General features: G+C 73.9%; 44 protein-coding genes (1 of these 44 running past the window's edge). 33 read left to right on the plus strand and 11 right to left on the minus strand.

The window, feature by feature from the left end:
- From AB0C76_RS31360 to gabT, 3 genes are all read right to left on the minus strand, one after another.
- On the minus strand, positions 1-225 hold a 225-nt coding region (locus AB0C76_RS31360; RefSeq protein ID WP_359972075.1), incomplete at its 3' end, for a leucine zipper domain-containing protein.
- Between the two features lie 117 nt (positions 226-342).
- Complete coding sequence (locus tag AB0C76_RS31365) at positions 343-1,233, minus strand: phosphatase PAP2 family protein (RefSeq protein ID WP_359972077.1); 891 nt, start codon at positions 1,231-1,233, stop codon at positions 343-345.
- A gap of 260 nt (positions 1,234-1,493) precedes the next feature.
- A complete protein-coding gene (gabT, locus tag AB0C76_RS31370) occupies positions 1,494-2,834 on the minus strand; it encodes a 4-aminobutyrate--2-oxoglutarate transaminase (protein WP_359972079.1) in 1,341 nt (446 codons plus the stop codon).
- Between the two features lie 242 nt (positions 2,835-3,076).
- Between gabT and AB0C76_RS31375 the strand changes: the two genes are divergently transcribed.
- From AB0C76_RS31375 to AB0C76_RS31385, 3 genes are all read left to right on the plus strand, one after another.
- Positions 3,077-5,152, plus strand: coding sequence for an ATP-binding protein (locus AB0C76_RS31375; protein WP_359972081.1), 2,076 nt, complete (start codon positions 3,077-3,079; stop codon positions 5,150-5,152).
- Between the two features lie 186 nt (positions 5,153-5,338).
- On the plus strand, positions 5,339-6,904 hold the full coding sequence (locus AB0C76_RS31380; RefSeq protein WP_359972083.1) for a PucR family transcriptional regulator: 1,566 nt from the start codon (positions 5,339-5,341) through the stop codon (positions 6,902-6,904).
- A gap of 185 nt (positions 6,905-7,089) precedes the next feature.
- Positions 7,090-8,532, plus strand: a complete 1,443-nt coding sequence (locus AB0C76_RS31385) for an aldehyde dehydrogenase family protein (protein WP_359972085.1) — start codon at positions 7,090-7,092, stop codon at positions 8,530-8,532.
- 77 nt (positions 8,533-8,609) lie between these two features.
- Here AB0C76_RS31385 and AB0C76_RS31390 read toward each other — a convergent pair whose 3' ends face one another.
- Complete coding sequence (locus AB0C76_RS31390; protein ID WP_359972086.1) at positions 8,610-9,278, minus strand: NAD(P)H-binding protein; 669 nt, start codon at positions 9,276-9,278, stop codon at positions 8,610-8,612.
- A 107-nt stretch (positions 9,279-9,385) separates the two neighbouring features.
- Here AB0C76_RS31390 and dxr point away from each other — a divergent pair, with 107 nt between their 5' ends.
- From dxr to AB0C76_RS31415, 5 genes are all read left to right on the plus strand, one after another.
- Positions 9,386-10,615 carry a 1-deoxy-D-xylulose-5-phosphate reductoisomerase gene (gene dxr, locus AB0C76_RS31395; RefSeq protein ID WP_359972088.1) on the plus strand — a complete coding sequence of 410 codons (1,230 nt, stop codon included), beginning with the start codon at positions 9,386-9,388 and terminating at the stop codon, positions 10,613-10,615.
- A gap of 120 nt (positions 10,616-10,735) precedes the next feature.
- Positions 10,736-12,040: a M50 family metallopeptidase gene (locus AB0C76_RS31400; protein WP_359972089.1), complete on the plus strand. Its 1,305-nt coding sequence runs from the start codon at positions 10,736-10,738 to the stop codon at positions 12,038-12,040.
- 144 nt (positions 12,041-12,184) lie between these two features.
- Complete coding sequence (gene ispG, locus AB0C76_RS31405) at positions 12,185-13,345, plus strand: flavodoxin-dependent (E)-4-hydroxy-3-methylbut-2-enyl-diphosphate synthase (RefSeq protein WP_359972091.1); 1,161 nt, start codon at positions 12,185-12,187, stop codon at positions 13,343-13,345.
- Between the two features lie 192 nt (positions 13,346-13,537).
- Positions 13,538-14,413 carry a GNAT family N-acetyltransferase gene (locus AB0C76_RS31410; protein ID WP_359972155.1) on the plus strand — a complete coding sequence of 292 codons (876 nt, stop codon included), beginning with the start codon at positions 13,538-13,540 and terminating at the stop codon, positions 14,411-14,413.
- Between the two features lie 126 nt (positions 14,414-14,539).
- Entirely contained in the window at positions 14,540-15,121 is a 582-nt protein-coding gene (locus AB0C76_RS31415; RefSeq protein WP_359972093.1) for a GNAT family N-acetyltransferase, read from the plus strand.
- On the opposite strand, the gene AB0C76_RS31420 is transcribed toward AB0C76_RS31415, so the two are convergent.
- Together AB0C76_RS31420 and AB0C76_RS31425 are read right to left on the minus strand one after the other, a co-directional pair.
- Positions 15,094-16,002 (minus strand): aminoglycoside phosphotransferase family protein, encoded by a 909-nt coding sequence (locus AB0C76_RS31420; RefSeq protein ID WP_359972095.1) that lies wholly within the window; start codon positions 16,000-16,002, stop codon positions 15,094-15,096. The two genes, AB0C76_RS31415 and AB0C76_RS31420, sit on opposite strands and share 28 nt — an antisense overlap.
- Before the next feature lie 97 nt (positions 16,003-16,099).
- Positions 16,100-17,113 carry a ferritin-like domain-containing protein gene (locus AB0C76_RS31425; protein WP_359972097.1) on the minus strand — a complete coding sequence of 338 codons (1,014 nt, stop codon included), beginning with the start codon at positions 17,111-17,113 and terminating at the stop codon, positions 16,100-16,102.
- 283 nt (positions 17,114-17,396) lie between these two features.
- On the opposite strand from AB0C76_RS31425, the gene rimP reads away from it, so the two are divergent.
- The 10 genes from rimP to AB0C76_RS31475 all read left to right on the plus strand — a co-directional run bounded on the left by rimP (position 17,397) and on the right by AB0C76_RS31475 (position 30,587).
- Positions 17,397-17,915, plus strand: a complete 519-nt coding sequence (rimP, locus tag AB0C76_RS31430) for a ribosome maturation factor RimP (protein WP_359972099.1) — start codon at positions 17,397-17,399, stop codon at positions 17,913-17,915.
- Between the two features lie 54 nt (positions 17,916-17,969).
- The gene (gene nusA / locus AB0C76_RS31435; RefSeq protein ID WP_359972101.1) at positions 17,970-18,971 is read left to right on the plus strand and encodes a transcription termination factor NusA; all 1,002 of its coding nucleotides are present in this window, start codon (positions 17,970-17,972) and stop codon (positions 18,969-18,971) included.
- A 127-nt stretch (positions 18,972-19,098) separates the two neighbouring features.
- Complete coding sequence (locus AB0C76_RS31440; RefSeq protein ID WP_359972103.1) at positions 19,099-19,347, plus strand: YlxR family protein; 249 nt, start codon at positions 19,099-19,101, stop codon at positions 19,345-19,347.
- A gap of 214 nt (positions 19,348-19,561) precedes the next feature.
- Positions 19,562-22,588: a translation initiation factor IF-2 gene (infB, locus tag AB0C76_RS31445; RefSeq protein ID WP_359972105.1), complete on the plus strand. Its 3,027-nt coding sequence runs from the start codon at positions 19,562-19,564 to the stop codon at positions 22,586-22,588.
- Between the two features lie 151 nt (positions 22,589-22,739).
- Complete coding sequence (locus AB0C76_RS31450) at positions 22,740-23,036, plus strand: DUF503 domain-containing protein (protein WP_359972107.1); 297 nt, start codon at positions 22,740-22,742, stop codon at positions 23,034-23,036.
- 153 nt (positions 23,037-23,189) lie between these two features.
- Positions 23,190-23,633, plus strand: a complete 444-nt coding sequence (rbfA, locus tag AB0C76_RS31455; RefSeq protein WP_359972109.1) for a 30S ribosome-binding factor RbfA — start codon at positions 23,190-23,192, stop codon at positions 23,631-23,633.
- Positions 23,634-23,635: 2 nt separating this feature from the next.
- Positions 23,636-24,784 (plus strand): bifunctional oligoribonuclease/PAP phosphatase NrnA, encoded by a 1,149-nt coding sequence (locus AB0C76_RS31460; protein ID WP_359972111.1) that lies wholly within the window; start codon positions 23,636-23,638, stop codon positions 24,782-24,784.
- A gap of 50 nt (positions 24,785-24,834) precedes the next feature.
- Positions 24,835-25,761 (plus strand): tRNA pseudouridine(55) synthase TruB, encoded by a 927-nt coding sequence (truB, locus tag AB0C76_RS31465; RefSeq protein ID WP_359972113.1) that lies wholly within the window; start codon positions 24,835-24,837, stop codon positions 25,759-25,761.
- A 176-nt stretch (positions 25,762-25,937) separates the two neighbouring features.
- Positions 25,938-29,576, plus strand: coding sequence for a serine protease (locus AB0C76_RS31470; RefSeq protein ID WP_359972115.1), 3,639 nt, complete (start codon positions 25,938-25,940; stop codon positions 29,574-29,576).
- A gap of 66 nt (positions 29,577-29,642) precedes the next feature.
- Complete coding sequence (locus AB0C76_RS31475) at positions 29,643-30,587, plus strand: bifunctional riboflavin kinase/FAD synthetase (RefSeq protein WP_359972117.1); 945 nt, start codon at positions 29,643-29,645, stop codon at positions 30,585-30,587.
- A 92-nt stretch (positions 30,588-30,679) separates the two neighbouring features.
- On the opposite strand, the gene AB0C76_RS31480 is transcribed toward AB0C76_RS31475, so the two are convergent.
- The 3 genes from AB0C76_RS31480 to eccE all read right to left on the minus strand — a co-directional run bounded on the left by AB0C76_RS31480 (position 30,680) and on the right by eccE (position 35,044).
- Positions 30,680-32,833, minus strand: coding sequence for a MinD/ParA family protein (locus tag AB0C76_RS31480; protein ID WP_359972119.1), 2,154 nt, complete (start codon positions 32,831-32,833; stop codon positions 30,680-30,682).
- A 118-nt stretch (positions 32,834-32,951) separates the two neighbouring features.
- Positions 32,952-33,716, minus strand: coding sequence for a hypothetical protein (locus tag AB0C76_RS31485; protein ID WP_359972121.1), 765 nt, complete (start codon positions 33,714-33,716; stop codon positions 32,952-32,954).
- Positions 33,716-35,044, minus strand: a complete 1,329-nt coding sequence (eccE, locus tag AB0C76_RS31490) for a type VII secretion protein EccE (RefSeq protein ID WP_359972123.1) — start codon at positions 35,042-35,044, stop codon at positions 33,716-33,718. The genes AB0C76_RS31485 and eccE overlap by 1 nt, the downstream gene beginning before the upstream one ends.
- A gap of 167 nt (positions 35,045-35,211) precedes the next feature.
- Here eccE and eccB point away from each other — a divergent pair, with 167 nt between their 5' ends.
- The 6 genes from eccB (at position 35,212) to AB0C76_RS31520 (ending at position 41,101) form a co-directional block, all read left to right on the plus strand.
- Positions 35,212-36,894 carry a type VII secretion protein EccB gene (gene eccB / locus AB0C76_RS31495; RefSeq protein ID WP_359972125.1) on the plus strand — a complete coding sequence of 561 codons (1,683 nt, stop codon included), beginning with the start codon at positions 35,212-35,214 and terminating at the stop codon, positions 36,892-36,894.
- Between the two features lie 191 nt (positions 36,895-37,085).
- The gene (locus tag AB0C76_RS31500; RefSeq protein ID WP_359972127.1) at positions 37,086-37,391 is read left to right on the plus strand and encodes a WXG100 family type VII secretion target; all 306 of its coding nucleotides are present in this window, start codon (positions 37,086-37,088) and stop codon (positions 37,389-37,391) included.
- An 81-nt stretch (positions 37,392-37,472) separates the two neighbouring features.
- Positions 37,473-37,763 carry a WXG100 family type VII secretion target gene (locus AB0C76_RS31505; RefSeq protein ID WP_359972129.1) on the plus strand — a complete coding sequence of 97 codons (291 nt, stop codon included), beginning with the start codon at positions 37,473-37,475 and terminating at the stop codon, positions 37,761-37,763.
- Between the two features lie 103 nt (positions 37,764-37,866).
- On the plus strand, positions 37,867-39,096 hold the full coding sequence (mycP, locus tag AB0C76_RS31510) for a type VII secretion-associated serine protease mycosin (protein ID WP_359972131.1): 1,230 nt from the start codon (positions 37,867-37,869) through the stop codon (positions 39,094-39,096).
- Positions 39,097-39,214: 118 nt separating this feature from the next.
- Complete coding sequence (locus AB0C76_RS31515; protein ID WP_359972132.1) at positions 39,215-39,757, plus strand: SigE family RNA polymerase sigma factor; 543 nt, start codon at positions 39,215-39,217, stop codon at positions 39,755-39,757.
- Between the two features lie 54 nt (positions 39,758-39,811).
- Entirely contained in the window at positions 39,812-41,101 is a 1,290-nt protein-coding gene (locus AB0C76_RS31520; RefSeq protein WP_359972134.1) for a hypothetical protein, read from the plus strand.
- Between the two features lie 75 nt (positions 41,102-41,176).
- Here the strand turns inward: AB0C76_RS31520 and AB0C76_RS31525 are convergent, their stop codons facing one another.
- Both AB0C76_RS31525 and eccCa read right to left on the minus strand, forming a co-directional pair.
- Positions 41,177-42,583 carry an APC family permease gene (locus AB0C76_RS31525; RefSeq protein WP_359972136.1) on the minus strand — a complete coding sequence of 469 codons (1,407 nt, stop codon included), beginning with the start codon at positions 42,581-42,583 and terminating at the stop codon, positions 41,177-41,179.
- A gap of 468 nt (positions 42,584-43,051) precedes the next feature.
- Positions 43,052-46,993, minus strand: coding sequence for a type VII secretion protein EccCa (gene eccCa / locus AB0C76_RS31530; RefSeq protein ID WP_359972138.1), 3,942 nt, complete (start codon positions 46,991-46,993; stop codon positions 43,052-43,054).
- Positions 46,994-47,281: 288 nt separating this feature from the next.
- On the opposite strand from eccCa, the gene eccD reads away from it, so the two are divergent.
- The 9 genes from eccD to AB0C76_RS31575 all read left to right on the plus strand — a co-directional run.
- Entirely contained in the window at positions 47,282-48,724 is a 1,443-nt protein-coding gene (gene eccD / locus AB0C76_RS31535; RefSeq protein ID WP_359972140.1) for a type VII secretion integral membrane protein EccD, read from the plus strand.
- A gap of 183 nt (positions 48,725-48,907) precedes the next feature.
- Positions 48,908-49,198: a 30S ribosomal protein S15 gene (rpsO, locus tag AB0C76_RS31540; protein WP_196952393.1), complete on the plus strand. Its 291-nt coding sequence runs from the start codon at positions 48,908-48,910 to the stop codon at positions 49,196-49,198.
- Between the two features lie 454 nt (positions 49,199-49,652).
- Positions 49,653-51,860: a polyribonucleotide nucleotidyltransferase gene (locus tag AB0C76_RS31545; protein ID WP_359972142.1), complete on the plus strand. Its 2,208-nt coding sequence runs from the start codon at positions 49,653-49,655 to the stop codon at positions 51,858-51,860.
- A 119-nt stretch (positions 51,861-51,979) separates the two neighbouring features.
- Entirely contained in the window at positions 51,980-53,332 is a 1,353-nt protein-coding gene (locus AB0C76_RS31550) for a pitrilysin family protein (RefSeq protein WP_359972144.1), read from the plus strand.
- A gap of 28 nt (positions 53,333-53,360) precedes the next feature.
- The gene (gene dapB / locus AB0C76_RS31555) at positions 53,361-54,107 is read left to right on the plus strand and encodes a 4-hydroxy-tetrahydrodipicolinate reductase (protein WP_359972146.1); all 747 of its coding nucleotides are present in this window, start codon (positions 53,361-53,363) and stop codon (positions 54,105-54,107) included.
- 25 nt (positions 54,108-54,132) lie between these two features.
- Entirely contained in the window at positions 54,133-54,612 is a 480-nt protein-coding gene (locus AB0C76_RS31560; RefSeq protein WP_359972148.1) for a tetratricopeptide repeat protein, read from the plus strand.
- Complete coding sequence (gene thyX / locus AB0C76_RS31565; RefSeq protein WP_359972150.1) at positions 54,609-55,340, plus strand: FAD-dependent thymidylate synthase; 732 nt, start codon at positions 54,609-54,611, stop codon at positions 55,338-55,340. Before AB0C76_RS31560 ends, thyX begins: the two co-directional genes overlap by 4 nt.
- A 240-nt stretch (positions 55,341-55,580) precedes the next feature.
- A complete protein-coding gene (dapA, locus tag AB0C76_RS31570; RefSeq protein WP_359972152.1) occupies positions 55,581-56,480 on the plus strand; it encodes a 4-hydroxy-tetrahydrodipicolinate synthase in 900 nt (299 codons plus the stop codon).
- 172 nt (positions 56,481-56,652) lie between these two features.
- Positions 56,653-57,671: the 5' portion of a ribonuclease J gene (locus AB0C76_RS31575; protein ID WP_359972154.1), read on the plus strand. Its footprint extends 667 nt past the window's final position; the window shows 1,019 of its 1,686 coding nt (coding positions 1-1,019); the start codon lies at positions 56,653-56,655; its stop codon lies off the right edge, out of view.

Raw genomic sequence — 57,671 nt, forward strand, 5'->3', positions numbered from 1 at the left:
CTCGGTGCGGGTCGGCAGTCGGCTCGGGCTGCGGTGCGGGCGGCTGGAGAGGTCACCCATGCCGGCTTCGCCCAGCGTGCGATAGCGGTCCGCCCGGCGCTTGGCCGTGGTCGCCGAGACCTGGAAGCGTTCGGCGGCCCGCCGCAGCGGCCAGCCGTCCTCGACCACACAGCGAGCCAGGCGCAGTCGTCCGGTCTCGGTCAGCGGTGCGTTACGGTGTGGCATGAGGGCCTTTCTGGTCGTAGGTGCAGATGTCGCAATCCACACCGAGCCAGAAGGCCCTCACTCATTTCAAGATCACCCGACCGTGAACCGCGTCACCAACCTCCGTGGTCAGTACACCTAGGCCGGATCCACCGGGCCGGGCCGGGGCAGCCGGCGGGCGAGCGTCCACAGCACCAGGACGGCCAGGCCCCAGCTGGCCACCACGTCCAGCGCCCAGTGGAAGTCGCTCCACACCAGCCCCGCTCCGACCCCAGCCGCCAGCAGTGCCGCCGCCGCCCGCAGCCCGCGCGCGACGCGCACCCCGGTCGTCCGGGCGAGCAGCAGCACCGCGACCCCGTACGACAGCGTCGCGGTGGCGGTGTGCCCCGACGGGTACCAGCCCCACTGGCCCGGCAGCAGCGGGTCGCCGAGCGGACCCGGCCGGGCGAACACGGCCTTGGCCGGGACCACGAGCAGCGGGATCAGCCCAGCCGTGAGCACCGCCACCGGCATCGGCGGCCACCAGCGGGCCACGCCCGCCCGGCGCGAGCGCCATGCGGCGATCCCGCCCCCGGCCAGCAGGGCCGGGATCGCGGGCACGGTGCTGCCCAGGTCCGCCAGGCCGTGGCCGACGCGGTTCAGGAACGGGCTGTGCAGGGCGTGGTGGGCGGTCGCGACACCGTGCTCGACCCACCGGTCCAGCCCGAGCAGCGGCCCGTCCGCCGCCACCTGCCACGACACCAGCACCAGCAGGACCGCCGCGACGAGCGGCACCAGCGGTGAGGCCGCCGCCCGGTCCAGGACGTCGAACAGCCGCCCCGGAGCAGGGGGGAGAGCTCCGGGGCGGCTTGGATGATCGCCGTTCCGTGCGCCCCGGGGGGTGTGGGTCGGACGGTCGGTCGATCGGCCTTCGGTGTGCACCGCCCCGTGCGGGGCGGCCTGGTTGTCCTCGCGGTCGTCCGGGTGCGGACCCGTCTCGAACGGCGGCTCCGCGGACGGCTCCGCCAATGGCTGGGGCTCGCTGTCCATCTGCGATGACACTACGTCAACGGTCCTTCCACGCCGAGCGCCTTCAGTGATTCCGCACATCATCTTCACCGCCCACCGGGCAACCCTCCGACCCTGTGAACGACCGGCCCGCGCTTCTCCATGAGGAAGCCTCATCCGGGGCGCCACCACGCGGAAACCGAACGGCCCGCGGAGACCTGGTACAGGTCCCCGCGGGCCGTTCAGCGCTGTCCGGACAACCCTCCGGCGGGGGTACGTCGCCCGGTGGGGCGTTCACCGCGTCAGACGCCGGCGAACGCGCCCTCCAGGATGTCCAGGCCCTCGTTCAGGAGGTGCTCAGGGATGACCAGCGGCGGCAGGAAGCGCAGCACGTTGCCGTAGGTGCCGGCGGTCAGCACCACCAGGCCCTCGGCGTGGCAGGCCTTGGCGATCGCCGCGGTGGCCTCGGCGTTCGGCTCCTTGCCGCCCGCCTTCACCAGCTCGATGGCGATCATGGCGCCGCGGCCGCGGACCTCGCCGATGATGTCGTACTTCTCCTGCATCGCCCGCAGGCGGCCCAGCATGACCTCGCCGATCCGCTGCGCCTTGCCGTTGAGGTTCTGCTCCTTCATGGTCTCGATGGCGCCCAGCGCGGCGGCGCAGGCCACCGGGTTGCCGCCGTAGGTGCCGCCCAGTCCGCCCGCGTGCGCGGCGTCCATGATCTCGGCGCGGCCGGTCACCGCGGCCAGCGGCAGGCCGCCGGCGATGCCCTTCGCGGTGGTGATCAGGTCCGGGACGACGCCCTCGTCCTCGCACGCGAACCACTGGCCGGTGCGGCAGAAGCCGGTCTGGATCTCGTCGGCGACGAACACGATGCCGTTCGCCTTCGCGTACTCCACGATCGCCGGCAGGAAGCCCTTGGCCGGCTCGATGAAGCCGCCCTCGCCCTGGATCGGCTCGATGATGATCGCGGCGACGTTCTCCGCGCCGATCTGCTTGTTGATCACGTCGATCGCCTGCGCGGCGGCCTCGGCGGCGCAGTTCTCCGCACCGGTCAGCCAGCGGTACGGGTAGGCCACCGGCACGCGGTAGATCTCCGGGGCGAACGGGCCGAAGCCCTGCTTGTACGGCATGTTCTTCGCCGTCAGGCCCATGGTGAGGTTGGTGCGGCCGTGGTAGCCGTGGTCGAACACCACGACGGCGGTGCGCTTGGTGTAGGCGCGGGCGATCTTCACCGCGTTCTCGACCGCCTCGGCGCCCGAGTTGAACAGCGCGGTGCGCTTGTCGTGGTCGCCCGGGGTCAGCTCGTTCAGCTGCTCGGCGACCGCCACGTAGCCCTCGTACGGGGTCACCATGAAACAGGTGTGCGTGAACGCGGCCAGCTGCTCGCTCGCCTTCGCCACCACGGCCTCGGCGCTGTTGCCGACGTTGGTCACGGCGATGCCGGAACCGAAGTCGATCAGCGAGTTGCCGTCCACGTCCTCCAGCACGCCGCCGTTGGCGCGGGACACGTACACCGGCAGGGTCGTGCCGACGCCCGCGGCCACCGCGCCCAGCTTGCGGGCCTGCAGCTCCTGCGACTTCGGACCGGGGATCGCGGTGACCAGGCGGCGCTCCTGCGGGAGCGGCGTTGCGGCGCTCATGGGGTTCTCCAGACTTCTAGGCTCGGTGCTTCGCAGGCTACGGCCGCTCCCGGGGACCGGGCATGCGCCACTCGGTAGCACTGCGCCGTCCGACTTGTCCGGCACGGCCAGCGTGGGTGGCACGACTACCCGCAGGCCCCGCTCCACTACATTGAGCGCGGGCGTGTCGCCGGTGCGGCGGCATGGGTATGGCGGCACCGACGGCGGTCGGGCCGGGCGGGCGAGGGAGCGGGGCCGTACACATGGCACAGGACGGGGCACACCACCACGGCGACCGCACCACCACACCCCCACCCACCATGCCCCACCAGCGCCCCGGCAGCCGTCCCGCCGCCACCCCCGCCTTCGACCTCGCCACCTGGGCCTCCGCCCCGCGCCCGTCCGCCGAACCGGGCATCTACCGGCTGGGCTACCGCCAGATCGACCCGGAACGGGCGGAGGCGGCGACCGTGGCGGCCTGGCCACTGCTGCTGCGGGCGGGGCTCAACGGGGTGGTGGGGTGGCTGGCTTTTCTTTACGGCACCCAACTGGTGCTTCGCCTAATTGTCATGACCGTGTGGGTTGAGCACCCCACCGAAACGGCAGTGACCGTGGTGGGGGTGTCCGTCAACGTTCTGGTGGCAGCAGCCGTCATCAAGGTCTTCGGCCGGATGGGCCGCTGGCCCGAGGTGTGGCGGCGGTACGCGGCGCCGTTGCTGTCGCGGACGGTGACGCAGGAGGAGCGGGCCGAGGAGAGCCGGGTAGCGGTGGAGGCGGCGCGGCGGCTGGATCCGTGGGCGGGGCTGCGGGAGGGCGGGGCGGCCGCGGCGGCGGGGCGCCTGGAGGGCGAGGCTGTCAGCGACGTCGACTACGTGCGCATCCAGCAGGCGTGGGAGTCGGCGCAGGCCGATCCGGTGTTCGTCCCCGCGTTCGTGGAGCAGGTGGGCGCGCGCGGTGCCGCGGCGTTCGCCCATCCGTCGGAGGTGCGCGAGCTGCCCGGCCGCGCCGAGCGGCACGACCTGCTGCTCGGTCAGGTGTGCCTGGGTGTCACGCAGGACGTTCCGAAGAACCCGCTGTCGCATCGTGCGGCGGGGTTCGCGCTGGATCCGGCGGTCCTCGGCACCTCGTTGCTGGCGGTGGGCCCGGCCGGGACGGGGAAGACCGCGCGGCTGGCCCGGCCGGTGGCGGAGGCGCTGTGCCTGCAGGCGCTCGCCGGGACGGCGTGTGCGGTGGTGATCGGGGCGGCGGACGCGGACCTGGGGCCGGACGGCTGGTACGACGTGGTGATCGCGCCCGGCGACCCGTCGTCCGTCTACGGCCTCGACCTGTACGGCGCCGCGCAGGATCCGGACGAGGCGGCGGCCAGGCTGGCCGAGGCCCTGCTGCCGGACGAGCTGACGGCCCGCGCCGAGAGTGCCCGGACGGCGCTCCAGCAGGTGGTGGGTCCGTTCCACGCCGCGCACCGCCGGTACCCGGGGGTCCGCGAGCTGCGGGCGCTGTTGGGCGGCGAACCGGATGCCCTGGCGGCGCTGGTGAAGGCGCTGGGCGTGGCAGGCCGGCTGGCCGCGTACGAGCGGGACCTGGACCACCGGGAGCGTCAGCGCGGCCGGGCGGACGATCCCGGGGCGCTGCTGGCGGACCGGCTGGCGCTGCTGGACCGACCGGCCTTCGAGGGCGCCTTCGCGACGGACGGCACCGGTCGCCCGCCGTTCGCGATGCGGGTGCTCGACCACCCGCTCCGGGTGCGGGTGAAGCTGCCCGAGCGGAGCCACCCGGAGGCGGCCCGGATGCTGTCCCGGCTGGTGGTGGGCCAGTTCGTGCAGGCGGCCGGAGCGCGGGAGGACCGTTCGCTGTTCGCCGGTCTCGTCGTGGACGACGCCTCGGCGGCGTTGGACGCGGCGACCGTGCGCGGGGTGCAGCGCATGCGGGGGGCGAACGCGGGTGCGGTGCTGATGCTGCGGACGCTGGTGGACCTGCCGGAGGCGCTGCGCGCGCCGCTGTTCGGCGCGGTCGGCTGCCGGATGGCGTTCCCGGGGATCGCGCCCTGGGACGGCCGGCTGTTCTCGGAGGCCTGGGGCACGCACCTGGTGCAGGAGACGGCGGTGACGCACACCCCCGACACCTCCGGTGGGGTGGTGCGGCGGGTCGGGCGGTTGGGGCGGAAGGCGTTGTCGGGGACGACGGCGCAGACGGAGTCGGTGACGACGCGGGATGTGGAGCGGTTGCGGTGGTCGCCGTCGGATCTGGCGCACGCGTTGCCGGCGGGGCACGCGGTGGTGTCGTTGACGGCGGTGTCGGGGGAGCAGGTTCCGCCGCTCCTGGTCGATCTTCGGGGCTGAGCCGGGGCTGAGCCTGGGCTGAGCCTGGGCTGACGCGGACAGGCGTCGGAAGTCGCCTCCGAGGTGGATTCGGCAGTGCCGGTTGTCCGGAGCGTCCATAATGAAGGGGAGAGCCCCTCATCAGATCCACTGCCCTCTCCTCGCCCGGCCGCAACGGCGCGGTCGGGTCGTTCCCCCGAAGGTGCCATGCCTCCCACACTCGCCTCCGTCGTCCGCAACAGTTCGCTCCACCTGACGGTCCTCGCCGGTGCGGACCACCTGGAGCGGCCGGTCCGCTGGGTGCACACCAGTGAGCTGGACGACCCGACGCCCTTCCTGGAGGGTGGCGAGCTGCTGCTCACCACCGGGATCAAGCTGGGCCGCACGGCCGCGCAGTTGCAGGCGTACGTGCACCGGCTGGCCGATGCCGGGGTGGTGGGGCTCGGGCTGGGGGTGGGGCTGTCGCACACGGAGGTGCCGCAGCCGCTGGTGGAGGCGGCGGCGCAGCGCGGGCTGCCGTTGTTGCGGGTGCCGGAGCCGACTCCGTTCATCGCGATCAGCAAGGTGGTGTCGGCGGCGCTGGCCGCGGAGCAGTACGAAGCGGTGACGACGAGCTTCGAGGCGCAGGAGGAGCTGACCCGGGCCGCGCTCGGCAAGGACGGGACGACGGCCGTGGTGCGCCGGCTGGCGGCGCGGCTGGGGGGCTGGGCGGCGCTGTACGACGGGTCGGGCGCGCTGTCGGTGGTGGCGCCGGACTGGGCGGCGCGCCGCGCGGGGCGGCTGGCGGCGGAGGTGGACCGGCTGCGGCGGCGCCCGGCGCCGTCGAGCGCGGCGCTGCAGGGGCGTTCGCCGGGGATAGACACGGCGGACGAGGACTACGTGGTGGTCCAGTCGCTGGGGGCGGACCGGCGGGCCCGGGGCTTCCTGGCGGTCGGGACCGAGGACCGGATCACGCCGACCGAGCGGTACGTGCTGAACGCGGCGGTGGCGCTGCTGACCCTCACCCTGGAGCGCTCGCGCGAGCTGCGGCAGGCGGAGGAGCGGATGGGCGCGGCGCTGCTGCGGATGGTGCTGGCGGGCGAGGTGGCGACGGCCCGGCAGGTGGCTGTGGGGCTGTTCGGGGGTCTGCCGGAGGGGACGATACGGGTCCTGGTGGCCGGGGCCGGGCCGAACGCGGACGCCGCGGACGCGCTGGTCGAGTTGGGGGACCGGGCGGAGCAGGCGGGTTCCCGGGTGGGCGAGAAGCTGCTGGTCTCGCGGGAGGACGGGACGCACGGGCCGCGGCTGATGGTGCTGGCGCTGGACAACGGCGCGGTGCACCGGGCGTGCCTGGGTGTCGTCGAGGAGCACGAGAGCCTGTCGCTGGGCGTCTCGGCGCCGGCCGTGCTGGAGGAGGCGGGTACGGCGCACGCGCAGGCCGAGCGGGCGCTGGCGGTGGCGCTGCGGGGTGGCCGGCGGTCGGTGGACCACGAGGAGGTCGGTGCGGGGTCGCTGCTGCCGCTGCTGGGCGAGGACGCGGTGACGGCGTTCGCGGAGGGGCTGCTGCGGCCGCTGCGCGAGCACGACCGGACGGCCCGTGGTGACCTGGTGGCCTCGCTGCGGGCGTGGCTGTCCCGGCACGGGCAGTGGGACGCGGCGGCGGCCGATCTGGGCGTGCACCGGCACACCCTGCGGTACCGGATGCGCCGGGTCGAGGAGTTGCTCGGGCGTTCGCTGGACGACACGGACGTCCGCATGGAGCTGTGGCTGGCGTTGCGCTCCGGCGAGGAGTAGCGGGCGGAGCGTGGCGGGCAAACCATCGTCCGCCGGGCCCGCCTCGAACGTCTGGACGGGATGGAGTACCCCCCGGGCCGAACGCTCCTCGGTGGCCAATCCGGTTGTCGCGTCCGCGCACCTACCCTCGGGTTCGGGCTCATGTTCGTGGGTCCGACGACGACGAGGAGAGGGCCGGTACCACGGTGACCACCACGTACGATTTCTGGCTCGCCGGCCGCCGGGCGAGCGGTGACGCCGACTTCGAGGTGCGCAACAGCTGGGACGGCCGTCTGGTCGGCCGGGTGAGCGTCCCGACCGAGGCCCAGGTCGACGAGGCGCTGGACGCCGCCGTCGCGGCCCTGCCGGTGTTCGCCGCCACCCCGGCGCACGTGCGCGCCGCCGCGCTGGACCACGTGGCCAAGCGGCTGGCCGAGCGCACCGAGGAGATCGCCCGGCTGATCACCGCCGAGAACGGCAAGCCGATCAAGTGGGCCCGCGGTGAGGTCGGCCGTGCCGTCTCCGTCTTCCGCTGGGCCGCCGAGGAGGCCCGCCGCACCAACGGCGAGACGATGCGGCTGGACACCGACCCGGGCGGCGTGGGCCGCTTCGCGCTGGTGCGCCGCTTCCCGCGCGGTGTGGTGCTCGGCATCGCCCCGTTCAACTTCCCGCTGAACCTGGTCGCCCACAAGGTCGCCCCGGCGATCGCGGTCGGCGCCCCGATCATCCTGAAGCCGGCCCCGGCGACCCCGCTGTCGGCGATGGTGCTGGGCGAGATCCTGGCCGAGACCGACCTGCCGACCGGTTCGTGGAGCATCCTGACGGTGCCCAACGACCGCATGCCCGCGCTGGTGCGGGACGAGCGCCTGCCGGTGATCTCCTTCACCGGGTCGGACAAGGTCGGCTACCAGATCATGGACTCGGTGCCGCGCAAGCACTGCACCCTGGAGCTGGGCGGCAACGCCGCGGCCGTGGTGCTCGCCGACTGGTCCTCGGACGCGGACCTGGACTGGGCGGCGACCCGGATCGCGATGTTCGCCAACTACCAGGGCGGCCAGTCCTGCATCTCGGTGCAGCGGGTGATCGCCGACGCGTCGGTGTACGACGCGCTGGTGGAGAAGGTCGTCGCCAAGGTGAAGGACCAGGTCACCGGCGACCCCAACGAGGACGCGACGGACGTCGGCCCGCTGGTGGACGAGAACGCCGCGAAGCGCGTGGAGTCCTGGGTGGACGACGCGGTCGCCAAGGGCGCCAAGGTGCTGGTCGGCGGGACGCGCGAGGGCGCGACCTACGCCCCGACCGTGCTGGCGGACCTGCCGGGCGACGCGATCCTGGCCGAGGCCGAGGTGTTCGGCCCGGTCATGTCGCTGCACCGGGTGGACGGCACCGACGAGGCTTTCGCGGCCGTCAACGACTCGCCGTTCGGCCTGCAGGCGGGCGTGTTCACGCACGACCTGCAGACCGCCTTCCGCGCCCACCGGGAGCTGGAGGTCGGCGGTGTCATCATCGGCGACGCGCCGTCCTACCGCGCCGACCAGATGCCGTACGGCGGCGTCAAGGACTCGGGCGTCGGCCGTGAGGGCGTCAAGTACGCGATGGACGACTACACCGTCGAGAAGGTCATGGTCCTGACGGGCCTCGACCTGTAAGCCCGGTCGGCGAGGACGACGGACGTGCGGAGGGCCCGGTTCACTCGAACCGGGCCCTCCGCACGTCCGGGGGCGGGTCAGCCGTCGTGTCCGGCGGCGGCGGCCACGGCCTCGTCGACCGTGGCGTTGCCGGCGACGAGTTCGAGGGTCTGCCCGGCGGTGCCGGGTTCGCGCAGCAGGGCGGCGAGGACGGCGGCCACGTCGGCCCGGTCCACCGCGCCGCGCCCGGTCTCGGGGGCGAGCCGGACCAGGCCGGTGCCGGGGCCGTCGGTGAGCCGGCCGGGGCGCAGCACCGTCCAGTCGAGGGAGGTGCGGGCCCGGACGGCGTCGTCGGCGGCGCCCTTGGCGCGCAGGTAGGTCTCGAAGACCTCGTCGGCGGGGTGGTGGGCGTGGGCGTCGGCGCCCATGGAGGAGACCATGAGGTAGCGGCGGACGCCGGCGAGTTCGGCCGCGTCGGCGAGCAGCACGGCGGCGTCGCGGTCGACGGTGTTCTTGCGCTCGGCGCCGCTGCCCGGTCCGGCGCCGGCGGCGAAGACCACGGCGTCGGCGCCGTCGAGCAGGGCGGCGAGCTGCGGGGCGGTGGCGGCCTCCAGGTCGAGCAGCAGCGGCTCGGCGCCGGCGGCCACGAGGTCCTGGGCCTGTTCGGGGCGGCGGATGATTCCGGCCGGGCGGTCGCCGCGGGCGGCGAGCAGCCGTTCGAGGGCGAGCGCGATCTGGCCGTGGCCCCCGGCGATGACGGTACGCATGGCTCCGACGGTAACCGCGGCGCGCGTCCCCGTCGTGCGGAGCGCGCTGCGTGGCGGACGCCCCGGGGCGGGCACGAGGAGGGCGCCGGGCAGGACACAATGGGCGCATGACTTCGCTCGCCCACCCACAGCTGCGTTTCACGCCCACCGTGCAGGACCCGTCCGGCCCCCGGGAGCTGGTGATCCTCGGTTCCACCGGGTCGATCGGCACCCAGGCCATCGACGTGGTGCTCCGCAACCCGGACCGGTTCCGGGTGGTCGCCCTGTCTGCGGCCGGCGGCCGGGTGGAGCTGCTCGCCGAGCAGGCGCTGGAGCTGGGCGTGCACACCGTGGCGGTCGCCGATCCGGCGGCGGAGCCGGCGCTGCGCGAGGCGCTGGCGGCGAAGGCGGCGGGCCGTGCGCTGCCGGCCGTGCTGGTGGGCCCGGACGCGGCGACCGAGCTGGCCGCGATGGAGTGCCACTCGGTGCTGAACGGCATCACCGGGTCGATCGGGCTGCGGCCGACGCTGGCCGCGCTGAAGGCGGGCCGGGTGCTGGTGCTGGCGAACAAGGAGTCGCTGATCGTCGGCGGTCCGCTGGTGAAGGCGGTGGCGAGGCCGGGCCAGATCGTGCCGGTGGACTCCGAGCACGCGGCGCTGTTCCAGGCGCTGGCCGGCGGCACCCGGGCCGAGGTCCGCAAGCTGGTGGTGACGGCGAGCGGCGGACCGTTCCGCACCCGGAGCCGGGAGCAGCTGGCCGGGGTGACGCCGCAGGACGCGCTGGCGCACCCGACCTGGGCGATGGGCCCGGTCGTCACGATCAACTCGGCCACCCTGGTCAACAAGGGCCTGGAGGTGATCGAGGCGCACCTGCTGTACGACGTGCCGTTCGAGCGGATCGAGGTCGTGGTCCATCCGCAGTCGGTGGTGCACTCGATGGTGGAGTTCACCGACGGTTCGACGCTGGCGCAGGCCAGCCCGCCGGACATGCGGATGCCGATCGCGCTGGGTCTGGGCTGGCCGGACCGGGTGCCGGACGCCGCGCCGGGCTGCGACTGGACCAAGGCCGCGACCTGGGAGTTCTTCCCGCTGGACAACGACGCGTTCCCGGCGGTCGAGCTGGCCCGCGAGGTGGGTTCGCTGGGCGGCACGGTGCCGGCGGTGTTCAACGCGGCGAACGAGGAGTGCGTGGAGGCCTTCCTGAAGGGCCGGCTCGCCTTCACGGGAATCGTGGACACTGTTGCCAAGGTCGTGGCCGAGCACGGCACCCCTGCGGCGGGAACTTCCCTGACCGTCGAGGACGTCCTGCACGCGGAGGACTGGGCCCGAGCCCGGGCCCGCGAGCTGGCGGCGGGCTGACCGACCGACTGATCGGGCCGGACGGGATCCGGTCGGCCCGGTCGGCCGCGGCGGTTGAACCGTGGCTCCGGTCGCGGTAGGACGAGACGATGAGCGGAGCGGCATGACGGAGGAGTTGCGGTGGCAGCGGTTTTGACGGTGGTCGGCATCCTGGTCTTCGTGTTCGGGCTGCTCGTATCGATCGCCTGGCACGAACTCGGCCACCTCTCCACGGCCAAGCTGTTCGGCATCCGGGTGCCGCAGTACATGGTCGGCTTCGGCCCGACCCTGTGGTCGCGTCGCAAGGGCGAGACCGAGTACGGCATCAAGGCGATCCCGTTCGGCGGGTACATCCGGATGATCGGGATGTTCCCGCCGGGCGACGACGGGCGGATCACCAAGCGGAGCAGCTCGCCCTGGCGGAGCATGATCGAGGACGCCCGGGAGGCCTCCTACGAGGAGCTCCAGGAGGGTGACGAGCACCGGCTCTTCTACACCCGCAAGCCGTGGAAGCGCGTCATCGTCATGTTCGCCGGGCCGTTCATGAACCTGATCCTGGCGTTCGGGCTCTTCCTGACGGTCATGATGGGCTTCGGCGTCTCCATGAACGTGCCGACGGTGAGCACCGTCGCCCAGTGCATCGTCAAGGCGGGCCAGCCCACCGACGCCTGCCCGGCGGGCGCCCCGCAGACCCCCGCCGCGACGGCGGGGCTGAAGGCCGGGGACCGGATCCTCTCCTTCGACGGGGACCGCATCCGCACCTACGACCAGCTCCAGGCGGACATCCGCAAGTCGGCCGGGAAGACCGTGCCGGTGGTGGTCGACCGGGGTGGGCAGCAGCTGACCCTCACCCCGACGATCGCGGTCAACGACGTCCAGAAGTACGACGCGAACGACATCCCGGTCAAGGGACAGACCGTCCAGGCCGGGTTCCTCGGATTCACCCCGGCGAGTGGCGTCGTCCAGCTCGGTTTCGGGCAGTCGCTCGGACGGATGACGGACATGGCCGAGAACGGGGTGAAGTCCCTGGTCGCCCTGCCGGGCAAGATCCCCGGGCTGTGGAACGCCGTCGTCGGCGACGCCCCCCGCGACCCGGACTCGCCGATCGGGATGGTCGGCGCGGCCAGGGTGAGCGGCGAGGTCTTCTCGCTCGACATCCCCGGCACCCAGCGGATCGCGTTCTTCGTGAACCTGCTGGCCGGCATCAACCTGTCGCTGTTCCTGTTCAACATGCTGCCGCTGCTGCCGCTCGACGGCGGCCACGTCGCGGGCGCCGTCTGGGAATCGGTCCGGCGCCGCTTCGCACAGCTGTTCAAGCGGCCCGACCCGGGTCCGTTCGACGTCGCCAAGCTGATGCCCCTGGCGTACGTGGTGGCCAGCATCTTCATCGGGTTCACCCTGCTGGTCCTGGTGGCCGACCTGGTGAACCCGGTCAAGATCAGCTAGTGCGTCCGGGTACGGCGGGTGTGCCCGGCTCCACCCCCGTGCCGTACCGTGGGGGCCGGGTGCGCGATCGTGGCGCGCCCGGCCCCGGCCGTTTCCTTCGGCCGGGCGGTCGACCACACCTCCACCCTGGGGAACCCTGCGCACATGACCGCGATCTCGCTCGGTATTCCGTCCCTGCCGCTCAAGCCGCTCGCCAAGCGCCGAGTATCCCGGCAGATCATGGTCGGCAACGTTCCGGTCGGCGGTGACGCCCCCGTCTCGGTGCAGTCGATGACCACCACCGTGACCTCGGACATCAACGCCACGCTGCAGCAGATCGCGCAGCTCACCGCCTCCGGCTGCCAGATCGTCCGGGTCGCCGTCCCGTCCCAGGACGACGCCGACGCGCTGCCGATCATCGCGAAGAAGTCGCAGATCCCGGTCATCGCCGACATCCACTTCCAGCCGAAGTACGTGTTCGCCGCGATCGACGCCGGCTGCGCCGCGGTGCGCGTCAACCCGGGCAACATCAAGGCCTTCGACGACAAGGTCGGCGAGATCGCCAAGGCCGCCAAGGACGCGGGCGTGCCGATCCGGATCGGCGTCAACGCCGGTTCGCTCGACAAGCGCCTGCTGGAGAAGTACGGCCGGGCCACCCCCGAGGCGCTGGTGGAGTCCGCGCTGTGGGAGTGCTCGCTGTTCGAGGAGCACGACTTCCGCGACATCAAGATCTCGGTCAAGCACAACGACCCGGTCGTGATGATCCAGGCCTACCGCCAGCTCGCGGCGGCCTGCGACTACCCGCTGCACCTCGGCGTCACCGAGGCCGGGCCGGCCTTCCAGGGCACCATCAAGTCCGCGGTCGCCTTCGGCGCGCTGCTCTCCGAGGGCATCGGCGACACCATCCGGGTCTCGCTGTCGGCCCCGCCGGCCGAGGAGATCAAGGTCGGCAACCAGATCCTGGAGTCGCTCGGCCTGCGCCAGCGCGGCCTGGAGATCGTCTCCTGCCCGTCCTGCGGCCGCGCCCAGGTGGACGTCTACAAGCTCGCCGAGGAGGTCACCGCCGGCCTGGAGGGCATGGAGGTGCCGCTGCGCGTCGCGGTCATGGGCTGCGTCGTGAACGGTCCGGGCGAGGCCCGCGAGGCCGACCTCGGGGTCGCCTCCGGCAATGGCAAGGGCCAGATCTTCGTCAAGGGCGAGGTCATCAAGACCGTCCCGGAGTCGAAGATCGTCGAGACCCTCATCGAGGAGGCGCTCAAGCTCGCCGAGCAGATGCAGGCCGAGGGCGTCGAGGCCGGGTCGCCGACGGTCGTCGCCGGCGAGTGACCGGGGCGTAGTTCCCCCGCGGCCCCGCGCGGTCGTCCGTCCCGGGTCCCTGCGGAGCGCTGTTCTGTCTTTCCGGAAGCGGGGCCGTCCGTTCGCGGACGGCCCCGCGGCCGTAGCCGGGTGGGGCCACGGAGTAGGGTGCGGCCAGAGTCGTCTCAGTGAGGTGCTGTCTCGATGCTCGATCGAGGTGTGATGCTCCCCAGCTCGTTCCAGGCCGCCCGCGCCCTGGCCACCACCCGCGTGCTGGAGCCGCCCGACCTCGCCGAGGCCCTGGAGGTCCTCCACCGGGACCCGGTCGCCAACGCGTTCGTCGCCACCCGCGTCGAGTCGGTCGGCCTCGACCCCTGGCGGCTCGGCGGCGAGATGTGGGGCTGGTACGACGAGGACGGCGTCCTCGACGCGCTCTGCTACGCCGGGGCCAACCTGGTCCTGGTCAACGCCGGCCCTCCGGCGGTCCAGGCCTTCGCGGAGCGGGCGCGGCGCCAGGGGCGCCGGTGCTCCTCGATCGTCGGTCCGGCCGGACCGACGGCGGCCTTCTGGGCGCTCCTGGAACGGAGTTGGGGACCGGCCCGGGACGTGCGCGCCCACCAGCCGCTGATGGCCACGACCGTGTCCTCGGCGGAGATCGCCCCCGACCCGCTGGTCCGGCGGGTGCGGCGGAACGAGGTCGAGGCGCTGATGCCGGCCTGCGTGGCGATGTTCACCGAGGAGGTCGGGGTGTCGCCGCTGGCCGGGGACGGCGGGCTGCTGTACCAGGCCCGGGTCGCCGAACTCGTCTCCACGGGACGGGCGTTCGCGCGGTTCGGGGACGGCGGCGAGGTTGTCTTCAAGGCCGAGATCGGCGCGGTGACCGAAGGGGCGTGCCAGATCCAGGGGGTGTGGGTCGCGCCGGAGCACCGGGGACGGGGGCTGTCGGAGACCGGGATGGCGGCGGTGCTGGACATCGCGCTGCGGGAGGTCGCCCCGGTGGTCTCGCTCTACGTCAACGACTTCAACGTGCGCGCCCGGGCCGCCTATCGGCGCGTGGGCTTCCGCGAGGTCGGGGCGTTCATGAGCGTGCTCTTCTAGCGGGCGCGCCCGTTGTTCTCAAGTGGGGCCTCCCCAGGGGGATTCCTCCGGCGGCTCGGCCGGGTCGGCGGTGCTGATCTGCGGCACCGCCCGCGTCGGCGCGGCGCGGGTAGTAACGTCCGGGGCATGGATCAGCTGACCGGGGTGACGATCGAGGCCATCGACCTCGCGGCCTGGGCGCCGCAGGCGCTCGACGTCCAGGCCGTGGCGTTCGGGCTGACGCCCGAGGAGGTCGCCGTCCGGCTGCACATCGTCGGCCGGCACGCCCAGCAGCCCGGGGTGATCGCCCTCGGCGCGATGAGCGGCGGGCGGCTCGTCGGCTTCGGGTACGGGATGCCCAACCGGCGCGAGCACTGGTGGAGCACCGTCATCGAGCCCTACCTGGTATCCCGCGGGCACGGCGACTGGCTGGACGGGGTGTTCGCCATCACCGAGCTGCACGTGCTGCCCGAGTGGCAGGGCCGGGGCATCGGTTCGCGGCTGATCCGGGGACTGTGCGAGGGCTCGGGCCTCGACCGGAGCATCCTGTCGGCGATCGACGCCGAGACGCCGGCCCGGCGGCTGTACCGCTCCCTGGGGTACCAGGACCTCGCGCGCGCCGTGCGCTTCCCGGCCACGGACCGGCTGTACGCGGTGATGGGGGCCCCGCTGCCGCTGCGGCGGCCCGGCGCGGGCGCGGTTCAGAGCGCGCCGGCGAACTCCAGGTAGAGCTCGGCGTCCTCCCGGTGCTGCGCGGCGAGGGCGCGCAGGCCGAGGTCGACGGCGCGGTGGAGCGTCCAGCCGCGCAGGCGTTCCTGGTCCACCTCCAGGGCCTCGGAGAGCTGGTGGAGCCGCCTGCGGATCACGCCGGGCGCACCGGCCGAGCCGACCACGGTGTCCGCGCGGTCCAGGACGAGGCGGGCCAGGTCGTAGGCGCGCTCCCCGGCGAGGGGGCGGGGGTCGATCGCCAGCCAGGGGGCGCGGTCGGCGGCGAGGACGTTGCCGTGGTGGAAGTCGCCGTGCAGCAGGAACCTCTCGGTGGCGGAGGCCGCGAGGGCGGTTCCGGTCTCCAGGGCCTCGGCGACGAGGGCGGCCGCCTCGGGCGGGGGCGCGACGGCGGGGGCCCCGGCGGCGACGCGGTCGGCGAGGGTGGGGTAGGCGTGCTCCGCGGGCAGCGGCACCCAGAGACGGTGCAGGAGGCTGGTCGCCTCCAGCATGGCCTTGGGCTCGGCGAGCGACCGCAGGGGGATGTCGCCGTGCAGGCGCTCCAGGAGCAGGACCCCCTCGGCGGGGACGGCGTCCAGGAGGAGGACGGCGCCGCGGCCGGCCCATTCGGTCAGTGCGGCGTGCTCGGTGGCCGTCTCCGGGGTGACCAGGCCGACCTTGAGCACGGCGGGGGAGAGGTCGTCGCGGTGGACGTAGACGACGAGGCTCAGGCTGCCACCCGGGTCGAGGACGCGCTCCAGGGTGAGGTTCCAGTGGTCCAGGTGGGCGGCCACCCGCTCCGGGAGGCGCGCCAGCCAGTCCCCGGCCGCGTCGCCGCCCGGGCTCGCGGCGATGCTGCGCGCCAGCCGTGCCGGCACGGTGATCTGTGCTGCTGCTCCCGACATGCCGGCCTTCCGGTTGGTGTTCCCCCGTGGTGCTACCCGTCCATTGTCGGTGATGGGGGCGAAAGCGCAGGTCAGTGTCGCGCGGAGGGCGCCGGGCTCAGGACGTCGCGGACGGGGTCGGGGCCGGGGTCGGGGCCGGGGCCGGGGTCGGCGACGCGGTGGCCTGGTCGTCGATGCCCGGGAACGCGCGCCGGGGCGCGCCCCAGCGGCGGGCGTGGAGGGCGGCCTCGCGCAGCGCGTCGGCCGCGGCGGTGCGCTGCTGGGCGGGGACGGCGGCGACCAGGTCGGCGTAGACCGTGGTGAGCCGGGTCTCGATGTGGGCGGCGAGGCGGGTGGCCGCGGCCGCGTCGGTGACGGCGAACGGCAGTTGGTAGCCGGCGGCGGCCGCGCCCGGGGTCGCCCCCACGCCGGTGAGGAGGCGCTGCCACGCGTCCCGGCGGGCCTGGTGGTCGGCGTAGGCCGTTCGCGCGTCGGCGCGTTGCTGGTCGTCGGGGAGCTTCGCGCCGACGACGCCGTAGCCGTAGATGGCGGCGTGTTCGGCGTTCAGGGCGCCCTGGAACGCGGTGACGGCCTCGGGGGTGAGCGCCGCGCTCGGGGTCGCGGAGGGCGAGGAGTCCGGCGCGGCCGGGGGGGTGGTGTCGCCGAGCGCGGTGGCGTGCACGGCGGCCGACGCGGCGACGGAGGCCAGGAGCCGGGCGAGTTGCGGGGACGCGGCACCCAGGTCGGCCAGGTGGGCCTGGGCGGTCCGGCGTTCGAGGGCGGCCAGCTCGGCGGTGGTGGTGACGGGGGACGCGGTGGCCGTGGGGGCAGGCGCGGTGGCGCCCGGTGTGGTGGCGGAGGGTGCGGGCGGTGTCGAAGGCGTGAGGGTTCGCGCCAGCGCCGCCCGGTGCTCCGCCACCTCTGCGCGCAGGGGCCCGAGCTGGGCCGTCGGCAGGGCGTCGTAGGCCGCGAGCAGCGCATCGGTGGCGGTCACGGCGCGCCTGCGGAGGGGCTCGTCCGGGTCGGGCCGACGGGCCTCGGCGGGTGCCCCCCGGTCGGGGCCGGTGGTGCAGGCGGTGGCGGTGAGGAGCAGCCCGAGGGCCAGGAAGGTCCGTCGGCTGGGCGGCTGCATGCGTGTCACTCCGGGGCGTGTAGGGGAGGACGGCCTCCCCGCCTGCCCTCGTAGGCGTGAATGATTACAGAATCCCCACGATTTCGGCTCGGATCCGGGGTGGGAGGAGGGCCGGGGGCGGGTGTGACCTTGCTCGCAGTGGGTGGCGGGCGGCCCGGGCGGTGTGGTCCGGAATCGGTGGTTCGCGGCATCACCGGCTAGGCTTTGGGCCGAGCTGCCGTGACCCGTCGGGACGCGGAGCGACCTTCTGACAACAGCAGACGCGGCCGAGGAGTCCACCCGGATGAGCACCACCACCAACGACCGGCTGCGCGCGTTGCTGGAGCCGCTGGCCGCCCAGGCGGGCCTGGACCTCGAGGACGTCAGGGTCACCCAGGCCGGCAGTCGCCGCCAGGTGCAGATCGACGTCGACACCGACGACGGCGTGGACATGGACACCATCGCCGACTTCAGCCGCGTGGTCGGCGAGGCCCTGGACGAGTCGGACGTGATGGGCGACGGCGCGTACCTGCTGGAGGTCGGATCCCCCGGTGCCGAGCGTCCGCTGGCGCTGCCCCGGCACTGGCAGCGCGCCGAGGGCCGGCTGGCCAAGATCCACCTGATCGACGGCGGGGAGGTCGTCGCGCGGGTGCTGGAGGCGGACGAGGACGGCGCACTGGTCGAGGTGCAGCCGGTGAAGGGCCGCGGCCGTGCGAAGGAGCGCCGCCTGGAGTACTCCGAGGTGGCCCGGGCGCGCGTCCAGGTCGAGTTCAACCGCAAGGACGAAGAGCTCCTCGACGAGGGGGACGACGGTGCGGAGTGACGGCCGCACGCACTGGACCATGATGAACGTGACGAAAGACGAGGAGGCGTAGCCGTGGACATCGACATGAGTGCCCTGCGCACGCTGGTCAACGAGAAGAACATCCCCTTCGACCTGCTGGTCGAGTCGATCGAGTCGGCCCTCCTCACCGCGTACCACCGCACCGAGGGCTCGCGCCGCCGGGCCCGGGTGCACCTGGACCGCAAGTCCGGGCACGTCACCGTGTGGGCGATGGAGGACCCGGCGGAGCTGGACGAGGGCGTCGAGCCCAAGGAGTTCGACGACACCCCGAACGGTTTCGGCCGGATCGCGTCCAGCATCGGCATCCAGGTGATGATGCAGCGCCTGCGCGACGCCGCCGACGACCAGACCTTCGGCGAGTACGCGGGCAAGGAGGGCGACATCGTCACCGGTGTCGTCCAGCAGGGCAACGACCCGAAGAACGTGCTGGTCGACATCGGCAAGCTGGAGGCCATCCTGCCGCCGCAGGAGCAGGTCCCCGGCGAGGACTACCGGCACGGCACCCGGCTGAAGTGCTACGTCGTGGCCGTGCGCCGCGGTGTCCGCGGGGCGTCGGTGACGCTGTCGCGCACGCACCCGAGCCTGGTGAAGAAGCTGTTCGCGCTGGAGGTCCCGGAGATCGCGGACGGCAGCGTGGAGATCGCGGCGATCGCCCGTGAGGCCGGCCACCGCACCAAGATCGCGGTGTGGTCGCGGCGTGCCGGACTGAACGCCAAGGGCGCCTGCATCGGCCCGATGGGCGCCCGCGTGCGCGCCGTGATGGGCGAGCTGCACGGCGAGAAGATCGACATCGTGGACTGGTCGGAGGACCCCCGCGAGATGGTCGCCGCCGCGCTGTCCCCCGCGCGGGTGACCAGCGTGGAGATCGTCGACGCCGTCCAGCGCTCCGCCCGGGTGATCGTGCCGGACTACCAGCTGTCGCTGGCGATCGGCAAGGAGGGCCAGAACGCCCGCCTCGCCGCCCGTCTGACCGGGTGGCGGATCGACATCCGGCCGGACACCGAGGACGCCGGCCAGGAATCCGCGGAGCGGTAGTCAGTGTTGTAGTGGGCGCCCCCGCCGGTCCTCCGGGACTGGCGGGGCGGCGCCATGTCCCTTCGGAGGGGTAGACTTGCCTTCGTCTGGCCGGACGCATGTCCGAGCACGCCCGGAACGCACCTGCGTGGGCTGCCGCAAGCGCGCGGCCAAGCACCAGCTGTTGCGTGTCACGGCGGTCGAGGGCGTCTGCGTCCCCGATCCCCGTGGTGCACTGCCGGGCCGGGGCGCACACCTGCACCCCGCTCCGGCCTGCCTCGACCTCGCGGTCCGCCGCCGGGCGTTCCCCCGGGCCTTCCGGCTCCAGGGCACGCTCGACACGGAGCGGCTCCGCGGGTTCATCGAGGAGCGGGCGGGCGGCAACCCGGAGTCCTGATTCTCCAGGGCCCCCCGCTACGGAGAACCACCGCAACAAGCACGGCGGGCGGGCAGCCGCGCGTCGTGCCACCAGTCAGGTACCTCGCGATGTGGAAGTAGGTCGAGATTGCGATGAGCACTCGATGAGTACGCGATGAGTACGCGATGGGTACGCCCATGAAGTAGCGACGGTCCGGCGGACGAGACACCCCGGACTCATAGACAGGAGTGAAGTGGCTAAGGTCCGGGTTTACGAACTCGCCAAGGAGCTTGGCTTGGAGAGCAAGGCCGTCATGGCCAAGCTGACCGAGCTCGGCGAGTTTGTCCGTTCGGCGTCCTCGACGATCGAGGCGCCGGTCGTGCGCAAGCTGACTGACGCGCTTGGTGTGGCCCCCACCGGTGGTGGCGCTGCCAAGCCGGGCCCGCGGAAGTCCGCGGCGCCCTCTCCCTCCGGGGCCCCCAAGCCGGGTGCCCCGACCCCGGGGCCGCGCCCGAGCGCGACCCCTGGTCCCCGTCCCACCCCGGCCGCAGGCCAGGCCGCCGGATCGGCTCCCGCCGCCCCGGCCGCCCCCACGGCCCCGAAGCCGGCGGGCGCGCCGACTCCGGGTCCGCGCCCGGCCGCACGTCCCGCCGCTCCGGCGGCCCCGGCCGCGCCCGCGGCCGAGTTCTCCTCGCCGGCTCCGGCCGGTGACGCCCCGCGTCCGGCCGCCCAGGCCCCGCGTCCGGCGGCCCAGGCCTCCGGCGGCGCCCGTCCGGGCCCGCGTCCGGCCGGCCCGCGTCCGGGCAACAACCCGTTCACCTCGGGCAGCGCCACCGGCATGGCCCGCCCCGGCGACCGCCGTCCCGGCGCGCCGGGCGGCCGTCCGGGTGCCCCGGGTGCGCAGGGCGGCGACCGCCCGCGTCCCGGTGGCGACCGTCCGCGTCCGGCCGGTGCCCCGGGTGCCGGTGCGCCGCGTCCCGGTGGCGACCGTCCGCGTCCCGACGGCATGCCCCGTCCGGTCGGTCCGCGCCCCGGTGCGCCGAGCCCGTCCGGCATGCCGCGCCCGAACCCGGGCATGATGCCGCAGCGTCCGGCTCCGGGCCCGCGTCCGGGCCCCGGCGGCCGTGGCCCCGGTGGCCCCGGCGGCCGTCCGGGTGGTCCGGGTGCCGGCGGCGCCCGTCCCGGCTTCCAGGGCCGTCCGGCCGGTCCGGGCTCGCGTCCGGCCGGTGGCGGCGGCTTCGGCGGCCCGCGTCCGGGTGGCGGTGCCCCCGGTGGTGGCGGTGGCGGCTTCGGCGGCGCCCGTCCGGGTGGTTTCGGCGGTCGTCCCGGTGGCCCGGGTGCCCGTGGTGGCACGCAGGGTGCCTTCGGCCGTGGCCCCGGTGGCCGTCCGGCCCGTGGCCGCAAGTCGAAGCGGGCGAAGCGCCAGGAGTACGAGGCCATGCAGGCCCCGTCCGTCGGCGGTGTGATGCTGCCCCGCGGCAACGGTCAGACCGTCCGCCTGTCCAGCGGCGCCTCGCTGATGGACTTCGCGGAGAAGATCAACGCCAACCCGGCCGCGCTCGTCTCCGTCATGTTCAACCTCGGTGAGATGGTCACCGCGACCCAGTCGGTCTCCGACGCGACCCTCGAGCTGCTGGCCGGCGAGATGGGCTTCCAGCTGGAGATCGTCAGCCGGGACGACGAGGACCGCGAGCTGCTGGAGTCGTTCGACATCGACTTCGGCGCCGACGAGGGCGACGAGGACCAGCTGGCCCCGCGCCCGCCGGTCGTCACCGTCATGGGTCACGTCGACCACGGTAAGACCCGCCTGCTGGACGCCATCCGCAAGGCGAACGTCATGGCCGGCGAGGCCGGTGGCATCACCCAGCACATCGGTGCCTACCAGGTCGTCACCGAGGTGAACGGCGAGCAGCGTCCGATCACCTTCCTCGACACCCCGGGTCACGAGGCGTTCTCCGCCATGCGTGCCCGTGGTGCCAAGTCCACCGACATCGCGATCCTGGTGGTCGCGGCCAACGACGGTGTCATGCCGCAGACGGTCGAGGCGCTCAACCACGCCAAGGCCGCGGGCGTGCCGATCGTGGTCGCCGTCAACAAGATCGACGTCGAGGGCGCCGACCCGACCAAGGTCCGCGGTCAGCTGACCGAGTTCGGTCTGGTGGCCGAGGAGTACGGCGGCGACACCATGTTCGTCGACATCTCCGCGCGCCAGGGCCTGAACATCGAGCAGCTGCTCGAGGCCGTGGTCCTGACCGCCGACGCCTCGCTCGACCTGCGGGCCAACCCCGACCAGGACGCGCAGGGTATTGCGATCGAGGCCCACCTCGACAAGGGCCGCGGCGCCATGGCGACCGTGCTCGTCCAGCGCGGTACGCTCCGCGTCGGCGACTCGATCGTCGTGGGCGACGCCTACGGCCGCGTCCGCGCGATGCTGGACGAGAACGGCAACAACCTCACCGAGGCCGGTCCGTCCCGCCCGGTGCTGCTGCTCGGTCTCACCTCGGTGCCCCGCGCCGGCGACAGCTTCATCGTCGTCGACGAGGACCGCACCGCGCGCCAGATCGCCGAGAAGCGCTCGGCCCGCGACCGCAACGCCGCCTTCGCGCAGCGTCGGGTCCGGGTGTCCCTGGAGGACCTGGACAAGGCCATCGCCGCCGGCTCCATCGAGCAGCTCAACCTCATCATCAAGGGTGACGTCTCCGGTTCGGTCGAGGCCCTCGAGGACGCCCTCGTCAAGCTCGACGTGGGCGAGGAGGTCGAGCTCCGCGTCCTGCACCGCGGTGTGGGTGCCATCACCGAGTCCGACGTGGACCTGGCGATGGGCTCGGACGCCATCATCCTCGGCTTCAACGTGCGCGCCGAAGGCCGTGCGCGTGCCGCCGCCGAGAAGGAAGGCGTGGACGTCCGGTACTACTCGGTCATCTACCAGGCGATCGAGGAGATCGAGAACGCCCTCAAGGGCATGCTCAAGCCGGAGTACGAGGAGGTGCGCCTCGGCGCCGCGGAGATCCGCGAGGTCTTCCGCTCCTCCAAGTTCGGCAACATCGCCGGTGTCCTGGTCCGCGACGGCATCATCCGCCGCAACGCCAAGGCCCGCCTGCTGCGCGACGGCAAGGTCGTGGCGGAGAACCTCTCGATCGAGGGTCTGCGCCGCTTCAAGGACGACGCGACCGAGGTCCGCGAGGGCTTCGAGGCCGGTGTGACCCTGGGGTCGTTCAACGACATCAAGGTCGAGGACATCATCGAGACCTACGAGATGCGCGAGAAGCCGCGCGCGTAGTCGCTGGTCACCGGGGCCGGTCGACGGGTGGTATTTCCGTCGACCGGCCCCGGTCTCGCTGTGTAGGGTCCGGGGTAGTCAACAGACGCGGTGTCAGCCCGAGTCCGGGCTGTCCCCCCGAGGCCTTCCAGGTCGGCGAGACCTGTCACACATGTTCGTGGGAACACTCACCTTCGACCTGCTGCTGGGCGACGTCCACTCGCTCAAGGAGAAGCGTTCGATCGTGCGGCCCATCGTGGCCGAACTGCAGCGCAAGTACAGCGTGTGCGCTGCCGAGACCGGGAACCAGGATCTGCACCGCCGGGCCGAGATCGGTCTGGCGGTGGTGTCCGGCGAAGCCGGGTACGTCACCGAGATCCTGGACAGCTGTGAGCGGTTGGTCGCCGGCCGCCCCGAGGTGCAGCTCCTCGCCGCGAGGAGGCGCTACCACAACGACGACGACGAATGACCCCTGTGGAGCGCGCCGGCGGAAGTCGCCGTTCTCACACAGATCAGGACCCAGAGCGCCCGCAAGGCCGGGCGCGGGCCGGTACTTTGGGGCGTGGGCCCCGACGGGCAGGCAGCTCGCCCGGGTACCGGGCCCATTGCACGAGGAGGCAACGTGACCGACACCGCAAGGGCGCGCAAGCTCGCCGACCGCATCCAGGTGGTCGTCGCCCAGACCCTGGAGCGGCGGATCAAGGACCCGAGGCTCGGGTTCGTGACCATCACCGACACCCGGGTGACCGGCGACCTGCGCGAGGCCACCGTCTTCTACACCGTCTTCGGTGACGAGACCGAGCGCGAGGCCACCGCGGCCGCGCTGGAGAGCGCCAAGGGCGTGCTCCGTTCGGAGGTCGGCAAGCAGACCGGGGTGCGCTTCACCCCGTCGCTGACCTTCGTCGCGGACGCCCTGCCGGAGAACGCCCGGAACATCGACGACCTGCTCGACCGGGCCCGCACCTCCGACGCGGCCGTGCGCACGCAGGCCGCGGGCGCGACCTACGCCGGCGACGCGGACCCGTACAAGGTCCCGGCGTCCGAGCGTGACGACGAGGACGAGTAGTCATGGCGGGTGAGCCGGCGCAGGCCGGTTCGGCGGCCGGTTCGACCACGGGGGCGTCCTCCACCAGCGCGGTGGAGGGTGCCCTCGCGGTGCTTCCGGGATCGGCGCTCCCTGGCTCCGCGCTCCAGGGTTCGGTGCTCCCCGGGCCGCGGGCCGAGGAGAGCGGCTTCGAGCTGGTCTGGCAGGCCGTGGTGGCCGAGATCGGGCAGGCACGCACGATCGACGTGATCTGCCACATCTGCCCGGACGGCGACGCCCTGGGCTCCGCCCTGGCGGCGGGGCTGGCACTGCGCGGGCTCGGTCACGAGGTGCGGGTCTCCTTCGGTGACGATCCGCAGGTGGTGCCCGAGTCGCTCGCGTTCCTGCCGGGCCAGGAGCTGATCGTGCCGGCCGCCGAGGTGCCGGACACCCCCGAGCTGGTGCTCTGCTTCGACGTGGCCGCCGAGAGCCGGCTCGGCCTGCTGCACGCCAAGGCCTTCGCCGCGCCCGTGCTGGTGGTCCTCGACCACCACGCCTCCAACCCGGGCTTCGGCACCCACCAGCTGATCGACCCGACCGCGCCGGCCACCGCCGTGCTGGTCGACGAGCTGCTGCGGCGGCTCGGCGTCGAGCTCGACCAGGACCTGGCCACCTGCCTCTACACCGGGGTCGCCACCGACACCGGCTCGTTCAAGTACCGCGCCACCACGCCCGCCACCCACGAACTCGCCGGGCGGCTGCTGGCCACCGGCATCCGGCACGACCTGATCTCCCGGCAGTTGTGGGACACCTCCTCCTTCGGCTACCTCAAGGTGCTCGCGGGCGCCCTCGACCGGGCGGTCTACGAGCCGGACGCCGCGGGCGGACTGGGACTGGTGTGGACCTGGGTGCCCTACCAGGACCTCGTGCTGTTCAGCGTCACGATCGAGGAGATCGAGGGGCTCATCGACATCCTGCGCCGCCCGGCCGAGGCCGAGGTGGCGCTGGTGCTCAAGCAGGACCCGGACGGGACGCTGCGCGGCTCCTCGCGCTCCAAGGGCGCCGTGGACGTCGCCGCGGCCTGCGCCGAACTCGGCGGCGGGGGGCACGTCTACGCGGCCGGGTTCAGCGCCCGGGCGGACGTGGCCGCCGTGGTCGGGCGGTTCCGGGACGCGCTGCGGCCGATGCGCTGAACGCCCCGCGTGTGATCATGCTGTGACCGTTGTCTTAGAGAAAGAACCCGATGAAGCGCAAAGGCACCGGCCCGGACGGCCTGGTGATCGTCGACAAGCCGGAGGGCATCACCTCGCACGGGGTGGTCGCCAAGCTGCGGTGGCTGGCCGGGACGCGGAAGGTCGGCCACGCCGGCACGCTCGACCCGATGGCCACCGGCGTGCTGGTGATCGGGGTCGAGCGGGCCACCCGGCTGCTCGGCCACCTGATGCTCACCGCCAAGACGTACGAGGCGACGATCCGCCTCGGCCAGACCACGATCACCGACGACCGGGAGGGCGAGGTCACCTCCTCCACCCCGGCGGACGGGGTGGAGCGGGCGGCGATCGACACCGGGATCGCGGCGCTGACCGGCGAGATCATGCAGGTGCCGTCCAAGGTCAGCGCGATCAAGATCGACGGCAAGCGGTCGTACGCGCGCGTGCGCGAGGGCGAGGAGTTCGAGCTCGCGGCCCGGCCGACGACGATCCACTCCTTCACCGTGCACGACCAGCGCGCGGCGGTCGCCGAGGACGGCACGCCGGTGATCGACCTGGACGTGACCGTCGAGTGCTCCTCCGGCACCTACATCCGGGCGCTGGCCCGGGACCTCGGCGCCGGGCTCGGCGTCGGCGGGCACCTGACCGCGCTGCGGCGCACCAGGGTGGGGCCGTACTCGGTGGAGTCGGCGCGGACCCTGGAGCAGTTGGAGGCCGCGGTCACCGGCGGCTCCGCGGGGCTGGACGTGATGCCGATCGCCGACGCGGCGGCGGCCGCCTTCCCGCGTTGGGACCTCGACGCCCCGCAGGCCGAGAAGCTGTCGCACGGTGCCCGGCTCAAGGCGCCCGGGATGGGCGTGGACGGGCCGATCGCCGTGTTCGGGCCGGACGGCCGCTTCCTGGCGCTGGTCGAGGAGCAGGGCGGGCAGGCGAAGCCCGTGGCGGTGTTCGTCGGCTGACGCCCCCTTCTCGAACCGAAACCCCCGTCGGAGCTTTCCGGCGGGGGTTCATCCGTCCGTGGGAGCGCGCGAGGTGAAAGCCGGTGGTGAGCGGCGCGTGGGCGGTCGGGCCGTCCCCGGGACGGGCAGGTCTCCGGGCGTCGGACGAGGGCGGTTTCACGGGGGAGGACAGGCGCGTGCCGGGATTCCTGGACGGCGACACGGCGGGTGATCCGGGGCGGTACCTGCTGCGGATCCGCGACCTCAACGGGCGGCTGCACGGCTTAGGGTTCGTCGCCGACCCGCAGGGCACCGTGCTGACCTCCCACGAGTGCGTCGCGGGCCTGGACCGCGTGGTGCTGCACACCCCCGGCGGGCAGACCCGGGTGCTCGGCCCGGACAGCGTGCTGCCGCTGCCGGCGCACGGGCTGGCGCTGCTGCGCACCGACGCGGTCGGCGGCCTGCCGGTGCCCCCGCTGCCGGTCGCGGCCGCGGGGGCCGGGTGCCAGGTGCTGCTGCCCGGGCTCGCGGGCGAGGACGGACGGGTGGTGGGGCTGCGCTGCGGCGTGCTCGGGGTGACGGGCGCGGGGTACGCGGCGCCCGACCGCGTCCACCTGCTGCGCGGGGTGCTGCTGCTCGACGTCCCCGTGCTCGGGGGCGTCGCCGTGCCGGCCGGGTCACCGGTGCTGGACGCCCGCAGCGGCGCGGTGGTCGGGCTGGCCGCGCCCGCTCTGGGCGGGTCGTGGCACGGCGGCGCGCTGCCGGCCGTGCCCGCCGCCGGCGGGGTGGCGCCCGCGCCGGAGCTGGCCGGGCTGACGGCGCGCAACGCGGCGGCGGTGCCCGCGTACGGGCCCGCGCTCAACCTCGCCGGGGTGCTGCGGCTGGCCGGCGTCCAGCTGGGCTCCGCCGGGGCCGGTCCCGGCCGGGTGGCCGGGCTCGCCGCCGACCGGGTCGACCGGCCGGACGGCCTCGCCGGGGACGCCCCGGCGGCCACCGTCACCGTCCTCGTCGGTGCGCCGGGCAGCGGTCGCAGCACCGAGCTCGCCGCCCTCGCCGTGCGCCGCTCCGACGGTGCCCGCCCGCTGCCCACCCTCTGGCTGCGCGGCGCGGACCTGCGGGCCGAGGACCGTTCGCTCGCCGAGCCGCTGGAGCGGGCGCTGGCCGGGGCGGCGGCCGACCTGGGCGTCGCGGCGCCCGCGCCGGAGCCCGTCGCAGCCCTGTGCGCGGCGGCGGGGCGGCCGCTGCTGGTCGTCCTGGACGGGCCGGAGGAGGCCCCCGTGGCGCCGGGCGCGGCCTGGCTGCGGGCCGCGGGGGAGTGGCTGACGGGCTGCGGGGCCCGGCTGCTGACGGCGTGCGGGGAGGAGAACTGGCAGACCCCGGCCGCGGGGGAGTGGAGCGAGCCGGGCGACGGCGACGACCCCGCCGACCGCCGGGACCCAGACGAGCGGCATCAGGAGGCCGCGAACGGCGACCTGACCAGCGCCCCGACCGTACGGGTGGTCCGCCCACGGCCGCCCAGCCTCGCCGTGCACCACCTCGGGCCGCTGCCGCCCGAGGCGGCGGAGCGCGTCCGGCGCCGGTACGGGCTGCCGCCGGGCCGGCCGGGCGCCGCCGACGCGCGGCACCCGCTGGCGGTGCGGCTGGCCGGCGAGCTGTGGGCGCTGGAGCTGGCGGGGGAGCCCGCGGACCGGAGCGAGCTCTTCGGCGCGTACCTCGACCTGCGCTGCCTGCGGGTGGCGCAACAGCTGGCACTGTGGCCGGCGGGCGAGGGCCGGACGCGCCGCCCCGGGGCGCACCGCAAGGGCGCGGTGCGCCCGGCCGGGCCGTCCGCCGGGCGGGTGCGGCGGCTGGCCGCGGCGGTGGCCGGGCGGGTGCACGAGGCGGCCCGGCGGATGCTCGGCGCGGACCAGGGCGGGCTGGGCCGGGCCGGGTTCGAGGAACTGTTCCCGGTGGCGGGCGGCTGGGCGGGGGCGGTGCTCGCGGAGGGCCTGTTCGTGTCGGCCGGGCCAGGGGTCCGGTTCGCCCACGGGGAGTTCGCGGACTGGCTGCAGGGACTGCACCTCGACCTGGACGCGGCGCTGCGGCTGCTGCTCGGGGAGGACCGGGAGGACGAGGACGCCCGCCCGGCGGCCGGGGCGCGCGCGGTGGCCCGGCACCGGATCGGCCCGGTGGCGGCGGCGCTGCGCCGGGTGGCCGACACGTGGGGCGCGCCGGCCCTCGACCCGTGGCTGCACCGGCTGTGGCGGGCACTGGACCTGCGCCCGCCGGGCAGCGAACCGGCCTGGTGGGCGGGCCGGCTGCTCGCGGCGGGGCTGGCGGCCAGTCCGGACGTCGCCGAACACCGCGCGCTGCTGGAGCAGTTGGCCGGCCGGATCGCCGAACGCGCCGCGCGGGACGGCGGGTTCGACGCGCTCCCGGCGGACGGGCTGGGCCGGTTCGGCCCGGCGTTCTGGACCGGGCTCGGACTGTCCGTCGAGGACGAACTCGCCCTGCTGCGGCGCCTGGTGGTCGCGGACGGTCCCGGGCAGCCGTTCCTCGTGGCGGTCGCCGGGCGGCTGCGCGCGGACCCGGCGGCCGTGTTCCCGCTGCTCTGCGCGTGGTTCGACGACCGGCGGGGCCTGCCGGGCGTTCCCGGCAGCACGGGGTGTCGCAGCGTGGCAGACCTCACCCACGACCTGCTCCACGCCCACCGCAGGCTCGCCCTGGACGAGCTGGCCGACGCGCTGGCCGACGCCGCCCACCCCGGGGCGGACGCGCTGCTCACCGTGCTGGCCGCCGAGGAGCCGTCGGCGCTGTGCCGCGCGGTGGACCGCTGGAGCCACGACCGGCGGCCCGAGCGGCACGTCGCCGCCGCCGTGCACGCGCTGCGCGCCGCCCCGCACGCGTCCGGGGCCGGGCTCGAACTGCTGCGCCACACCGCGCTGACCCTGCTCGCCCGCGAGGACGAACCCGCGCTGCACGGCGCCGCGTTGGCGCTTCTGGTCGGCGATCCGCGGAGCCGGGCCGGGTACCTCCCGGCCGCGCTGGAGCTCCACCGGGCGGGCACCGACGCGTTCCTGACCCCACGGTCGCTGGCCCCGGCCCTGGAGAGCGACCCGGAGCCCGTCCTGGCCGCGCTCGCCGACCGGCTGGCCGAGCCGCGCGCGCCCGTCGCCGAGACCCTGCGGGTGCTCGCCGACGCCGGCGCCCCGGTGGCCACCCGGCGGGGCGCCGAGCTGGCCGCCCGGCTGCTGCGGGAGCGCCCCGCGCTGGCCGGGCCGGTCGCCGCCGACTACCTGGGCCGTCGTCTGGAGCGCGCCGCCGTTGCGGGCCCGGCCGCCCGGCTGGAGCTGCGGCTGCTGCTGGGCGGTGCGCTGGCCGCACGAGTGGCGGCGGTCCGGCAGCCGTTCGCCGAGGTGCTGTCGGTGCCGGTGGCCGATCCGGCCGCCGACGCGCTGCGCTGCGAGCTGCTCGACACCTTGCTGGCCGCCGAGAACGACCCGGCGGTGCTGACCGCCGCCGTCGAGCGGCTGGCCGACCACTGCGCGGCCGAGAAGCCGGCCCGCGCCCGTGCGGTGCTGGCCCGGGCGACCCCCGGGCTGCCGGGGGCGGACGACCTGCTGGTGCGCTGCGCCGGCCGTTCGGCGGCGTTCGCCCAGCTGCTGGCGCAGTGGCCGCCGGACGCCGCCCCGACCCCGCCGGACGGCCCCCGGCTGGCCCGGATGCGGGCCCTGGTGAGGGCCGGGCGGGACCCGCAGTACGCCGCCGCGGAGGCGGAGCGGACACCGTTCGAACGTGTGGTGCGCTCAACCCGCATTCCGGTGCCTGAGCAGGGGCAGGCGCATGGCACGCTATAGGGGTTCGGGTTTTGAGCGTTTGAGCGTACAGAAGGTACGCGCCGTACGGAACAAGGAGCGGTCAGGGTGCAGCGCTGGCGTGGCCTGGAGGAGATCCCCGGTGACTGGGGACGCAGCGTCGTCACCATCGGCTCGTTCGACGGGGTGCACCGCGGACATCAGCTGATCATCGGACGGGCGGTCGAGCGGGCCCGCGAGCTCGGCGTCCCGTCCGTCGTCGTCACGTTCGACCCGCACCCGCGCGAGGTCATCCGCCCGGGCAGCCACCCCGCGCTGCTCGCCCCGCAGGCCCGGCGCGCCGAGCTGATCGCGGGCCTCGGCGTGGACGCCGTGCTGGTGCTGCCGTTCACCCCGGAGCTGTCGCAGGAGTCGCCGGAGACGTTCGTCCGGCAGGTGCTGGTGGACGCGCTGCACGCGCGCGTCGTCATCGAGGGCCCCAACTTCCGCTTCGGACACCGGGCCGCCGGTGACGTGGCGCTGCTCACCGAGCTGGGCCGGGCGGCCGGGTTCGACGTCGAGGTGGTCGACCTCCAGGTGAGCGGCACGGCCGGCGCGGGCGAGCCGTTCTCGTCCACGCTGACCCGCCGCCTGGTCGAGACGGGCGACATGGCCGGGGCCGGCGAGGTGCTCGGCCGGCCGCACCGGGTCGAGGGCGTCGTGGTGCGCGGGGCGCAGCGCGGGCGCGAGCTCGGCTACCCGACCGCCAACGTGGAGACGGTGGCGCACAGCGCGATCCCGGCCGACGGTGTGTACGCGGGCTGGCTGACCGCCGACGGCGAGCGGATGCCGGCCGCGATCTCGGTGGGCACCAACCCGACGTTCGACGGCACGGCGCGCACCGTCGAGGCGTACGCCATCGACCGGGTCGGCCTGGACCTGTACGGGCTGCACGTGGCCGTCGACTTCCTGGCCTACCTGCGCGGGATGGAGAAGTTCGACTCGATCGAGGCGCTGCTCGACCGCATGGCCGACGACGTCAAGCAGGCCCGTGAGCTGACCGACGGCGTCTGAGCCGCGCCGCCCGGCCTGCGCGGGGGCCCGCCTGTGCGATGGAGCCGGCCCGTGCGAAGGGCCCGCCGACCTGGTCGGCGGGCCCTTCGGTGTCACTGCGGGGGCTGCGGCGGGTAGCCGTAGCCGGGGGGCGGCTGGTACCCGTCCGGCTCCGCGGGCGGGGCCGGGTGCGGAGCGGCGGGCTGGGGCCACTCCGGCGCGGGCGGCTGCGTGCCGCCGGGGTGGGGCTGCGGGTAGCCGTACCCGGCGGGGGGCGGGGTCTGGCCCGGCTGCGGGTAGCCGTAGGTCCCCGGCGGCGGGGTCTGGCCGGGCTGCGGCGCCCACGGCGTGCCCGGGGCCGGCTGGGCGGCCGGTGCCGGGTACGGCTGGGCGGGGGCCTGGTAGGGCTGCGGCTGGCCGGGCTGCTGCTGCGCGTACGGCTGCTGCGGGGCCTGCTGCTGGGCCTGTTGCTGCCAGCCGCCCTGCTGCTGGGCGGCCTGCTGGGCCCGGATGATGTCCTCGCCGACCAGGGTGGCCAGCTCGAAGTACGCCTCGCGGACCTTGGGGCGCATCATGTCGAGGTTGACCTCGGCGCCGGCCGCCAGGCTCTCGTCGAACGGCACCACGATGACGCCGCGGCAGCGCGTCCGGAAGTGCGCCACGATGTCCTCGACCTTGATCAGCTTGGCGGTCTCGCGCACCCCGGAGACCACCGTGATGCTGCGCTGGACGAGGTCCGCGTAGCCGTGCGCGGAGAGCCAGTCGAGCGTGGTGGAGGCGCTGGAGGCACCGTCCACGCTGGGGGTGGAGACGATGATCAGCTGGTCGGCCAGGTCGAGCACCCCGCGCATCGCGCTGTACAGCAGGCCGGTGCCGGAGTCGGTCAGGATGATCGGGTACTGGCGGCCCAGCACGTCGATGACCTGGCGGTAGTCCGAGTCGTTGAAGGTGGTCGAGACGGCCGGGTCGACGTCGTTCGCCAGGATCTCCAGGCCCGAGTGCAGGTCCTGCGAGGTGAACTGACGGATGTCCATGTAGCTGCGCAGGTGCGGGATGGCCGTCACCAGGTCGCGGATGGTCGCGCCGGTCTGGCGCTTGACCCGGCGGCCGAGGGTGCCGGCGTCCGGGTTGGCGTCGATCGCGATCACCTTGTCCTGGCGCTCGCTGGCCAGCGTCGCGCCGAGCGCGGTGGTGGTCGTGGTCTTGCCGACGCCGCCCTTGAGGCTGATCACGGCGATCTTGTAGCAGCTCATCACCGGCGTGCGGATGATCTCCAGCTTGCGGCCCTTCTCGGCCGCCGCGGCCTTGCCGCCGAACTGGAACCGCGGCTGCTGGCGCTGCTGCTTGGGCTGGCTGCGCAGCAGGCGGTCCGAGGACAGCTCGACGGCGGCCGTGTAGCCGAGCGGGGCGCCGTGCGCGGCCTGCTGCGGGGCGGGGCCCTGCGGGAACCCGGCGGGCGCCGGGGCGCCGGCCTGCTGCGGCCAGGGCTGCGCGGGGCCGGGCTGGGTCGGCGGGGCGGGCTGCTGGTAGGCGGCGGGCTGTGGCCAGCCGCCCTGGCGCGGGTCGACCGGCGCGGCCGGAGGGGCGGGCTGAGCAGGGGCGGGCTGTGCCGGTGCGGGCTGGGGCTGCGGCTGGGCGGGCTGCTGCGCCTGGGCCGCGGCCTGCTGGGCGGCGGCCCACGCGGCGGCCTGCGGGTCCTGGGGGGCGGCGGCGGGCGGCTGCGCGAAGGACGGCGGCGGGGCCGGCGGGCCGGGCTGCACCGGCGGCACGGCGGCGTGCGCGTCCGGGAACGGCTGCGGCTCCGCGTACGGCTGCTGCGCGGCCGGGGCCGGCTGCTGGTGCGCGACCGGGGCCGCCGGGGGCCAGCCCGGGGCGACGGCCGGCGGCTGCTGCTCGTGCTGGACCGGGGCCGGCGGCGGGAAGGCGGCGTGCGGGGCCTCGGCCGCGGCGGGCGCCGGCTCCGGCGCGGCCACCGGGACCGGTGCGGGTGCGGGCGACTGCTCGGCGACGGGGGCGGGTGCGGGCTCGCTCACCGGGGCGGGGAAGGACAGCGGGGCGGGAGCCGGTGCCGGCGGCGGCACGACGGCCGGGGCCTGGGCCGGGCCCTCCGCGTCCGGGGTGCCCTGAGCCGCCGGCTCGGCCGGTGCCGCCGCGCCGTCCGTCCGCACGTACCAGGACGGGGGAGTGTAGTCGGGGGCGTCGGACCAGTCGTCGTCGTCCTCCGCCGCGTTGTGGCCGACGTAGACGCCGTCCCGATCGCTGCTCACTAGGGCTCCCTCGTGTTCGCCGCCGCTTGTTCAGCGGTGCCGTTGCCGCCTCAAGACTAGGCCGTACGGCCGACGTCGTTGTAGGCGGACTCCGATCCCGGCCGGTCGGCCGCACCGCTCAGGCGGGCGGGTCCACCCGGCGCGGCGCGCCCAGGAGCTGCAGCTCCGCCTGCCCGGCCACGGCCCGAACGTACTGACGGTGCATCCGCGTCGTCCAGAGCGTCAGGTCGTCGCCGAGGGCGGGCAGCGCGGCGACGTCCTCCGGTGGCAGCGACAGCGCGCGCCGCAGGATCCCGGCCTCCTCCGGCTGCACCCGCTGCACCCCGACGAGGTCGGCGGCGCCGACGAGCCGGGCGGCCTCCGGCAGGAGCCAGGGCAGCACCGTCAGCGTGGTCTGCCAGGGCGCGGCGGACAGCCGGCTGCGCGGCGGGCGGGCGGTGAGGTCGCGCACCACCAGAACCGGCGAGGTGACGGACGCGCCCTGCGGGCCGAGCCGGCCGGCCTGGTGGACGGTCAGGCAGGGCTGCCCGCCGCCCGCGGCCCGCGCCAGCGCGCTCCAGGCCTGCGGGCGGCCGGTCTCCACCGCGACGCGCGCGCCGGTCGAGGCGGCCCGCAGGGTGATCAGCTGGGCCGTCCACAGGCCGCCGACGAGCACCAGGTCGTGGGCGCCGGGCCGGAACAGCCCCAGCACCGAGGGCCGGCCCTGGACGTCCACGCCGATCAGCACGCCGTCGTCGCCGACGGGGAGGGCCAGCGCGCCCAGGTCCGCGGTGGCCAGCACGTGCTTGTCCCGGCGGGGGCCGCGGAGGCCGAAGCCGGGCAGGATCCGGGGCCGGGGGCGCGGCTGCGCGGTGGCGGGGTACGGGCGGGTCGGGTGGGCCATCAGGCGGTTCCTCCCAGCGGCAGGGTGGCCAGGACGCCGGGCGCCTGTTCCAGGTCGAGCCGGCTCAGGCCGAGGCCGGCGTCCCGGGCGCGGGACTCCACCTCGTGGCAGGTGGTGGCGAGTTCGGCCTCGTTGCGTCCGGTCAGCCGCAGGTGGCCGGTGAGGGTGACGGAGCCGCCGCTGCCGTGCCCGACGGTGAGGCTGAGGGTGCCGGCCAGTGCGGGGGCGCCGGTGAGCCGGTTGACCAGCTCGGGCAGGGGCGGCCCGCCGGGGTGGCCGAGGCGGGGCCAGCGGGAGATCCAGTAGGTGCAGTGCCAGCGGTCGTCGATCCGCCAGTGGCGGCGGCCCTCCCGGGTCCGGCGGGTGGCACCGGTGCCACCGCCGCTGCCCTGGAGCCCGGCCGCCGCGAGCGGGTTGGCGCACGCGGCGGTGGCCAGTGCGGCGATCAGCTCGCGTTCGTCCAGCGCCGTCGCGCGGAACCCGGCGCCGTCGAGCCGTTCGGCGAGCTGGTCGGTCACCCGCTGGAGCGCCCTGCGGGCGCCCTCCTCGCCGCCGCCGCGGGCCCGGACGGCGGTGGCGGCGCGCTCCGGGTCGAGCTTGAGCGCCACCCAGGTGAGCCGCAGCCCGGGGGTCGTGGGGCCGCCGGGCAGCTCGCGGTAGGCGCGGGCGGCGAGCGACTGCTCGGGCAGGTGCGGGGCGGGGGCGGGCTGGGTGAACTGCACCAGCTGGACGGATTCCAGGGTGATGTCGTCGACCCGCAGCGCCGAGCACAGGACGTCCAGCGGAAGCGGCCGGTCGCCGCGCGCCGGGCGCAGCGGGCGGTCCCTGGACTGGACCAGCAGCACCGAGCCGAGGAAGGTGCCGTCGCCGACCATGCCGGTCTCGCGGCGCACCGTCCGTCCGCCGAAGTCGGCCTCGGTGGCGTGGGTGTACGTGCGAAGGGCCGGTTCGAGTTCCAGCACCGGGGCGAGCGTCGGGTCGGCGTCCGCCGGAGGCAGGGTCGAACTAGCCTCCCTGAGACGGGACCTGAGTGCGGATCGGGCCGAGACGAGCTCCGGTAGGGTCCGGCCGCGCAGCGGGACGAGGCCGGCCAGGACCACGGCGAGGCCGAGTGCGCCGAGCACGGCGGTGGCCGTCCGGCCGATCGTCCAGCCGACCGCGACGAGCGCCAGGGCGGCCTCGACCAGCACGAGTCGACGGAGCAGCCGGCGGCCGCCGGGCAGCGCGGACGACGGGTGGACACGGACCGCGGCGGGTCGTCCGCCGCCGGTGGGCGGCTGCCCGCCCGATGCCGTGCCACGTCGTCCCGGAGCGGTCTGGCTTGGCATCCCCCGGCTGACCCCCACTGCTCGATCGACCGGCCCGCTGGCTCGTTCACGGACCGTGCCCGTACGGTACTCATCGTCCGCTGCCGCATCGTAGAGGGTTCGAGCGCGTTCTCGCCCGCGATGGCGGACACGGGGGCAGGGCCGGTCGGACAGGGGAGACGACGAGGATGGCATCGCGGCGGGACGAGCTGAACGCGTACACCTTCGCCCGCAGGCGGATGGTGGGCGCGTTCCTGCTGCCGGGTGGCGGTGGCGGCGACGAGGACGCGCCGCGTCCGCTGCGGGCGGTGCTGCCGAGCCTGGTCGTCGGGGCGGTGGTGGTGGCCGGGTTCGGGGTGTGGGGGGTGTTCCGCCCGAGCGCCCCGCTGCACTGGGACGACGGGCAGAACGTGGTCCAGGGCAAGGGGTCGACCACCCGGTACGTGGTGCTGACGGACCCGGACGGGCGGACGAAGCGCCTGCACCAGGTGCTGAACATGTCCTCGGCGCGGCTGGTGCTGCCGGCCGGCGCGAAGGTGGTGGTCGTGGACGACGACGTGCTCGACCGCTACCCGAACCACGGTCCGACGATCGGCATCCCGTACGCCCCGGACAAGCTGCCCGGCAAGGAGAACGTGAGCCGGGCGATGAAGTGGTCCGTGTGCGACCGCCCCGGTTCGGACGCCAGACAGGAGACCGTCGACCAGGCGCTGTTCGTGGCGGCGGGCGCGGACGCCGCGGTGCTGGGCGCCAAGGGCCGCGTGCTCGGGCCGGACCAGTTGCTGCTGGTGCAGCAGGCGGCGGACCAGCAGGTCACCTCCGGGGCCGGGGCCGGCCCGGGGGACGCGGGGACCTACCTGGTCGACGCGCAGGGCCGCCGCCACCGGATCGGCTCCCCGCAGGCGGACGACCGCGAGCGGAAGTCGCTGATCACCGCGGTCTTCGGGCCGAACGCGGTGCCGCAGCCGGTCAAGCGCGAGTGGCTGGACACCCTGCTGCCCGGCAGCGCCGTCGTCTTCCCGCGGATCGACGGCGCCGCGGACAGCCAGGGCGCCAACTCCACGGTGGCGCTGGAGAACCAGGCCGACCGCAGGATCGGCCGGCTGGTGCACTACCGGGACCGCAACTACGTCGTCGGCCGGGACCGGCTGTTCCTGGTGACGCCGTTCCAGGCCGAGCTGATCCGGCAGAACCCGGCGTACCAGATGCTGTACAGGTACGACCCGGACAAGCAGCCCCGCAACGACGAGATGACCCCGGCCGACCACGCGAGCTTCGGCACGGCCACCCCGCTGCCGAACGCGGGGGACGGCGACTGGCCGCTCAAGTCCGGTGCGCCGGTGAACGACCGGCAGGACCGGCAGGACGCGCGCACCGTCGTGTGCAGCACCTTCGACGGCGTCTCCGAGGACGGCCGCACCCCGAAGCGCAGTGTCTGGGCGGGCCCGGAGTACCCGGCGAAGTACGACAACGGCGCGGGCGCGGCCTATGTGACGCCCGGCCACGGGCTGTTCTACCGCGCGACGGACAACGGCGCGGGCGGTTCCGGCACCGACTTCCTGATCACCGAGACGGGCCTGCGCTACTCGGTGCCCGCCAACGGCGACGGCGGCCGGGGCCCGTCGTCGCCGGGCGCCCAGCCGGGCCGGGGCGGCGCCCCCGAGTCGCCCTCGCCCCAGCCGAGTACGGCGGCTCCCGCGGCGCCGGACCGGACGGAGGCGCCGCAGCAGCCGGACGAGCCCGGCGGCAATCAGGCGCGCCTGGGCTACCAGGGCGTCCAGCCGCTGCCGGTCCCCCGCGAGTGGTCGGACCTGGTGCCGGCCGGCCCGCCGCTCAGCGCCAAAGCTGCGGCCCAGCAGCAGAACGTGTGATCAGCCTTGTGCCCAGCGGGAGTTGTTGGTCCGCCGGGGCCGCTGTCATGGTTCGGCGACTACTCTGCGTTCCGAGTTGGGTGAGCTGCGTATGCCGACTACAGTGCTCCTGGACATCACAGGGGTGATGACCCGTCGGGTCGGACGGCCCGTCGGGCATGGAGTGTCTGTCTGTTGGGGGACGGTGGAGCATGAGCGCTAACCAGTTCACGATGACCGCGCAGGAGATGCAGGCCTTCGCGAGGCACATCGAGGAGGTCATCGGCAAGATCGGCCAGGAGCGCACCAAGCTCAACACCACGGTGGAGCACGTCGGCGTCGGCTGGGGAGGCCAGGCGGCCGAGGCCTACAAGGCGCTCCAGCACCGGTTCAACGAGGACATCGACGCCCTCAACGGGTCGCTGAAGGCGATCAAGGACGCGATCGAGCTGACGACCAAGTACTACGCGGAGACCGAGGCCCAGCAGCAGCAGCAGTTCAGCGGCGCCCAGGGCTGATCGCCGCCCCCGGACGCGCGAACCGGTCCGGACACCGATCACCGCACGGCGAACTGCCCGCATCCTCGATTGGGAGACATCGTGACCGACCAGATCCTCGTCAACTTCGACACCATCCACAGCGCCGCCGAGCAGGTCAAGGCCTCGGCCGCCCAGATCGACCACCTGCTGGAGGAACTCAAGCAGGGCGTCACCAAGATCTCCGCGAGTTGGGAGGGCGCGGCCCAGCAGGGCTACCGGGCCCACCAGGCGAAGTGGGACGCCAAGGCCGCCGACCTCCAGCAGGCCTGCGCGCAGATCGCGGCCTCGCTGGAGTCCGCCGCGCAGGGCTACCGCGCCACCGAGACCAAGAACACCAACGCCTGGACCTGACTGCTCCTCCCGGCGGGAGGGACGGACGCGTGGGGCGGGTGCCCGGATCCCGGGTGCCCGCCCCTGCCCGCGGGTGCGGCCGGACGACGTGAGGGGAGGCAGGGTGTCCGTACGCGGGTACCGCAGGACGGCCGCGGCCCTGGCCGCGTTCGCGGTGCTGGCCGGCCCGGCCGCCGCCCCGGCGCGCGCCGACGGTCCCGGCGTGGCCGCGGCCGGCGAGTGCCCGTCCCCCGCGCCCGACGTGCAGGTGGTGCCGTGGGCGCTGCAGCGGCTGCTGCTCGACGAGCTGTGGCAGCACGGCCGCACGACCGGCGAGGGCGTCACCGTCGCGGTCGTCGACACCGGCGTGGACGACCGCAACCCGCAGCTGGCCGGCAAGGTCACGGACGGCGGCAGCCTGCTGGTCGACCGGGAGAGCGGCAAGCGGGTCGACGGCGGCGGCAAGGACGACCAGGTCGGCCACGGCACCAAGGTGGCGGGCATCATCGCCGCCGGGCGCTCCGACCGGACCGGTTTCGTCGGACTCGCCCCGGGCGCGAAGATCCTCTCGATCCGGCAGAACGACAGCGCGGGCAACGGCGACGTCGCCACCCTCGCCGCCGCCGTCACCCAGGCCGTCCGGGCCGGCGCGCGGGTCGTCAACATCTCGCAGGACGTCCGCGGCGCGGGCACCACCGGTTTCACCGGCTACGCCGAGCTCAGGGCCGCCGTCGAGTACGCCGAGGCGCACCGCGCCGTGGTGGTCGCCTCCACCGGCAACGACGGCCGGGAGGGCGACACCTACCCGGGCGCCTTCCCCACCGTCCTCGCCGTCGGCGCCTCCGACCGCAACAACGAGCGCGCCCCCTTCTCCCAGTACGGCGACTTCGTGAAGGTCGCCGCGCCCGGCGTCGGCGTGCTCTCCACCGTCCCGGGCGGTGGCCAGTGCGCCGACAGCGGCACCAGCTTCGCCGCCCCGTACGTCTCCGGGCTGGCCGCGCTGCTGATCGGCGCCCACCCCGGCTGGAGTGCCGCCCAGGTGCGGGCGTGGATCGAGCAGACGGCGCAGCGCACCGAGCGCGGCCCGAACCGCTTCATCGGCTGGGGCGTGGTGGACCCGGTGAGGGCCGTCACCAAGGCCCCGGACGACCCGCCCGCGCAGGCCTCGCCGGACGCGCCCGTGCGCCTCGCCGCCGCCCCGGTCGTGCCCCGCCCGGCCGGCCTCGGCGAGACCCGGGCCGACCGCGACCGCCGCACCGCGACCTACGTGCTCGGCACGGGCGCACTGCTCGTCGCGCTGCTGATCGGCGGCGTCGTCGTCCTGCGCGACCACCGGCGCCGCACCGCCGGCTGACCCGGCCGGCCCCCACGGACCCGTCGCCCGGAACCCGCCCCGACCCGGCTGTAACATCCCGCGCCGGTCGCCGCATCCAAGAGGTGTCAGCGACCACGAGCCATGGGGGACAGCGCAGATGAGGCGGATCGGGGCGGGCCGGGAGGCCAAGGACGCGGAGTTCCTGGAGCTCGTGTCCAGCCGGACCGGCCACCTGTACCGCTCGGCCTGCCTGCTGACCAGCGGCGACACCCACCACGCCGAGGACCTCGTGCAGGAGGCCCTCGGCCGGATGTACGTCCTCTGGCGGCGCAGCGCCTGGACGGGTGGGTGGCACCGGATCGACAACCCGGCGGCCTACGTCCACACCGTCATGGTGCGGACCTTCCTGGCCCAGCAGCGCCGGCGCTCCAGCACCGAGCGCCCCACCGGCGACCTGCCCGAGCCCGAGGGCAGGGAGGCCGACAGCACGCTGCGGCTGACCCTCCTCGACGCGCTCGGCCGGATGCCGGCCAAGGACCGGGCGGTGCTGGTCCTGCGCTACTGGGAGGACCGCAGCGTCGAGGAGACCGCCGAGGTGCTGCGCGCCTCCTCCGGTGCGGTCCGCACCCGCACGACCCGGGCCCTGGCCCGGCTGCGCACCCTGCTCGGCGACTCCCTGGCCGAACTGGCCACCCGCTGAGCTCCGTTCGACACCCGACCGGCGACATCCGAACCGAAGAGACGGTGATCAACCATGTCCGAACCGGACACGTTCGAGGACGACCTGCTCTACGCCATGAGCCGCACCGGCGAGGCCTTCCGCTCCGAGCGCGCGGATCTGGCGGCCGGCGGCCTGGACCTCGGCCGCCGCCGCTGGCGCCGCCGGTCCGCCGCCGCCGTGGTGAGCGGCGCCGCCGCGCTGGCCCTGGTCGGCACCGGCGCGTTCTACCTCTCCGGGGCCACCGGTGGCTCCCCGGTCGCCGCCCCGGCCGAGGCCGCGGCCGGCCCGGCGACGAGCGGCGCGGGCACCGCCCCCCTCACCGCGACCCCGGCCGCCACTCCGGCGGCGACGAAGGCGGCGGCGCCGAGCGCCCCCGTCACGGACAAGGAGATGCTGGCCGCCTTCCAGTCGCTGCTGCCCAAGGGCGAGGTGGCGGAGGCCAAGGGCGAGGGCACCGAGAAGAGCACGACCCCGTACGCCCAACTGGTCTTCGACGACGGCCAGGGCAAGTCCCTGATGAGCGTCTCGGTCCAGAAGTTCCACAAGGGCCAGGAGCAGCAGCGCACCTGCCCGACGGACCTCAAGCTCGCCAACCTGGACTCGTGCAGCGTCACCACGCTGCCGGACGGCTCCACGCTCATGCTCTCCCAGGGCTACGAGTACCCGGACCACCGCGCCACGACCAAGGAGTGGTGGGCGACGGTGAGCCGCCCGGACGGCGGCCAGGTCTCCTTCAACGAGTGGAACGCGGCGCAGGAGAAGGGCGCGCCCGACAGTCGCCCCAACCCGCCGATCAGCCTGGAGCAGGCGAAGGCGATCGTCACCGACAAGGTCTGGGACAAGGCGGTCGCGGCGGTCCGGTACAACGGCATCGACCCGGCGGTGCAGGATCCGGGCGTCACGCCGGACGAGAAGCAGGCGATCCTGGCCGCGCTGTTGCCGGCCGGCGTCACGGTCCAGAGCCGCACCACCCACCTCACCTCCGACGTCTACCAGTTGGTCGGCGAGGGCAGGGCCAGGGGTTCGATCACCGTCCTGCTCGCGAACTGGTCGCGGCCGTTCGGCGACGCGGACACCCAGCAGCAGATGGACCGGATGCGCGCCGCGCAGTTCAAGGACGCCACCGTCCTGCCCGACGGCACCAAGGTCGTCGTGAACGAGCCCGGCAGCGGGTCCGACCCGAAGTTCCCCTACACGCGGGCCGCCGAGCTGCACCCGGACGGGACGTACATCGAGGTCGACGACACCGACGGCAAGAACCTGCTCACCCTCGACCAGCTGAAGGCGATCGCGGCGAGCCCGGAGTGGAAGGTCAGGAAGTAGGGACGTGACGACACGGCGGTGCCCCGGGCGAGGGGGGAAGCCCGGGGCACCGCGCGGTGGGGGAGGGGGTGGGGGTCAGGCCTGCTGCTGGTCCTCGGGGAGGCTGATCACCCAGCGGGAGTCCTGCCGGGGGCGCAGGTAGAACAGCCAGTAGAGGGTCGCGGCGGCGGTGATGCCGCCGGTCCAGAGCAGGGGCTCGGTGTCCAGCTGGGTCATGACGTAGACCAGGACGGCGATCAGGACCACCGGGACGGCCGGCCACAGCGGCATCCGCCAGGCGGCGGCGTGCTTGTGGTGGCCGCGGCGGGAGAGCAGCGCGGCGACCGCGACCAGCAGGTACATCGCGGTGACGGCGACGCCGGTGATGTTGCTGAGCAGCTCGCCCTTGACGAAGCAGAGCGCGGCGCCCGGCAGGCCGACGGCCAGGGTGGCGATCCACGGGGAGCCGAAGCGGCCGAGCGTGCCGAAGGCCTTGTTGACCGGCCCGGGCCAGGCCTTGTCGCGGGCGGAGGCGAACAGCACGCGGGAGTTCTGGATGACCATGACGATGCCGGCGTTGATGATGGCCAGTGCGATGCAGAGGCTGATGAAGGTGCCGACCGCCGAGTTGCTCCAGGCGGTGACCATGCCCGAGATGTCGCCGGCGGCCAGGGTCTGCAGGTCGGGGGCGCCCACGGTGATGGCCGCGACCGGGATCAGGATGATGGCGCTGGAGAGGCCGAGCGTCCAGAGCACGGTGCGCGAGACGGTGCGGCGGGGGTTCTCCAGCTCCTCGGAGAGGTAGACGGCGGTGGAGAAGCCCTGGGTGACGAAGAGGGCGATGCCGAGCGCGCCGATGATGGCGCCGATGCCGACGGTGGTGGTGGCGCCGTTGTCCCCGGCGACCACGCCGTGCAGCAGGCTCGGGTGGTTCGGGTTGGTGTGGGCGAAGCCGAGCACCGACACGACGCCGGCCGCGACGACCTCCAGAACCAGGAAGACGCCGGTGATCCAGGCGTTGGCGCGCAGGTCCAGCAGGCCGGCCAGGGTGGCGGCCAGCATCACCGCGGCGCCCGCGATGGGCTTGTCGACGTGCAGGACGGGCGCCAGGTAGTCGGCGGTGCCGAGCGCGATGACCGAGGGGACGATCATCACCACGATCAGCGACTGGATGAAGACCAGCCAGCCGGCCAGCCGCCCGGCCAGCGTGCCGACCATCGCGTACTCGCCGCCGGCGCTGGGGATCAGCGTGCCGAGCTCGGAGTAGCAGAAGGCGACGGCGACGCACAGCACCGAGCCGATCGCGATGGTGAGGGCGGTGGCGCTGCCGATGCTGGAGAACAGCTCCGGCACGATCACGAAGAGCGTGGAGGCCGGGGTGACGCAGGACAGCGTGAGCAGCGTGCCGCCCACGACGCCGATCGAGCGCTTGAGCTGCTGGGGGGCGACTGTCTCGTGCGCAGTGGGGGCTACGTCGAGTGGCTGGCGAAGCGTGTCGGTCATGTGGCTTCCGATCGGCTCTGTGAGGTCCTGGGGTGGGAGCGGTATCGCCTCCGCTTGCTGGTTGCTCGGGTCTTGGTCCGGTCGCTCCCGGGCCGCAATGGAACCTTGGGCGTAATGATTGCGTCAACGCCGGAACTGCTTCGGAATCCGTTGCAGGAAAGGGCATAAACATGCGATCCGATGATCACGTACGGTCATTGCGCGGATTGTCCGAGTTGTTACCTCTCCCGCATTGCACCTGAATCCAAGGTGAACATCGCATTGAGGGCATCCTTTCGAAGGCTGCACTCCGATCCGATGCTGGCACGCCCAGGCGCCCCCAGACGGCCCCGCAGGCCCGGCGCGGGGGTGCGGGAACCGCAGCCCCACGCCGGAAAGATCTAGGTAACGTTTCAACACCTGGGACGCCGGGGGTGCGCCGAGGGGTCGGACCCGCGCGGGTCCGACCCCTTTGGTCACCGTCCGTCACTACTCGGCGGGGAGCCACCCCGTCTGGACCAGCTGCCCGCCGGTCGCCCGCCGCGACACGTACAGCCCGCGGCCCGGCGGCAGCGCCTGCGGCTTGACCGTCCCCAGCAGGGCCCCCTCGTCCCGGTTGCCGGAGAGGACCACGCCCTGCCCGCCGAGCTCGCGCATCCGCTGGAGCACCGGCTCGTACAGCGACCGCCCGGCGCCGCCCGCGCTGCGCGCCACGATCACCCGCAGCCCGATGTCCCGGGCGAACGGCAGGAACTCGGCCAGCGGCGCCAGCGGGTTGCCCGAGCCCGTCGCGACGAGGTCGTAGTCGTCGACGACCACGAACATGTCCTTGCCGCTGTACCAGCTGCGGTCGCGCAACTGCTCGGCGGTGACGTCCGGCCCGGGCAGGCGGCGCGAGCAGGCGCCGCGCAGCATGCCGACGACCTTCGTCAGCGCGGGCTGCGTCGCCGCGTACTCCACCTGGTACTCGCGGGGGACGGCCCCCAGCAGCGCACGCCGGTAGTCGGCGACGACGATGCCCGCCTGGTCGGCCGTGTACCGCTCGGTGATCTGCTTGACCAGCATCCGCAGCAGGGCGGACTTCCCGGACTGGGTGTCACCGAACACGATGAACAGCGGGTCCGTCTCGAAGTTGACGAAGACCGGCGCCAGTTCGGCCTCGTCCACGCCGAAGGCCACCCCTCGCTCGGGGTGCTCGAAGCCCTTCGGCAGCCCGTACCCGTCCAGGACGGCCGGCAGCATCCGCACCCGCGGCGCGCGCGGGCCGGTCCAGGCGCCGGCGACGGCGGAGACGAGTCCGGCCACGCCGTCCTGGAGGTCGTCCACCGCGGACGAGCCGTCGATCCGGGGCAGGCCGGTCAGGAAGTGCAGCCGCTCCGGGGTGACGCCGCGCCCCGTGAGCGCGGGGACGTTCTGCGCGATCCGGCGGTCGACCTCCGACTCCATCGGGTCGCCGAGCTTGAGCTCGGTGCGGTTCTGCAGCAGGTCCTTGAGCGCCGGGCGCACCTCCGCGTAGCGGGCCGCGGTGACGACGAGGTGCACGCCGTAGCCGAGGCCGCGCTGGGCGATGTCGGCGATCACCGGCTCCAGCGCCTCGAACTCCTGCTTGAAGGTGTTCCAGCCGTCGATCACCAGGAACACGTCGCCGAAGGCCTCGTCCGGGAGCCGCCCGGCCGCCCGGCGGGCCCGGTAGGCCGCGATGGTGTCGATCCCGGCGGCCCGGAACAGCTCCTCGCGCCGGTTCAGCACGCCGTGCACCTCGGAGACCGTCCGGCGCACCTCGTCGACGTCGAGCCGCCCGGCCACCCCGCCGACGTGCGGCAGCCCGGCCAGTGCGCGGAAGCCGCCCGCGCCGAGGTCCAGCAGGTAGAACTGCACCTCCAACGGGGTGTGGGTGAGCGCGAACGCGGCCACCGCGGTGCGCACGACCGTCGACTTTCCCGAGAGCGGGCCGCCGACGACCAGGCCGTGCCCGGCCGCCCCGGCGAAGTCGAGCTCCAGGACGTCCGTCCGCTGCTCGCGCGGCCGGTCGACCACGCCGATCGGCACCCGCAGCCGGCCCGCCGGGTACCCCGGTGCACCAAGCCCGCGCTCCGGCACGGCCTGCAGCGGCGGCAGCAGCCGGTCGAGGCTCGGCGCCGCGCCCAGCGGGGGCAGCCACACCCGGTGCGCGGCCGGGCCCTGGCCGGCCATCCGCCGCACGAAGACGTCGAGCACCGTGTCGGCCAGGGCGTCGTCCCGCTCCGGGGCCTGCGCCTCCTCCTGCTCGGCGGGCTCAGGCAGCTCCACCTCGGCCGCGGTGAACAGGACCGGCCGCGTGCCGGCCCGCTGCTCACCGGAGGTGTGCTGCTGCCCCGGCGCCCGGTAGGGGCCCGAGACGTACGCGGCCTTGAACCGCTCCATCGCGTCCTCGCCGAACTTGAGGTAGCCGACGCCCGGCACCGGCGGCAGGTGGTAGGCGTCCGGCGCGCCGATCGCCGCCCGCGACTCGGCCGCGGAGAAGGTGCGCAGACCGATCCGGTAGGAGAGGTAGGTGTCCAGGCCGCGCAGTTTGCCCTCCTCCAGGCGCTGCGAGGCCAGCAGCAGGTGCACCCCCAGCGAGCGGCCGATCCGGCCGATCTGGATGAACATCTCGATGAAGTCCGGCTTGGCGGTGAGGAGTTCGGAGAACTCGTCGATGATCAGCACCAGCGAGGGCAGCGGGTCAAGGGCCGCCCCGGCCGCGCGCGCCCGCTCGTACTCGTGGATGTTGACGTAGTTGCCGGCCCGGTGCAGCAGCTCCTGCCGGCGGTGCAGCTCGCCCTCGATCGCGTCGCGCATGCGGTCGACCAGGGTGAGCTCCGCCTCCAGGTTGGTGATGACGGCCGAGGTGTGCGGCAGCTCGGCCATGCCGGCGAACGTCGCGCCGCCCTTGAAGTCGGCGAGGACGAAGTTCAGCTCCTCCGAGGAGTGCGTCATCGCGAGCGCCAGCACCAGCGTGCGCAGCAGTTCCGACTTGCCGGAGCCGGTCGCGCCGACGCACAGGCCGTGCGGGCCCATGCCCTCCAGCGCGGCCTCCTTGATGTCCAGGAACACGTGCTCGCCGCCCGCGCCGACGCCGATCGGCACCCGCATCCGCTCGTGCCGGGCGCGCGGGCGCCAGCCGCGGGAGACGTCGAAGGAGCCCGGGTCGCCGGAGTTCATCAGGTCGGTGAAGTCGAGGTCGGACAGCAGCGGCTCCTCGTCGCCGCCGGCCGACATCCGGTACGGCGCCAACTGCCGTGCCAGCGCCTCGGACTGCCAGGCCGAGAGCAGGTCGGGCGCGCCGGTGTAGGTGGCCCCGGAGGCCGAGCGGAGCTCGATCGCGGTGGGGCGGACGGTCACCATCAGGTGCCCGCTCGGCTCGTCGAGCTCTCCCGGGACGACCTCGATGACGGTCACCCCCTGCACGCCCTCCGGGCTCGCGAGCAGCGAGTCGTGCGGCACCCCGGCGCCGTCCATCACGACGACGACGTGCGGCTGGTCCGGCGGGGCGGCGGCGTCCCGGACGAACCGCTGGCGGCCGGCGAGTTCGTCCTGGAGCAGCAGCTCCAGCTCGCCGAGCCCGGTGGCGGTCAGTCGGCGCGAGCCGGCGCCGTCGGTCTCCTTGCGGTGCTGGTTGTGCGGGAGCCACTTCGTCCACTCCCACTCCCCGGCCGCGCCGGGCGCCGCGGCGACCGCCACCAGCAGGTCGTCCGGTGAGTGCAGGGTGGTCAGCTGGGCGATCATCGCCCGCACGCTGCCGTACACCGAGTCCGGGTCGCCGCACACCGTGACGTGGTAGAAGGCGCGCAGCGACACCGCGAGCGGGAGGTCCTGGAGCGTGCCGTGCGCGCTCAGGAAGGACTTCATGGCCGCCGCCGACAGCGGCTCCAGCTCTTCCACCGGCGCGGTCCGCGGTGCCACCAGGGGAGTGGACAGCTGCACCGGCCCGAGGCCGACCCGGATCTGCGCGAAGTCCGCGTCCCCCGAGCGGCGTTCCCACAGCCGGCGCCCGTCCGCGACGACCGACCACAGCTGGTCCGGCGCCGGGTTGAGGAACAGCAGCGCGCCGCGCTGGCGCTCGGCGGTGCGGCGCACCGCGCGCCGCGTCTGCCGGAGGTACGTGAGGTAGTCGCGCCGCGCGTCGGACGTCGCGGTGGAACCGCCCCGACGGGCCCGGACGATCTGCGCGAGCACCATGCCGACCGTCGAGGCGATCATCAGCCCGCCCATGATCCGCATCGGCCCCTGGGAGCCCGGAGCGAAGAAGAACACCGCCGAGCCGCCCATGCCCAGCATCGGCAGGACGCTCGACACCCAGTCCTCGCCGCCCTGGCGCGGCAGTTCGGGCGGAGCGACCAGCTCCACCGGCTCGTCCGGTACCGGGGGCGGATAAGCCCTGGCCGCACGCCTCACCATGATCACACCCATGTGCCCCCCACCCCTAGGCGCCGGTACACCGGAGGCGGCCGCCCGACACGGCCGCCGAACGCGGCGTCGGGGCGCCCGACGGTACTGGTCGCACCCGTACTCTCGGCACGGGTAGGGTAGCGCCGCGTCAACTCGTGGGTACGCCGGGTGGCTTCGCCCCGGCGCGGGGACAGGGGGAACGTCCAGTGCGCGGAACGACCGAGGTGGTCGCATGAGCGAGCGCAGCGACCTCATCAGGAGCAGGTGCACGTGGGTGAACGCCCCTGCCGAGCGAAGCGGGGCGGGTGCATGAACGCCGTCGCGACGGGCTTCGCCCGGGTCACCGTCGTCACCCCGGACCGCCGGATCGACGTCGCCCTGCCGGAGGACCTCCCCCTCGCCGACCTCTACCCCGACGTCCTGCGCCTGGCCCGCGCCACCCAGCCCGACGGCGTCCCCACCGGATTCCACCTGGTACGCCGCGACGGCACCGTCCTCGACGGCGGCCTGTCGCTGGCCGCCCAGCAGGTACGCGACGGCGACCTGCTCACGCTGCGCCCGTTCGCCGAGTCCCTCCCGCCGGCCGTCTACGACGACGTCGCCGACGCCATCGCGGGCGCCGTCCGGGCCGACCACCGCTTCTGGAGCCCCGAACTCACCCGGGCCTTCGGCCTCACCGGCGCCACCGTCCTGCTCGCGCTGCTCGGCCTCGCCCTGTGGTCCGCCGGCCCGCACCACGACGCGCACGGCCTGCCCGGCGTCCTCGCCGGCGTCGCCGCCGTCGTCCTCACCGCCCTGGCCGGCGTCCGCGCCCGGGTCTACGGGGACGCCCCGGCGGCGGTCGCGCTCGGCCTCGGCGCGCTGCCGCACGCCCTGATCGCCGGGACCGGCCTGCTCGCCGCCGCCCGGCCTGGGGACGGCCCCGGCCGGCTGCACTTCCTGACCGGCTGCGTCGCCGTCCTCGTCACCGCCGTCCTGCTGGCCGGCCTGCTCCCCGAACGCGACGCGGTGTTCGTCGCCGTCGCCCTCGCCGCCGCCGCGGGCGCTCTCGCCGCCTTCGCCGCCGTGCTGCTGCCCGGCACCCCGGCCCACCGCATCGCCGCCGTCACCGGCGTGGCCGCCGTCGCCGCCATCGGCTTCCTGCCCGGGCTCGCCGCCCGCTTCGCCCGGCTGCCCGTCGGCTACGCCGCCCCCGGCCAGGCCCGCGGCGGCGAGGCGGACGACGAGAACCGGGCCGAGACCGTCCGGTACGAGCGCATCGCCCAGCAGGCCCGCCGCGGCCACGAGGTCCTCGTCGGCCTGGTCGGCGGGTGCGCCGCGGTCGTCGCCGGCGCCTGCGCGCTGCTCGGCTTCGCCGACGCGGCCTTCCCCGAACTGCTCGCGCTCGCGCTCGGCCTCGCCGTCATGCTCCGTGCCCGGCTGTTCCGCTACACCGCGCAGGTCCTCGCGCTCACCTCGGCCGGACTGCTCGGTCTCGCCCTGCTGGTCGCGGGCCTGTCGCTGCACGCCCGGCAGTTCGCCCAGGGCGCCGCCCCCGCCGACGCCGACCTGCGCACCGTCTGGCTGACCGCCGCCGTCGCCCTCGGCGCCGCCGTGCTCACCGCGACCGCGCTCGTCGTGCCCCGGCGCGGCGTCTCCCCCTTCTGGGGACGCGTCCTCGACCTCGTCGACGGCCTCGCCCTGCTCTCCCTCGTCCCGCTCGCGCTCGCCGTCCTCGACGTCTACCGTCTGGTGCGCGGCGCCGCCGGCTGACCCGCCCCGGCCCCGCCGGCCGCCCGCGTGGGCGGCGCTGGTACGCTTGGCCTTCGAGCGCAGCCGTGTGTCCGCCCCCAGGGTGCGGAGGAAGCGGCCGGCGCCCGCGTTACGACACCGAGTTCTCGATGAGTCCTGTGCCGTAGACCAGGACCGCTCGGTTCACCTCGTTAAGGAGTTGCAGTGGCTCTCGCCTCTGACGTCAAGAAGCAGATCATCGCCGAGTTCGGCCAGAAGGAGGGCGACACCGGCTCCCCCGAGGTTCAGGTGGCCATGCTCTCCCGCCGCATCTCGGACCTGACCGAGCACCTCAAGACCCACAAGCACGACCACCACTCGCGCCGTGGCCTGCTGATCCTGGTCGGCCAGCGCCGCCGTCTGCTGCAGTACCTGGCCAAGAAGGACATCGAGCGCTTCCGTACGCTCGTCGACCGCCTGGGCATCCGTCGCGGTGCCGCCGGCGGCGCCCGCTAAGACCGCCGCTCGGGGCGGCTCCCCACACCGGGGAGCCGCCCCTCGCGCGTATGCCGCGGTCGTTCGACCGCGGCGCCCGGACATAACAACTCGCGCGCACCTCCCCAGGTGGCCGAGGATTGCACCGTAGGGTTGTGGGCATGCCGGGTGATGGCGCACGAGGCGCCATCCAGGCAGAAGGACCCCAACCCCCCGCGGGCCGAAGGCTTCAAACGGAAGCCGCCCGCATCCGAGAGAGCGTCCAGACGCGGACCGCCCGCGCGGCCCGGCAGCCGTGAGGCGCCGGTCCTCGGTAGTGGCCCCCGGAAGCCCCGCAGTCGAGCGGGACCCGCCGGAGGCTTCGATCGAAGACCGGCCCGACTGCCGCCCCTCCTGACAGGAGGGCACAGGGCCCACCGGCAGGCAGGACGCGGGGACGCTCTCCCGGAGACGTACGAAAGAGGAGATCTTCCAGGTGGAAGAGAACGTGTTCTACGCCGAGGCCGTCATCGACAACGGTTCCTTCGGCACCCGTACCATCCGCTTCGAGACGGGCCGCCTGGCCCGTCAGGCCGCCGGCTCCGCCGTGGCCTACCTGGACGACGACACCATGGTGCTGTCGGCCACCAGCGCGTCCAAGCAGCCGAAGGAGCACTTCGACTTCTTCCCGCTGACCGTGGACGTCGAGGAGCGGATGTACGCCGCGGGCCGCATCCCCGGCTCGTTCTTCCGTCGCGAGGGCCGGCCCTCCGAGGACGCGATCCTCACCTGCCGCCTGATCGACCGCCCGCTGCGCCCGTCCTTCGTCAAGGGCCTGCGCAACGAGGTCCAGGTCGTCGTCACCGTGATGGCGCTCAACCCCGACCACCTGTACGACGTGGTCGCGATCAACGCCGCCTCCGCCTCCACCCAGCTGGCCGGCCTGCCGTTCTCCGGCCCCATCGGTGGCGTGCGCGTCGCGCTGATCAACGGCCAGTGGGTGGCCTTCCCGACCCACAGCGAGCTGGAGTCGGCCGTCTTCGACATGGTCGTCGCCGGTCGCGTCCTGCCGGACGGCGACGTCGCGATCATGATGGTCGAGGCCGAGGCCACCGACAAGACCATCAAGCTGGTCGAGGGCGGCGCCGAGGCTCCGACCGAGGAGGTCGTCGCCTCCGGTCTGGACGCCGCCAAGCCGTTCATCAAGGTCCTGTGCGCCGCCCAGGCCCAGCTGGCCGCCCAGGCCGCCAAGCCCACCGGCGAGTTCCCGGTCTTCCTGGACTACCAGGACGACGTCCTCGCCGCGCTGACCGCCGCCGTCAAGGACGAGCTGGCCCAGGCCCTCACCATCGCGGGCAAGCAGGAGCGCAACAACGAGCTCGACCGCGTCAAGGCGCTCGCCGCCGAGAAGCTGCTCCCCGAGTTCGAGGGCCGCGAGAAGGAGATCAGCGCCGCCTACAACGCGCTGACCAAGAAGATCGTCCGCGAGCGCGTCATCAAGGACAAGGTCCGCATCGACGGCCGCGGCGTCACCGACATCCGCACCCTGGCCGCCGAGGTCGAGGCCATCCCGCGCGTCCACGGCTCCGCCCTGTTCGAGCGCGGCGAGACCCAGATCCTGGGCGTCACCACGCTGAACATGCTGCGCATGGAGCAGCAGCTCGACACGCTCTCCCCGGAGACGCGTCGCCGCTACATGCACAACTACAACTTCCCGCCGTACTCGGTCGGCGAGACCGGCCGCGTGGGCTCGCCCAAGCGCCGCGAGATCGGCCACGGCGCCCTGGCCGAGCGCGCCATCCTGCCGGTGCTCCCCACCCGCGAGGAGTTCCCGTACGCCATCCGCCAGGTCTCCGAGGCGCTCGGCTCCAACGGCTCCACCTCGATGGGCTCGGTCTGCGCCTCCACCATGTCGCTGCTGAACGCCGGTGTGCCGCTGAAGGCCGCCGTCGCCGGCATCGCCATGGGCCTGATCTCCCAGGAGATCGACGGTGAGACCCACTACGTCGCGCTGACCGACATCCTCGGTGCCGAGGACGCGTACGGCGACATGGACTTCAAGGTCGCCGGCACCCGCAACTTCATCACCGCTCTCCAGCTCGACACCAAGCTGAACGGCATCCCGGCGTCGGTCCTGGCCGCCGCCCTGAAGCAGGCCCGTGACGCCCGCCTGCACATCCTCGACGTGATGAACGAGGCCATCGACTCCCCGGACGAGATGTCCCCGAACGCGCCGCGCATCATCACCATCAAGATCCCGGTGGACAAGATCGGCGAGGTCATCGGCCCCAAGGGCAAGATGATCAACCAGATCCAGGAGGACACCGGCGCCGAGATCACGATCGAGGACGACGGCACCATCTACATCGGTGCCGCCGACGGCCCGGCCGCCGAGGCCGCCCGCACCACGATCAACCAGATCGCCAACCCGACCATGCCGGAGGTCGGCGAGCGCTACCTGGGTACCGTGGTCAAGACCACGACCTTCGGTGCGTTCGTGTCGCTCATGCCGGGCAAGGACGGCCTGCTGCACATCTCGCAGATCCGCAAGCTCGCCGGCGGCAAGCGCGTGGAGAACGTCGAGGACGTGCTCGGCGTCGGCGCCAAGGTGCAGGTCGAGATCGCCGAGATCGACCCGCGCGGCAAGCTCTCCCTGATCCCGGTCATCGAGGGCGAGGAGGGCGGCGAGGCCGCTTCCGAGTGAAGCGCCGCTAGCTGACCCCTTGCGGCCCGTACGCCTCCCGGCGTGCGGGCCGCACCCTGTTGTCCCCCGCGTTCGTACGCGCGTCCTCCGGCCGCGCGTTTCCTCTGGAGGTACCCCCCGTGGCCCAGGCCCCGGCCGCGAAGCAGCGCCCCGGCACCACCCGGACCCTGCTCAAGGGCGCCGACGGCGCCGGCACCGTGCGCCGCACCGTGCTCCCCGGCGGCCTGCGGGTCGTCACCGAGACCCTGCCGACGGTGCGCTCCGCCACCTTCGGCATCTGGGTCGGCGTCGGCTCGCGGGACGAGACCCCGCAGCTCAACGGCGCCACCCACTACCTGGAGCACCTGCTCTTCAAGGGCACCGAGCGGCGCAGCGCGCTGGACATCTCGGCCGCCCTGGACGCGGTCGGCGGCGAGATGAACGCCTTCACCGCGAAGGAGAACACCTGCTACTACGCCCGGGTCCTCGACACCGACCTGCCGCTCGCCATCGACGTGGTCTGCGACATGCTCACCGGCTCGCTCATCCGCACCGAGGACGTCGAGGCCGAGCGCGGCGTCATCCTCGAGGAGATGGCGATGGCCGAGGACGACCCGGGCGACGTCGTCCACGACCTGTTCGCCAAGGTGATCTTCGGCAGCGGCCCGCTCGGCCGCCCGATCCTCGGCACCCAGGAGACGATCAGGACGCTCACCCGGGACCAGATCGCCGGCTTCTACCGCCGCCGCTACCGGCCCGAGAACCTCGTCGTCGCCGCGGCCGGCAACCTCGACCACCGCAAGGTGGTCAAGCAGGTCGAGGAGGCCTTCGCACCGGTGCTCGCGGCCTCCTCCGCCGCTCCCGCCGAGGCCCGGCGCGGCGTCAAGGCGCTGCGCACGGCCGGCCGGGTCGAGGTGCTCAACCGCTCCACCGAGCAGGCCCACCTGGTGCTGGGCGTGCCCGGGGTGCCGCGGCACGACGAGCGCCGCTGGGCGATGGGCGTGCTCAACGCGGCCCTGGGCGGCGGGATGAGCTCCAGGCTCTTCCAGGAGGTCCGGGAGAAGCGCGGGCTCGCGTACTCGGTGTACTCCTACTCCTCGTCCTACGCGGACAGCGGCCTGTTCGGCATCTACGCCGGCTGCCAGCCCAAGCGGGTCGAGGAGGTGCTGCGGATCTGCCGCGCCGAGCTGGCGAAGGTGGTCGCCGAGGGCATCACCGAGGAGGAGCTCCAGCGCGCGATCGGCCAGATCTCGGGCTCCACCGTGCTCGGCATGGAGGACACCGGCTCGCTGATGAACCGGATCGGCAAGGCCGAGCTCAGCTACGGGCACCACCTGTCGGTGGACGACATGCTGGCGCGGATCGCGGCGGTGACCCTGGACGACGTCCAGGCCGTCGCCCGTGATGTGCTGGGCGCCTACCGGCCGTCGCTGGCGCTGATCGGACCGGTCAACGACAAGCGGGCCGCCAAGCTCGCCGATCTGCTGGTCTGAGACCGGCTGGTGTGAGAGGAACTTCGCTATGACGCTGCGTGTCGCCGTGATCGGCGCCAAGGGCCGGATCGGCTCCGAGGCCGTCAAGGCCGTCGAGGCCGCGCCGGACCTGGAGCTGGTGGCCGCGCTCGGCCGCGGCTCCGACCTGGCGGAGCTGACCCGGGCCGGTGCCCAGGTGGCGGTCGAACTGACCCACCCCGACTCGGTGATGGGCAACCTCGACTTCTGCCTGCACCACGGCATCCACGTGGTCACCGGCACCACCGGCTGGACCGAGGAACGCCTCGCCACCGTCCGCGGCTGGCTGGCCGACGCCCCGGAGCTCGGCCTGCTGATCGCGCCGAACTTCTCCGTCGGCGCCATCCTCGGCATGAAGTTCGCCCAGACGGCGGCCCGCTACTTCGAGTCCGTCGAGGTCGTCGAACTGCACCACGACCGCAAGGCCGACGCCCCCAGCGGCACCGCGACCCGCACCGCCCAGCTGATCGCCGCCGCCCGCGCCGAGGCCGGCCGCCCGCCGCAGCAGGACCCGACCACCCACAGCCTGCCCGGCGCGCGCGGTGCCGACGTCGACGGGGTGCCGGTGCACGCCGTCCGACTGCGCGGCCTGCTCGCCCACCAGCAGGTGATGTTCGGCGACACCGGTGAGACGCTCACCATCCGGCACGACTCGCTGCACCACAGCAGCTTCATGCCGGGCATCCTGCTGGGCGCCCGCAAGGTGGCCGACCATCCGGGGCTGACCTTCGGCCTCGAACACTTCCTGGACCTGTGACCGTGCCGACCCCCGGGAGTGTGCGATGACCTCGCGTACCGGCTTCTTCGTCCTCGCCGGCGTGCTGCTGCTGGTCGCGCTGATCTGCATCGGCGAGGGCGTCCAGCTGGTCGCCACCGGCAAGCCGCTCGGCATCGGCATCGGACTGTGCGCCTTCGTCATCCCGGTGATCGGCGTCTGGTTCCTGCGCCAGACCGTCCGCTTCGGCCGCGACAGCGAGCGGCTCGCCCGCGAGCTGGAGGCCGAGGGCGGCCTGCCGGTGGACGAGCTGAAGCGCACCAAGGGCGGCCGGATCGAGCGGGCCTCGGCCGACGCGGTGTTCGCCCGCCGCCAGGCCGAGGCCGAGGCCGCCCCGGGCGACTGGCGGGTCTGGTTCCGGCTGGCGGTGGCGTACGCCGACGCCGGGGACACCCCGCGCGCCCGCAAGACCATGCAGCACGCCATCCGGTTGCACCACCAGCACGACCGGCACGACAGCACCGAACCCGCAAGGAGTAACGCGTGAGCGACGAAACGACGGCCCCCCGGTTCCGCAGCGACGTCACGGTGGAGCTGGTCCGCAGCGCCGCCGCCGACTCGGACGTCATCTGGGCGGCCCGCGTCTCGACCGCGGGGGAGCAGTCCCTGGAGGCGCTCCAGGAGGACCCGGAGAAGTCGAAGGGCCTGATCAACTTCCTGATGCGCGACCGGCACGGCACGCCGTTCGAGCACAACTCGATGACCTTCTTCATCAGCGCGCCGATCTTCGTCTTCCGCGAGTTCCACCGCCACCGCAGCGGCTGGTCCTACAACGAGGAGTCCGGCCGCTACCGCGAGCTGGAGCCGGTCTTCTACGTCCCCGCCGAGGAGCGCAAGCTCGTCCAGCAGGGCCGCCCCGGCCGCTACGAGTTCGTCGAGGGCACCCCGGAGCAGCACAAGACCGTCACCGCGTCGATGGAGGCGGCCTACCGCGAGGCCTACGACCGCTACCAGGAGATGCTGGCGGCCGGCGTGGCCCGCGAGGTGGCCCGCGCGGTGCTGCCGGTCGGCCTGTTCTCCTCGATGTACGCGACCTGCAACTCCCGTTCGCTGATGCACTTCCTGTCGCTGCGCACCAAGCGGGAGAACTCGGCCGTGCCGTCCTTCCCGCAGCGCGAGATCGAGATGGTCGCCGAGCAGATGGAGGCGCAGTGGGCGCAGCTCATGCCGCTCACCCATGCGGCCTTCGAGAAGCACGGCCGGGTCGCGCCCTGACCTGCGGCGATGAGCATATGGGCAGAGTGTCGGGCATGTCTGGATTGCGGCTTTTCTAGCCGCTCCCTACATTCGTGAACACGGATTCCGGTGCTGCCTGAACCCCCGAGCACGCAGCACCGGAATCCCATGTCACCGCCGTGTCGCCGCCCGTTCCGGCCGCCCAGCCCCGCCGGACACCTGTCCGAACCATGGACCGGTGTGGTAGCCGCCCCACCGCCTACGAGTAGCTTTGGACGCATGGCTCCGACCTCCACCCCCCAGACGCCGTTCGGCCGGGTCCTGACCGCGATGGTCACCCCGTTCACCGCCGACGGCGGACTCGACCTCGACGGCGCCCAGCGCCTCGCCACGCACCTCGTCGACTCCGGCAACGACGGCCTCGTCGTCAACGGCACCACCGGCGAGTCCCCGACCACCAGCGACGCCGAGAAGGCCCAGCTCGTCCGTGCCGTGGTCGAGGCGGTGGGGGACCGCGCCCACGTCGTGGCCGGCGTCGGCACCAACGACACCCACCACAGCGCCGAACTGGCCCGCCAGGCCGAGTCGGCCGGAGCGCACGGCCTGCTCGTCGTCACGCCGTACTACAGCAAGCCCCCGCAGGAGGGCCTGTACCGGCACACCGTGCACATCGCCGACGCCACCGGGCTGCCGGTGATTCTGTACGACATCCCGGGCCGCAGCGGGGTGGCCCTGAGCCACGAGACGCTGGTGCGCCTCGGCGAGCACCCGCGGATCGTCGCCAACAAGGACGCCAAGGGCGACCTCGGCGCCGCCGCCTGGGCCATCGCCCGCTCGGACCTCGCCTGGTACTCCGGCGACGACATCCTCAACCTGCCGTTGCTGTCGGTCGGAGCCGCCGGCGTGGTGAGCGTCGTCGGGCACGTCGTGGCCGGCGAACTGCGTACGATGATCGACGCGTACCTGGCCGGCGATGTGGCCAAGGCCACGGCGATCCACCAGGGTCTGCTCCCGGTGTTCAGCGGTATGTTCCGCACCCAGGGCGTCATCCTCACCAAGGCCGCGCTGGACCTCCAGGGCCTGCCCGCCGGCCCGCTGCGGCTGCCGCTGGTCGGCGCGACGCCCGAGGAGATCGCGCAATTGAAGAAGGATCTCGCCGCAGGCGGGGTACACCTGTAACAGACAGAGACGTGCGCGCCCCCGGCTCGCCGGACCCTCACGGGCCCGCCGCTGGACCGGACCGAAGGCGCGAGAGCACAGACCCAGTAGGAACACACGACACTGAGTACGCACGCCATATGTCGCCGGGGGAGGACCCCGGGCATATGGCGTGCGTCGTGAGGAGAGTCTTTTGAGTCACCCGCACCCCGAACTCGGCGCGCCCCCCGCCCTGAAGGAGGGCGCCCTCCGTATCACTCCGCTCGGCGGCCTCGGTGAGATCGGCCGCAACATGACGGTCCTCGAGTACGGGGACCGCATCCTGATCGTCGACTGCGGCGTCCTCTTCCCCGAGGACGAGCAGCCCGGCGTGGACCTGATCCTCCCGGACTTCACCTACATCCGGGACCGGCTCGACAAGATCGACGGCATCGTCCTCACCCACGGGCACGAGGACCACATCGGCGCCGTCCCCTTCCTGCTCCGGGAGAACCCGGACATCCCGCTGATCGGCTCCAAGCTCACCCTCGCCCTGATCGAGGCCAAGCTCGCCGAGCACCGCATCCGGCCGTACGTGCTGGAGGTCAAGGAGGGCGAGCGCGAGCGCATCGGCCCCTTCGACTGCGAGTTCATCGCGGTCAACCACTCCATCCCGGACGCCCTCGCGGTGGCCGTGCGCACCCCGGCCGGCATGGTCGTCGCCACCGGCGACTTCAAGATGGACCAGCTGCCGCTCGACGGCCGCCTGACCGACCTGCCGACCTTCGCCAAGCTGGCGGAGGAGGGCATGGACCTGCTGCTGGTGGACTCCACCAACGCCGAGGTCCCCGGCTTCATCCCGCACGAGCGCGACATCTCGGCCGCCCTGCGCAACGTCTTCGCGAACGCCGACAAGCGCATCATCGTCGCCTCCTTCGCGAGCCACGTGCACCGCATCCAGCAGGTGCTGGACGCCGCGCACGAGTACAAGCGCAAGGTGGCCTTCGTCGGCCGCTCGATGGTCCGCAACATGGGCATCGCCCGCGACCTCGGGTACCTCAAGGTCCCCGGCAACATGGTCGTCGACGTCAAGCAGCTCGACGACCTGCCGGACAAGGAGGTCGTGCTGATCTGCACCGGCTCGCAGGGCGAGCCGATGGCCGCGCTGTCCCGGATGGCCAACCGCGACCACCAGATCCGCATCGTCGAGGGCGACACCGTCGTCCTGGCCTC

It is taken from the genome of Kitasatospora sp. NPDC048722 (genome assembly GCF_040650235.1).
Classification (GTDB): Bacteria; Actinomycetota; Actinomycetes; order Streptomycetales; family Streptomycetaceae; genus Kitasatospora.

Bases quoted from the DNA above. Each gene is read 5' to 3' on its own strand.
- AB0C76_RS31365 (WP_359972077.1), bottom strand. From the start codon at position 1,233: ATGGACAGCGAGCCCCAGCCATTGGCGGAGCCGTCCGCGGAGCCGCCG.
- gabT (WP_359972079.1), bottom strand. From the start codon at position 2,834: ATGAGCGCCGCAACGCCGCTCCCGCAGGAGCGCCGCCTGGTCACCGCG.
- AB0C76_RS31375 (WP_359972081.1), top strand. From the start codon at position 3,077: ATGGCACAGGACGGGGCACACCACCACGGCGACCGCACCACCACACCC.
- AB0C76_RS31380 (WP_359972083.1), top strand. From the start codon at position 5,339: ATGCCTCCCACACTCGCCTCCGTCGTCCGCAACAGTTCGCTCCACCTG.
- AB0C76_RS31390 (WP_359972086.1), bottom strand. From the start codon at position 9,278: ATGCGTACCGTCATCGCCGGGGGCCACGGCCAGATCGCGCTCGCCCTC.
- dxr (WP_359972088.1), top strand. From the start codon at position 9,386: ATGACTTCGCTCGCCCACCCACAGCTGCGTTTCACGCCCACCGTGCAG.
- ispG (WP_359972091.1), top strand. From the start codon at position 12,185: ATGACCGCGATCTCGCTCGGTATTCCGTCCCTGCCGCTCAAGCCGCTC.
- AB0C76_RS31410 (WP_359972155.1), top strand. From the start codon at position 13,538: ATGCTCCCCAGCTCGTTCCAGGCCGCCCGCGCCCTGGCCACCACCCGC.
- AB0C76_RS31415 (WP_359972093.1), top strand. From the start codon at position 14,540: ATGGATCAGCTGACCGGGGTGACGATCGAGGCCATCGACCTCGCGGCC.
- AB0C76_RS31420 (WP_359972095.1), bottom strand. From the start codon at position 16,002: ATGTCGGGAGCAGCAGCACAGATCACCGTGCCGGCACGGCTGGCGCGC.
- AB0C76_RS31425 (WP_359972097.1), bottom strand. From the start codon at position 17,113: ATGCAGCCGCCCAGCCGACGGACCTTCCTGGCCCTCGGGCTGCTCCTC.
- rimP (WP_359972099.1), top strand. From the start codon at position 17,397: ATGAGCACCACCACCAACGACCGGCTGCGCGCGTTGCTGGAGCCGCTG.
- AB0C76_RS31450 (WP_359972107.1), top strand. From the start codon at position 22,740: ATGTTCGTGGGAACACTCACCTTCGACCTGCTGCTGGGCGACGTCCAC.
- AB0C76_RS31460 (WP_359972111.1), top strand. From the start codon at position 23,636: ATGGCGGGTGAGCCGGCGCAGGCCGGTTCGGCGGCCGGTTCGACCACG.
- truB (WP_359972113.1), top strand. From the start codon at position 24,835: ATGAAGCGCAAAGGCACCGGCCCGGACGGCCTGGTGATCGTCGACAAG.
- AB0C76_RS31485 (WP_359972121.1), bottom strand. From the start codon at position 33,716: ATGGCCCACCCGACCCGCCCGTACCCCGCCACCGCGCAGCCGCGCCCC.
- eccE (WP_359972123.1), bottom strand. From the start codon at position 35,044: ATGCCAAGCCAGACCGCTCCGGGACGACGTGGCACGGCATCGGGCGGG.
- eccB (WP_359972125.1), top strand. From the start codon at position 35,212: ATGGCATCGCGGCGGGACGAGCTGAACGCGTACACCTTCGCCCGCAGG.
- AB0C76_RS31500 (WP_359972127.1), top strand. From the start codon at position 37,086: ATGAGCGCTAACCAGTTCACGATGACCGCGCAGGAGATGCAGGCCTTC.
- AB0C76_RS31515 (WP_359972132.1), top strand. From the start codon at position 39,215: ATGAGGCGGATCGGGGCGGGCCGGGAGGCCAAGGACGCGGAGTTCCTG.
- AB0C76_RS31520 (WP_359972134.1), top strand. From the start codon at position 39,812: ATGTCCGAACCGGACACGTTCGAGGACGACCTGCTCTACGCCATGAGC.
- AB0C76_RS31525 (WP_359972136.1), bottom strand. From the start codon at position 42,583: ATGACCGACACGCTTCGCCAGCCACTCGACGTAGCCCCCACTGCGCAC.
- eccCa (WP_359972138.1), bottom strand. From the start codon at position 46,993: ATGGGTGTGATCATGGTGAGGCGTGCGGCCAGGGCTTATCCGCCCCCG.
- eccD (WP_359972140.1), top strand. From the start codon at position 47,282: ATGAACGCCGTCGCGACGGGCTTCGCCCGGGTCACCGTCGTCACCCCG.
- dapB (WP_359972146.1), top strand. From the start codon at position 53,361: ATGACGCTGCGTGTCGCCGTGATCGGCGCCAAGGGCCGGATCGGCTCC.
- AB0C76_RS31560 (WP_359972148.1), top strand. From the start codon at position 54,133: ATGACCTCGCGTACCGGCTTCTTCGTCCTCGCCGGCGTGCTGCTGCTG.
- dapA (WP_359972152.1), top strand. From the start codon at position 55,581: ATGGCTCCGACCTCCACCCCCCAGACGCCGTTCGGCCGGGTCCTGACC.